The sequence below is a fragment of the Empedobacter sp. UBA7248 genome (genome assembly GCF_002472945.1).
GTDB classification, from domain to species: Bacteria; Bacteroidota; Bacteroidia; order Flavobacteriales; family Weeksellaceae; genus Empedobacter; species Empedobacter falsenii_C.
This window is the reverse complement of sequence record NZ_DKSU01000007.1, coordinates 1-57,671: the sequence shown is the minus strand read 5'-3', so window position 1 is coordinate 57,671 and position 57,671 is coordinate 1. Positions and strand designations below refer to the sequence as shown.

The window sequence follows — 57,671 nt, the reverse complement described above, 5'->3', positions numbered from 1 at the left end:
ATTTTCGAAGCTGGAATTTCGATGCCAAATGAAATGCAAAATCTCGAAGAAATTATTCAACCTACAATTGGAGTGTTGACAAAAATCGGAGAAGCGCATTTAGAGAATTTCAAAAATCAAGATGAATTGATTCAGGAAAAACTGAAACTATTTTCTCATGTTGATAAATTAGTTTTCAATATCGAGAATGAAAAAGTTCATCAAGCTATTCTTGAAAATGCTCATTTAGCACAAATAGATAAATACACTTATGGTTACTCCAATTCTGCCACTGTACAAATCAAGAAAATACAAAGTAATCAGACTAATACACAAATTTCTATTTTACATAATCAAGAAGAATTCATCTATTCGATTCCTTTTATCGATGATGCTTCGATTAAAAATAGTTTAATTTGCTTAACGACTTTAATCAGTTTAAATATTGATTATAAACAACTTAAAAACGAATTTAATCAACTTCTACCAATCGAAATGCGTTTGGAAATTAAAGAAGCGATTAATCATTCAATTTTAATTAATGATACCTTCAATTCTGATCTAAATTCGTTAAAAATTGGTTTAAATGTACTAAATCAACAACCGCGCGACAAAAAATCGTTGGTGTTGACGGATATTTTACAAAGTAACTTATCTGACCACGATTTATATCAACAAGCTGCCGATTTAGTCAACCCTTATCATTTTGATGAGATTGTTTTGATTGGAGAAAAAATTTCTAAGTTCAAACATTTATTTGAATCCTATGTTCGCTCATTCAATTCGACTGAAGAATTCTTAGAACAGTTCAAACATCAACATGTCGACAACGAAGCCATTTTATTAAAAGGTGCTCGTCCGTTCAAATTAGAAAAAATCTCGAATGAATTAGAAACACGTTCCAACGATTCTGTTCTCGAAATTAATTTACAACACCTTATCGAGAATATAAATGTGTACCGCTCATTGCTAAAACCTACCACAAAATTGATGTGTATGGTAAAAGCGAACAGTTATGGAACAGGAAGTTTTGAGGTCGCAAATACCTTACAAAATAACGGTGTCGATTTCTTAGGAGTAGCAATTGCAGACGAAGGAAAAGAATTGCGCGAAGCTGGAATTACTGTTCCAATCATCGTCATGAATCCGGAACAAAGTAGTTATTCTACAGTTATCGATTATCAATTAGAGCCGGAGATCTATAGTTTGCGCGTCTTGAAACTATTCATTCAGAAACTACAAGAAAAACAGATTTCTTCGCCTTATCCAATTCACCTAAAAATGGAAACGGGTATGAATCGTCTTGGTTTTCACGAAGACGATTTCGAAGAGCTAATTGCCATTCTAAAAGATAATTCGCATGTCTATGTTCGCTCAATTTTCACGCATTTAGCAACTGCCGATATGCCAGAAGAGGAAGATTATGCGAGATACCAATTGAATCGTTTTGATAACAGTTATTCGGCAATTACAACTGCCTTAAATATAAAACCGATCAAACATGCGTTAAATTCTCCTGGAATTGTAGCGTATGGAGAGCATCAATATGATATGGTTCGTTTAGGAATCGGAATGTATGGCTACTCTGAATATACCGATTTTATGGAGAAATATTTGAAACCTGTTGTGCGTTTCAAAACGGTAATCTCTCAGATTTCAGAAATAGAAAAAGGCGAAACTGTAAGTTACGGTCGCCGTTTTACCGCGGCGCGTCATACCAAAATTGCAACTTTACCTGTTGGTTATGCAGACGGAATTCGTCGTTCGCTTGGTTACGGAAAAGGAAAAGTAGGTATCAATGGACATTTGGCTACAATTACCGGTACCATTTGTATGGATATGATGATGGTTGATGTAACCGATATTCCGTGCAAAGAAGGTGATGAAGTAACTATTTTTGGAAACTCACCAACTTTAGCCGACGTTACCGAATGGTTAGGAACAATTCCTTATGAAGTCTTAACTTCGGTTTCCCAACGTATAAAACGCGTTTATTACAAAGAATAATATACTAAAAGAGTTACTGAAAAGTAGCTCTTTTTTTGTATTTTTAAAAAAAATAAATGGATAAAATAATTAGATTAATTGAAGAGTATAGTAACTCTGACGATTCTCTGAACAATGAATTCGAATTAGAAATAATATCTGAACAGATTCTTTTTTATTTAAATGATTTTATCTTAAATGAGGATGATTATCCAACAGAAATTTATGATTCATATCCACTTTCTGTTTCACAAATAGAAAAACTAAAGCCTTTTCTAAAAGTAAATAAAGCTTTTTCTCCCAACTTTTCGAAGTTTTCATATTATTTAAGTTGTTATGAAAATAATGTAGAATAGTTAAACAATTCTACAACTTAGATTCAAAATTGTTATCTTTATTCCTCAATTTAAATCAATTTATGCGCAGTCTTTTTGCTTTCATTTTCATTATTTCAACCATGACCTTTGCTCAAGAAACAAAGAACGATTCAACACGTCTAAAAGTAGGTGTTGTATTGAGTGGTGGTGGTGCAAAAGGTTATGCACATGTTGGCGCTTTGAAGAAGATTGAAGAAGCAGGAATCAAAATTGATTACATCGGAGGTACAAGTATGGGCGCGATTATCGGCGGATTATATGCAGCTGGATATACACCTGACGAGCTTGAGAAAATCATGCATCAATTGGACATTTCTTCGCTGATTACTCAAAATAAAGATCGTGCAGAAATTCCTTTCTTCGAGAAAGCATACAAAGAAAAATATATCTTAGAATTACCTTTTGACAAGTTCAAATTAACTATTCCTAATGCCATTTCAAAAGGGCAAGGTCCGCTTGATTTGTTAACCTATTTATTGCGTCCAGTTCATGATATTGATGATTTCAATAAACTTCCAACACCTTTTGTTTGTATTGGAACCGATCTCGAAACTGGAGAAGAAAAAGTCTTTCGTTCGGGATTTTTACCTCGCATTATTTTGGCTTCGGGCGCTTATCCAACCATGTTAGATCCTGTCACAATTGATGGTAAAATATATGTTGATGGAGGCGTTGTCAACAATTTCCCCGTGAAAGAAGTGAAAGATATGGGGGCTGATATTATTATCGGTGTCGAATTGGGTGATGGTTTACAAAAACGTGATGATCTAAATTCTGCTATTGATATTTTGAGTCAAATTATGACGATGAGTATCGTTAAAAAAACAAATGAGCAGAAAAAATTAGTCGATTTATTGATTAAACCAGAGTTAAAAGAATATGCAGTTACAAGTTTTGACGAAGTAGATTCTATTTACAATCGTGGACTTATTGCTTCGGAAAAAGTATATGATCAACTCAAAGAAATTGCAAAAAAACAGCATGCTTCCAATAAAACTCGAAACGAAATTAAACTTGATGATTATGTTTTGGTGAAAGAAATTGAAGTAGAAGGATTGAAAAACTTCAACACAAATTACATCGAAGGTAAGCTAGGGATTCGTACTCCTGAAATTATAAAATATGATGATTTAAAAGCTGGAATTTCGAAATTGTATGCTTCTGGAAACTTCAATAATATCACGTATAAAATCTCAGAAATTAACGATGAAGAGAATTTATTGACGTTAAAAGTTCAAGAAAATAAGACCAAACAATCAATCCGTTTTGGATTACATTACGATGATTTATTCAAAACAGGATTACTTTTAAACTTCACTTCAAAGAATTTATTTGTCAAAAACTCGGTGCTATCTGCTGATGTTGTGGTTGGAGATTATGCGCGATATAACATCAATTTTTTCATTGATAATGGATATCTTCCAAGTATCGGTTTCAACTCTTTTTCGCATTATTTTGACAAAGAAATTGATTTAAGAAACTTCTTTGGTCAAGATAATATCTACAAAAAAGTAAATTATAACTTTAGAGAATACATCAATCAAATCTATATTCAATCCACGATTAAAGAAAAATTTGCGATTGGCGTTGGATTAGAGCATCAATACACAAAAGTTTTCACAAATAATTTTATTGCTTCAAATGAAGAATTTCCAGCAAAATCTGAAGGTTATTATTGGAAAGCGTATGGATATATCAAAGCAGATAATCGAAATAATGCAAATTTTGCGCGTAGTGGTTTAAAATTTGATGGAAGCTTTAAGTATTTGTTTGATTCTAATGTAACTGGATTCGAAAATAACTATTTGTTAGAATCGAGTTTAGAGGCAAATTTTCCGTTAAATAATTTCCTAAGTTACAGATTTACTGCTAACTTTGGAACCTTTTTCAACGATAATGTAACAATGCCTCAGAAGTTTTATCTCGGAGGTTATGTTGAACAAGATTTTTTCAATTATACCAAGTTTTATGGGCTTCCTTTTGGCTCTGCGATTGGCGACAATCAATTGCTTTTTGGCTCTCATATCCAAGCTCGAATTTTGAAAAATCATTACACAAGTCTATTTATGAATATAGCAAATATCACAGATAGATTTGAGCAACTAAGTTTAACAGATTACAAATATCTTGGGTATGGCGTTACCTATGGCTACGATAGTCCATTAGGACCTTTAAATTTCATTTGGAGTTATTCGCCTTACACAAAAAAAGGATTATTTAATTTAAGTTTAGGTTACTGGTTTTAGAACAATGATAGAATTATTTTACGAAACAGATTTTGAGCTAAAAGATGCTCAAACTTGGATAGATTGGATCGTAGAGAGTATGAAGAATGAAGGGAAAATATTAGAAGATTTAAACTATATTTTCTGTGATGATGAATACTTACTTCAAATTAATCGACAATATTTAGACCACGATTATTACACAGATGTTATCGGTTTCGATAATTCTATTGAAGACGAATTGATGGGTGATATTTTTATTAGCGTCGAACGAATCAAAGATAATGCAGAGCAAAATGGTGTTTCTTTTGAAAACGAATTGGCTCGTGTTGTTATCCACGGAATATTACATTTTGCTGGTTATATGGACAAGGAACCAGATGACAAAGAATTGATGACTGCTAAAGAAAATCAATATTTAGAAACATTTAGTAGCTATCTAAATCAATAATGTTCCACGTGGAACATTTATTATTTTAACAAGAAAAATAAGTTTACAATCAAATGATATTTCAATCAGAATATGATGTAATTGTAGTTGGTGGTGGTCACGCAGGTGCAGAAGCAACAGCGGCAGCAGCCAATTTAGGAGCAAAAACGCTTCTTGTTACAATGAACTTACAAACAATCGGACAAATGTCTTGTAATCCTGCTATGGGTGGAATAGCAAAAGGACAAATTGTTCGCGAGATTGACGCTTTAGGTGGATACTCTGGTATTATTACCGACAAAACTGCGATTCAATTCAAGATGCTGAATCAATCAAAAGGTCCAGCGATGTGGTCGCCACGTGCGCAATCAGACCGTATGCGTTTTGCAGAAGAATGGCGTTTATCTTTAGAGAGAACAGAGAATGTTGACTTCTTTCAAGATATGGTTAAAAATTTAATCATTGAAAATGGTAAAGTTTGTGGAGTAATTACAGCAATGGGAATGAAAATTCGTTCTAAATCTGTTGTGCTTACAAATGGTACTTTCTTGAATGGTTTGATTCATATCGGGGAAAAACAATTTGGAGGTGGACGTATGGGAGAATCAGCTGCTTTCGGAATTACGGAACAATTAGTTGATTTAGGTTTCGAAGCTGGTCGTATGAAAACAGGAACTCCTCCACGTGTAGATGGTCGTTCTATCGATTATACGAAAATGGTTGAGCAACCAGGAGATGAAAATCCTTCAAAATTTTCATATACAAATACGCCAAAATTAACAAAACAACGTTCTTGTTGGATTACCTATACGAATCAAGAAGTTCACGATTTATTGCGCGAAGGTTTTGATCGTTCTCCAATGTTTAACGGAACAATTAAATCGACTGGACCAAGATATTGTCCATCTATCGAAGATAAAATTAATCGTTTTGCAGACAAAGATCGTCATCAGATTTTTGCAGAACCAGAAGGTTGGCACACAATGGAATTCTACATAAATGGATTCTCAACATCTTTGCCTGATGATATTCAAGCAAGAGCTTTACGTTCTGTTCCTGGGTTTGAAAATGCTAAAATTTTACGTCCTGGTTATGCCATCGAATACGATTATTTTCCACCAACACAATTAAAACATACATTAGAAACTAAGCTAATCGAAAACTTATATTGTGCTGGGCAAATTAACGGAACAACAGGATACGAAGAAGCAGCTTCTCAAGGTTTGATGGCAGGTATAAATGCAGTATTGAAAATTCAAGGAAAGGATCCATTTATCTTAAATCGTAATGAAGCGTATATAGGAGTTTTAATCGACGATTTAATTACAAAAGGTACAGAAGAACCATATCGTATGTTTACGTCTCGTGCAGAATATCGTATCTTATTGAGACAAGATAATGCTGATGAACGTTTGACAAGAAAAAGTTTTGAACTTGGTTTAGCCTCAGAAGATCGCTTAAGAAGAATGGAAGAAAAATTTGACAAAGCTGAAAAGCTTGTTAATTATTTCGAAGAAAATTCAATCAAGCCACAAGAGATAAATGATGTAATTGAAGAGCGCGAAGGAACACCTTTGAAACAACCAAACAAAATGATTTCGGTTATTTCTCGTCCTGAATTAAAGCTTTCTGATTTCACAAAATTGAATCGTGTGAAAGAATTTATTGAAACGAATGAATACGATCAAGAAGAATTAGAGCAAACAGAAATTCAGATCAAATACAAAGGTTATATTAAGAAAGAACAACAGAATGCAGATAAATTGCATCGTTTGGAAAATCTAAAAATTCCAGCTGATATAGATTATCATGTTTTTGGTTCGATGTCGATAGAAGCTCGTCAAAAATTAACAAAAATAAAACCTGCAACGGTAGCGCAAGCATCAAGAATTAGTGGTGTGTCGCCAGCAGATATAAGTGTATTATTAATTTACATGGGAAGATAATATGGAAAATGTTCCACGTGAAACATCTCAAGAAAATCCTTCAAAAGAAGGATTTTCTGGTATTAAGAAATTAGATTTAAAAGATTATTTTTTAACAGGAGAAAAGTTCGAGATTTACGAAGATTCAGAAACCGAAGTTTTGTACACTCTCCCCCAGCCTATCGAAAATTTAGGAAAGTATTACGAAAGTAAAAATTACATTTCCCATACCGATGGAAAGAAATCTATTTTCGAACGTTTTTATCAAATGGCAAAATCAATCAATCTAAATAATAAATTAGAATTGATTAATAAAGTTGGTACTGGTAAAAAAATTCTAGATTATGGTTGTGGAGTTGGAGATTTTTTAGAGCATCTTCAAAAAAATGGTTACGATGTTTTGGGAATGGAACCAAATGATTCGGCAAGACGAATTGCGCAATCAAAAGTTGGAATAGAAAAAGTTACTTCTACAGAATTAGAACAGAATACAGAAAAGTATGATGTGATTACCTTGTGGCATGTTTTAGAACATATCCCTAATCTGAAAGAAATAATTACAGAACTAAAGAAACATTTAACAAAAAGTGGTATCTTAGTAGTAGCTGTACCAAACCACCAATCGTATGATGCTAAATATTATGGTGAACATTGGGCGGCTTATGATGTACCTCGTCATTTATGGCATTTCACAGAAACCAGCATGCGAAAGTTATTTAGCAACTTTGGTATGAAAATTGAATCTATCCACCCGATGAAATTAGATTCGTTTTATGTGAGTCTACTATCTGAAAAATATAAAGGTAATAAATTAGGTTTTATCAATGCGCTTAGAATTGGTTTGAAGTCTAATGCTCAAGCTAAAAAAACAGGTCAATATTCGTCTTTAATCTATATTATTAAAGCTGAAAATTAAAATAAGCGTTTTTAAAGAATGATTATCTAATCAGACGTATTAGGAGTCGTTTTTTTTCTAAAACTTTATTAAATCTAATTTATAAAAGCCGTTTTTTAAGATTAATAATAGATAAAATAAATAGCTATGAAAAAAAGTATTTTATTATTTGGGATATGCGCTTCAGCATTTTTAACTTCTTGTGCATCTACAACCGTTGCAAAACAAGAAATACAAACAGGTAAAGAAGTAAGAGGTGCATGGACTTTGACAAATGTAGACTACCAAGGTTTAACAACAAACGAGGTACAAGGTAATGTAAAAGTTACAGATGCAGTTGCGAAAGTTTTTGACACAGCAAACCCAGAATGTTATGAAGGTTCAACATGGAACTTAGTTCAAAACAACAAAAAAGGAACATATACATTTAATAACGCTGGCGGAGATTGCCCTTCAGGAACAGCTAATATTATTTGGGATTTACAACAAGATGGTTCTACAACTTACTTTATCTTCAAAGATGTTACAGGAATCAAAGCGAAACAAAATACAGCAGGATATAAAATGCGTGTAGATTATGTTGATGCAAATTCGATGAAATTGGTACAAGATATCAATGCAAATGGAAAAATTGCACAAGTGATTTATAACTTCGTACGTTAATCAACAATTTAAAAAACTTAGAAATTATGAAAAAAATAAATACTAAAATAGCTGCAATTGTATTGGGAGGATCATTTATGATGTCTTCTTGTACAGCTGTACAAAATGCAAATAATACACAAAAAGGTGCTGGTATTGGTGCTGTTGCTGGTGGTGTTATTGGAGGAATCTTAGGTAATAATATCGGTAAAGGTGGTAACACTGCTTTAGGTGCTGTAATCGGAGCTGCTGTAGGTGGAGCTGCTGGTGGTGTTATTGGTAACAATATGGATAAACAAGCGCAAAAAATTGAGCAAGTTTTACCAGGTGCAGAAGTTGTAAGAACTGAAGAAGGAATTAACTTAATTTTAGATGAAAACTCTAAAGTTACTTTTGATTACAATAAAGCTTCTTTAACTGCTGTTGCTAAATCTAACTTAGATAAATTAGTAGAAGTTTTCAACGAATATCCTGATACAGATTTATTAATCGTTGGACATACTGATAACGTAGGTTCTCAAAATTATAACTTACCATTATCTCAAAAACGTGCACAATCTGTAAAAGACTATTTAGTTTCTAAAGGTATTGCTTCTTCTCGTTTAACATCTAAAGGAAAAGGTTTAGAAGAGCCAATTGCTGATAATACAACTGCAGAAGGACGTGCTCAAAACCGTCGTGTAGAAATTGCGATTACTGCAAATGCAAAAATGAAAGCGGACGCTGCTAAAGAAGCAAACGGACAATAATTCATTTCAATATAAAACAAGAAAAGCGTTCAAGATTTGAACGCTTTTTTTTATGTTTAATAAGTTTATAATTATTTAAAATTAATCACAAACCATTTGTTATTGATCTTTTCTAAAGTCACTTGATACGTCTTAGAAGACTGGTCTTTTAAATTTGCATGAACTTCTACTAATGCAACTTTTTCGTCAGCATCCAACACTTTTGCATCATTAATTGTTGCTTGCTCTAAATTTTTAATTGTTTCATCAGAAGAAAATTTTTGAAAAGTATTCCACTCTCCACTTCTTGTCAATGCAAAAGCGCCAGAATAATTCTTCTTCGATAAATTCGTCATAAAACGATTCGAAAGAGATTTTACCATTCCTGCTTCTTTGCTCACATGAGCAGGCGTACTTTCAACCGCAGCCGAATCTACAACTTCTGTAGCTCCAACTAAATTCAACGGAACTTTTACTGCTTTACGATTCGTTAAATAACGTTCAGAATTCGGAATTCGAACCAAAATATCCAAACGATCACTTTTAATTTTAGAAGCATCTAAAGATGAATATTTAATATTAATTGCATTCTTTCTATACAAATCATCCATTGAATTTGGATCGATTGTCGAACGAAATGTGTACACAATACTACCTGAATTAAAAACTTCTATCGTTGCTGTTACAGCTTGATCTAACTGTATTTCCTCTCCTTGTGCATTATAAAAGAATGGCGAAATTGCAATTCCTGTATCATCTTGTTTTACACTAAAATCAAAACGTTGTACATTAGAAGTTGGTTCAGTAGGCGTTTCTACAGTTTCAATTGCACCTGGTTTTGGAATTCCATTCACCAAAGGAACTTGATTTCTATTCCAAGTAAATTTATTTTGTAACGCAACTTTTTCAGCAATATCAAAAACTTCATCTACCGTTTTTCCATCCAACAACGTACGCACAATTCCCCAACGCGCTTCATTATCCATTGATTGACTTGTGTTGTACTCGAAAATAATTTGCAAAGCTTCCTTAAATTTATCTTGTTGCATAACAGGCAAAGCCTTCGAAATTTTGTCTACCGTTTCACTAAAAGTTTGTGCAGATGTAGAATCAATTTCAATGTTATCATTTTTACAACTGATAATCATTAAAGCGAAAGATGCAATGATGAATAAACGTTTCATATAGTATAGATTAATACGTTTTGAGTTAAAGTTTTATAAGCAGTAAATATACTAAATACTTGTGTTGATAATGATATTTTTTTTAACAAAAAAAGCAGATTCATTTCTGAAATCTGCTCTATATATAAAACAACTAAAACTTGAAAAAATTTCTAAATATCCATAGGAACTTCGATTAACATCAAGCAAGAATCTTTCGTTACATTAAACGAAAACTCATTTGTATCTTTAATCTCGATGACATCTCTTCTTCCTAATTTGTTTCCATCAAATTCAACTTCTCCTTCTACAACCATAAAGAAAACACCATTTCCTTCTTTTTGTACTTTGTATGTTTCTTGTTTATCTTCTGTATAATTTCCTAAGAAAATCCACGCATCTTGATGAATCCAAACTCCTTGATCGTCCGCATTTGGAGAAAGAACTTGGTATAATTCGTTTTCTTTAGCAACTTCACGAACAGAAATTTGTTGATAACGAGGCTCAACATTCATTTTATTTGGAATAATCCAAATCTGAAAAAAATGTCCTTCTTGGTTTTCATAAGCATTCATTTCGCTATGAAAAACTCCTGTACCTGCACTCATTACTTGTACATCCCCAGACTCAATTACAGAACCAGTTCCCATTGAATCTTCGTGCGAAATTCCTCCTTTTGTAGGAATTGTAATAATCTCCATATTATCATGAGGATGTTTTCCAAATCCCATACCTCCAGTAATTATATCATCATTTACAACACGCAATGCACCAAAATGAATACGAGCTGGATCGTAATAATTCGCAAAACTATAAGAATGTTTAGAGTTTAACCATCCGTGATTTCCTCCTCCTCTTGATTCTGATTTAAATATTTGGTAATTCATAGTAATTTATTTTTATACAAATTTATGGCGCAAAAAAAACTTATCTATTGATATGTGATAAGTTATCAATTAACACACCAAGATGATGAATAGAACTTTTTTTAAATCATTAACGAAATGTTAAAAATAATTTATATTTTAGCATTCAGTTAACACATGAGACATATATATGCTATCAATTTCAGGCGAATCGACATTTAATGTTATACTTTGGATTCTATTCCAAATCGTTCTTGTTATTATAGTAGCAGTTATTTTGTATAAAGTTTACAAAAAACTTACAAAATGAAAAAAGGTTCCGAAATTTCGGAACCTTTTTAGCTTATATCAATTAATCATTTTATTGATTATTCTTCCAATCAATTATTTTATCACGAATAAATTCTGCTAATTTCACTTTACTTTGATGTGTCCAACCAGCAATATGTGGTGCTAAAACAACATTATCTGCTTGAATTAAATACTGAAATTCTTCTGGTAACTCAGATGCAACTAATTTCTCGAAACTCGATTTTTCGAATTCTAAAACATCTAAAGCAGCTCCTAAAATTTTTCCTGTTTTCATTGCTTCAACCAAATCTTTTGTCACAACAGATTTTCCACGAGCTGTATTCACAAAATAAAATGGTTTTTTGAAATTAGAAATAAATTCTGCATTAATCATTTGCATAGTTTCTGGCGTTTGCGGCGTATGTAAACTCACAACATCAGCTTGCTCAAAAAACTCTTCTAACGTAACTTGTTTTGCAAATTCATCTCCTTTGTTTAGCAAAATATCATAACAAATTACATTAACTTCAAAACCTTGCAGACGTCTCGCAAAAGCATTTCCCATATTTCCATAACCAATAATCCCAACCGTTTTTCCTTTCAACTCATCACCACGATTTTCTTCACGTTTCCAAATTCCATTACGAACTTCGTTATCAGCTCTACGCAAATGATGCATCAACATCAACAACATACCAATCGCATGTTCACCAACAGAATCTCGGTTTCCTTCGGGAGAATTAAATAAAACAATGTTATTTTCGGCTGCAAACTCTTCGTCAATATTCTCCAAGCCTGCCCCTACTCTACCAATAAACTTTAAATTTGTTGCTTTTGCCAAAAAATCTTTATCAATTGGAAATCTACTCCTTACAATCATTCCATCATATTCATTGATCTTTTGTTCGATGGTTTCTTTAGGCGAAGTATAATCTTCATCAACAATAAAACCCGCATCGCGAAGTCCATTATTCAGACATTCATGATTAGAATCAATTGCTAAAATTTTATAAGAAGTTTTCATTGTAAAAATTTTAATCAAAGTTACAACGAAACAAAGTACTATTCTATAAACTAAAGCTAAAATTGGTTACAAACAAATCGTTTACAACTACGTTAATAACATTTTAATTAATTGAAAATGTATAATTTATATTGTTAATTAAATAGATAATTAAGGTTTAAAAAATGATTTTTAAAGCATTTGGTAAGACTTTAACTTTTACTTGAAGTGAATCGGTTTTATGAATCTCTCCATCAAGCTGATACGTAATCGGATTATGATCTAAACTTTCAATCTTGAATTTCTTAACTTTTCGATACTTTGCTTTGTTCAAAAAATCAATCTTTTTGGCTAAAACCAATACCGAAAAATAAAACTGTTCGAAAACATCTAAATCTTCTATCATCAATAAATCCAATTCTCCATCAGACAAATCAGCTTTTGGTGTAAAAGATATCCCATAACCAGCAATGTTAGAATTAGAACAGAAAAGATAATAAAAACTCTTCTCGATAATTGCATCATCTATATAAAGACGAAACAATTTAGATTTATAATTCAACAACGTTTTCACAGAAGCATCAACATAACCAGTAATCGTACGCTTTTGATTTTCTTCATACGTTTTGATAACCTCTGCATCAATCCCAAAACCTAAATTGCTAAAAAAATACTTGTCCTCTACTCTACCAACATCAATTTTGTGAATAGCATTTGATCTGATAATTTCAATCGATTTGTTAGGATCTTTCGGAATATTAAGATTTGTTGCCAAACCATTTCCAGATCCGGCAGGAATTATTCCCAATGGAATATTTTTTTTCACCAAAGCACTCGCCACTTCATTGATTGTCCCATCACCACCGCACGCAACAATCACATCCGAATTTTCAGCAATCGCCTCCTTCACCAATTCTTTTGCATGAAATTGATAAGCAGTTTCTTTCAAAACGATTTCATCTGAAGAATCAAATTTTGATTGTAAAAAATCGAGCGAAATATCGTGTTTTGCGTTTCCAGAATTTGGATTAACAATGAAAGTGTACTTCATTTTTTGGGAATTGAAATTTATCAAAACACAAAAATAAGAAATCTAAAAGAATCGAGCTATTTAACGTCTTTTTTTGAGGAAAAACTATCAAAAACTTTCTAACTTTGTAGTATGAAAATTAAAGAAATTCAAAACGAAATAGTAGACGAATTCTCATTTTTTGAAGATTGGGAACAACGCTACGAATATTTGATCGAGTTAGGAAAAAGCTTAAATACTTTACCAGAAGAAGCAAAAACAGATGATAAAATCATCAAAGGTTGTCAATCTTCTGTTTGGTTAGATGCAGAATTGGACGGTGATACTATCGAATTTAAAGCTGATTCTAATGCTATTTTACCAAAAGGAATTGCGGCATTATTGGTGAGAATGTACAATCATCAAACGCCAAAAGATATTTTAGAATCGGATACAGATTTTATCAACGAAATTGGTTTATCAGAATTTTTATCTCCAACACGTGCAAACGGATTATTGGCGATGATAAAACAATTCAAATTTTATGCGATTGCATTTCAATCAAAACAAAATAATAGTTAGACGCATCATCTAATCAACCTTATAAAATAATGAACGACTTTTTAGGCCAAGCATTTATTTTTCTTTTTTCCGCTGTAATCTGCGTTCCTATTTCCAAAAAATTAGGAATGGGTTCAGTTTTAGGTTACTTAATTGCAGGAGTTTTAATTGGACCTTATGTGCTGAAATTTGTTGGCAATGACGGAACAGACATTATGCACGCCACAGAATTTGGTGTAGTAATGATGCTTTTTTTGGTCGGATTAGAACTTGATCCAAAGGAATTCTGGAAGATGAAAAATAAAATCATCAACCTTGGTGGAATGCAAGTTTTGGGGACGATAATTATTGCAACTTTAGTCGGAATGTTTGCCTTGAAAATGGATTTTTCTTTGGCTGTTTCTATAGCTTTTGCAATAACCATGTCTTCAACAGCCATTATTATGCAAACACTTAGCGAGAAAGGATTGACCAAAACAAGCATTGGAAAATCAACTTTTTCTGTTTTGTTATTTCAAGATATTATGGTAATTCCAATCTTGGCAATTATTCCACTTTTAGTCGGAGATTCTTTGATTCAATCCATTGGAGATGATTCTAAAAGTTTGTTAGTTGGTGGACCAGCGTTCATGAAAACCTTAGTTATTGTTGGTGCAATAACATTTATTTACGTAATTGCAAAGTACATTATTACACCTTATTTTAAGTATGTTGGACAATTACAAGTTCGAGAAATTTACACCGCTTCTGCCCTACTTTTAGTGATTGGAGTTTCTATTTTGATGCAAAAAGTTGGAATTTCTCCTGCTTTAGGAGCATTTATCGCAGGTGTTGTTTTGGCAAATAACGAATATAAACATCAATTAGAAAGTGATATAGAGCCGTTCAAATCATTATTATTAGGAATCTTTTTTATTGCGGTTGGATCAACGATTAACTTCAAATTAATTGCAGATAAACCTTTTATGATTCTTGGATTAACATTTGGAATAATGTTAATAAAATCTTTGGTTTTATGGTTTATTGGAATCAAACATAAATTTGATTTTGATCAAAAATGGCTGTTCATTTTACTTTTATCGCAAGTCGGAGAATTTGCTTTTGTTATCTTATCATTGACTCGAAATTTAGATATTCTAAACAAAGAATGGTACGATCTAATGTTAGCAACAACAGCTATTACAATGGTGATTACGCCTTTACTTTTAGTATTGAATGAGAAATTAATTCTAAAATATTTTGGTGTAAAAACAAAAGTAAAAACAATCATTGAAAACGATAAAATAAATCCAAATTCAGCTGATGGACAAATTATCATCGCAGGTTTTGGAGATTTTGGAAATACAATTAGCCGTGTATTGAAAAGTACTGGAATAAAATCGATTGTTTTGGATAACGATAGCGAGCGTGTAGAGAAAATGCGCAAACAAGGTTTTAATGTATTTTATGGTGATGCAACAAATGTTAACTTACTAAAATCGGCTGGTGCTGAACATGCAAAATATTTTGTAGCTGCTTTGGATCCTCCAGAAATTAATCAGAAATTAGTTTATATTGTTCGTAAAAACTTTCCGAATTTAGAAATTATTGTTCGTGCAAAAAATCGTAGTTATGCGTATAATTATTTGAAAGATGGTATAGACGAAGTTTATCGAGAAAACTTTTTCTCATCTGTTTACGTTGGAAGACAAATCTTAATAAAATACGGTTTTTCTCATGAAGAAGCATCTAAAATTGGTGAAATTTTCATAAAAAGTGACCGAAAGTCGTTACGTAAAATTGCAAAACATGCCGAAAATTCTGATCAATATTTTGAAGCATCTAAGCAAGAATTTGAAAAGCAAATGAAAATGGTTGCAAAAGAAATTAACAATAGGAATAATGGAGAAAACGAATCATAAAAAACTATTAGTTTTACGTTTTTCTGCTTTGGGCGATGTCACAATGATTGCTCCTGTTTTACAAGAGTTTATTGAACAAAATCCTAATGTCGAAGTTTATGTTGCTTCGCGCCCTTTTATGGGAAATATTTTCAAGCAATTTCCTCAAATCAAATTTATTTCGGTTGATTTGAACAAAAAATACAAAAGCTTTTTTAGCTTATTCAAATTATACAAAGAATTAAAACAATATAATTTTGATTATGTAGCTGATTTTCATAATGTAATCCGATCAAAAGTAATTACAACATTGTTTCAACTTAATGGAACAAGAACCGCTACTTTAGACAAAGGTCGTACAGAGAAAAGAGCTTTAATCAATCAAAAAAATCGCGTTTTTAAGCAATTAAAATTAACAACTGAACGCTATGCTGATGTTTTACGTCAACTTGGTTTTAACGTCAATTTAAAGCATAAAATCGAACCAAAATCGATTAAGGAACCAAAATCAATTGGAATTGCTCCCTTTGCTGCTTTTTCAAGTAAAATGTATCCCATCGAAAATATAAAAATCGTAGCGAAGAAATTAGCTGAAAATGGGTACAAAATTTATTTATTTGGCGGTGGAAAAGCTGAAATTGATGAATTAAAAACATGGGAAAATTTCAATCCAAACATCAAATCTTTAGCTGGAACAATCTCTTTTGAAGAAGAATTACAAGCAATTGCTAAATTAGAAGTAATGATTTCTATGGATAGCGCAAATATGCATTTAGCTTCGTTGATGGGAACGCGCACGATTTCTATTTGGGGTGGAACGCATCCGTTTGCCGGATTTTTGGGATATGGACAATCTATGAATGATGTGATACAAGACGAATCGATGAAAATTCGTCCGACTTCTATCTTCGGAAAAGATCCAAAAAAGTTTAAAAACTATGATTATTTTCAAAATTTGAGCGCCGAAGAAGTTTATCAACAAATCGTTGATAAGTTAGAAAAATAATACTTTTAAAAGCATCATATCGATGCTTTTCCTATTTTTATAAGAAATTAAAATCACATGAAGTATACATTTCTTATTCTTGCCTTATTCTCAAATTTTTTATTTGCACAAGAACCGAAAGTTATTTTGGTTACGTTGGATGGTGTTCGTTGGAAAGAAGTTTTCCGTGGAGTTGAAAAATCAATTTTAAATGATAAAAAATACAACTCACTTATTGTTCAAACTAATGAAAAATATTGGACAGAAGATTCTATAAAACGTCGCGAATTATTGATGCCATTTACATGGAAAACGATTAAAGAAAAAGGAGTTATTTTAGGAAATCGAGATGAACAAAGTTTTGTAAATCTTACCAACAAAAGATTATGGTCTTATCCTGGATACAACGAAATAATTACAGGAAAAGCTGATGATGAGCGAATTAAAAATAACAAAGATATTCCGAATCCTAATGTTTCAGTTTTTGAAATTGCAAATCAGCAAAAGAATTTAAACAATAAAGTAATGGCTTTTGGAAGCTGGAGAATGTATACAAATATTTTCAACCAAGAACGTTCTAAATTGTTGGTAAATGCAGGATATCAAAATAGTTTTAATCAAAATAAATCTGAACGAGAATTGCTTATCGAACGTTTTCAGTTAGAAACGCCAAAACAATGGTGGGGAACTAGATTTGACATTTTTACGCACGAATTTGCCTTAGAAGCCATGAAAAATCAGAAACCTAAATTACTTTTTATAGGTTATGGAGAAGCTGATGATTACGGACATGATGAAGATTACGATCAATATATTACTTCAATAAACCGCAACGATCGTATGATTGAAGAATTATGGAATTATGTACAAAGCGATCCATTCTATAAAGATCAAACAACGATTATTGTAACGACAGATCATGGACGTGGAAATGGAAACGAGTGGACGGATCACAATGATGAAGTAAAAGGCTCTGACGAAGGGTTTATTTTGCTGATTGGAAACGGAATTAATCCTAAAAATTTCAAACAAAAACAAACTTATCTCAATCAAATTGCCTCTACAATTGCTGATTTAATGAAAGTAAAAACATGGAATTATAAGGATTCTGGGAAGTCATTACTGTAAGAAAAATATAAATACAGAAAGATAAATTAGTATTAATACTTCTTTTAGCATNNATGCTAAAAGAAGTATTAATAATGAATCTTCACGTTTTCAAATAAACGATAAAAAACATTGAAAGAATTCTAAAATCGAAAAATTAGAAAAAGAAGATAAATTTCTTGTGAAAATTGTAAACGATTTTTTAAAATTCTATCTTTTTTATTTGATTTTGTAACTACCAACAAACAAATCTTTTAAAAGAGAGAAAAAAGTAGCTAATAAAATTATGTTGAGTAACCGAATTTTATGTTAATATTTTCTTAATTAAGAACCTTTGTGTAAATTTTATTCATTTTAAATCAACTACATAGGTTTATTCTCTAAATTAATACCTCACTATTTTTTTAATATGTTTTAATCTTAATTTAGATAAATATTAAAACATTAAAAATGAAAAAAAAATTACTCGCTACAAGCTTAGTCTTCGGACTATTTTACACAAATGCAAATGCACAAAGTAATTCTCTAAATGAAGTTTTAACGGCAGGTTTTCCTACAAGCAAAATCAAAACCGTAAATCTATCAAGATTAGAAACTCAACTACAAGGTACGTTACAAAACAAATCGAAATCTTTAGAAGTAAGCATCCCTGGTTTGAACAAAACGCAAAAAACTTTTACTATTGTTGAAAATCAGGTATTATCTCCAGAATTACAAGCAAAATATCCTAACATCAAAACTTATGTAGGATATTCTTCAGATAATTCTCAAGACAAAATTGTTTTATCTTATTCTCCTTCTAAAGGAGTAACAGCATTAGTTCTTTCTCCTAACAATAATTATTCTATTGAAAAAAAGAATGGAAATTACGAAATTCTGACATCTAAGGAAAGTAGTATTTTAGGAAATTTTGAGTGTGGTTCTGAAGAGAATTTAAAAACATTCTTAGCAGCAAAAACAGCTAACTCTAGCAACAACAATCCTCTAGGAGTAAGAAAATATAAAATAGGTGTAGTTACAGATTTTGATTTTAATAAATCTCAAGTAGCAGAAGGTGAAATCCCTACTAAAGAAACTTCTATGCTAGCTATCGCAAATGTTCTTAATGTTGTGAATTTTGTATATGGTATAGATTTAGCCATAGAATTAGAATTAGTTGATGGTACAGATGAACTTTCTATTCTAACAAAAGAAGATGATAAATATTATTTTTTCAATTTTCTGGGAATAGAAGTAACAAACTTAAATGATTTGACCCAAAAAATATTAGACGACAAAATAGGTTCTGCAAATTATGACGTAGGGATTGTTTTGACAGGAAAAACAAATGGCGGTAAAGCAGGATTAATAGGAAGTGTTTGTAATAATAGTGTAAAAGGTTCTACTTACGCAGGAAATGTAGGTCATTCAGCGTACAAGGCGGCTATGATAGTTGCACATGAGTTAGGTCATCAATTTGGAGCAAATCACGTTCACGCAAGAGCAGAGGAAACTGGAGCTAATGTAGAAACAGGAAGTGGCGTTACTGTAATGGGATACCCAGGTGTTACTGGAACTCATGATGTTGTACCTGATTTTGTTTCTCAGTTTAATCACCATAATCTTAAACAAATTAATGATTATTTAGCAACAACTTCTTGTGGTGTTTTTACACCTAATAATAATACACCTCCTGTAGTTACAGTAGAAAAAAGCGAATATAATATTCCTAAAGGAACAGCATTTAAATTAAAAGGAACAGTATCTGATGCAGAAAGTCCTGATTATATTATTTCAAATTCTTGGGAACAATCAGACCCTTTATTAGGAAAATATACAGGTAATTGGGTTGATACAAGCAGAAACAACACAGAAGGAGCAAACTTTAGAGTTTATCAACATCAAAGTTCACCAATAGCTTATTTCCCACCAATATTAAATGTTGCAGAGGGACAGCTATATTCTACTTGGAATACAGTATCTGATATTGCAAGAGATATGAATTTTACATTACAAGCAAGAGATCTGATAGATTTTGGCACATCGAAGCTTAAAGGACAAATCGCATCTGAGAAAGTAAAAGTTTCTGTAAAAGAAGAAGGACCTTTTAAAATTACAAATATAGACCTTAATCAATCTATAAAAGCAGGAACTCCTTTTGAAGTGAAATGGGACGTTGCAGGAACAGACAGTGGTAATATTAATGTCAAAAATGTAGCTATTAAATTACTTAATTTTGAAGCGAATGTTAACACAATAGAAGATGCATATACAATATTAGCAAGTAATGTACCTAATACAGGTTCTGCAATTGTAACAATTCCTGAAGGAACTGAGACATCTAAAGCAAATATTATTGTAGAAGCTGTAGATAATATATTCTATGCAGCAAGTCCTAACGTTGCTGTTAATAGATCAATAGAATTGATATGTAACACATATGATGTAATTTCTTCTCCATTAACAATACCTGATATGACAGGACAAAATGCAGGAATTCTAAATTTACCAGCTCTTACAATTGACAATTATAATGGAAATATTGAAAATTTCTCTATCCATACAGATATTACACACGCAAATCAAGGTGAACTTGTTTTTTTAATGGGAAAAGAAAATGTTGATAAAGGATATCAATTCTTGAATTATGCGAATTGTTCAGGAAAGCCAAATATGACTTATGAATATAATAGCTATGGAGGAAACACTTTCGAAAACTGTGGTGTAGCAGGTGCAAAAATCACACCTATTGGAACTGATTTAGCGAAGTATTATTATGAGCCAGCAAATGGAACATATTATTTTAGATTAGCAGATATATCACCTTCTAACCAAGGAACAGTTAACAAATTAAGTGTTGAATTTTGTACAATAAAATCTGAAAAATTAAGTATTTCTAACATTCAAGCGAATAATGAAGTAAAAGTTTATCCTAATCCAAGTAATGGAAATTTCTACATTCGTTTAAGTGCTGGTGCATCAAAAGTAAATGTAAATATTTTAAACATTATAGGACAATCTGTATATAGCAAAGATTACACAACAAACTTCTCTAATGAGATAAAAGTAGAAGTAGGACATTTACCTAAAGGAGTTTATATTGTAAAAACTGATGATGGAAAACAACAACAAACTAACAAAATCATCATTAAATAATAATTTTTAACCAAACAACTTAAATCCAACTGAAAATAAATTTCAGTTGGAATTTTTTATCATATTTAGCTATGAGAAAAATATTTTTTTTACCAATATTGATAGTTCTTAATTTATTATCTTGTTCTGTAAACACTAAACAACAAAATTTTCAACAAAAAGAAATTCAATATGAATTAATTTTAATGCTCAAAGAAAATTCAGTACAAACAGATCAAGAAATAGAAATTATAAATAACATACAAAATTTTACAAAAATTTATAAACAATTAAACTTAACCAGGTTTCCCGGAATTCCTATTCCTAAAATAGATTTTGAAGAAAATAGTATTCTCGTTATCAATAAGAAATTATCTGAAGATATAGAATTTACAGACATTGCGTTGGATAAAATTATTCAAAATAAAAAATGTATCAAGGTTTCAACCAAATTAGACAATACAACTATGAATATTAGTAATAAAAACAGAGTATTAAAATTATATAAAATCCCAAAAATAGAAACATCTATTTGTAACTAAATTTAAACCAATATAAAAAATTACCTTTACAATTGCTGACTTGATGAAAGTAAGAACATGGAATTATAAGGATTCTGGAAAATATCTTCTATAAAAAAATCCGATCAAGAATCTCGATCGGATTTATATTTCTAACTTGTTTGTTCTTGGTTAATAAGCTGATTTTCTATTTTTTGATCGATTTCTTTAAAGAATCCGAAACCTTTTAGGATAATGATTAATCCAAAGATTAAAAGACAAATTCCGACTCCTTTTCGTACCATAAATACTTTTTGATCGGTAAAACGTTTTTGAAGCTTTCCTGCCAAAAATATTTTACCCAAATCTATTACAAAATAGGTGGTCAAAACAACTCCCATGTAAAGCATAAAATCGCTTGGATTTGGATATTGAATCATAATTGAAGAGACAATTACAAACCAAAAAACAATGACACCAATATTCAACAAATTCATAATAAATCCATTGATAAACGTTCTCAAATAATTGTTGCTTACAAATCCCGCTTCGCCTTCTATATGTAGCTTTGGTTTAGAGAAATACATGAAAATTCCGTAAATCAATACAAAGAAACCTGCAATGATATAAATGCGGTAAAACTTTGGATGATTGGTCACATAATCTGTAAAATCTTTACTTCCGTAATAGGCTGCTGCAATACACAAAATATCAGCTGCAATAACTCCTAAATCTAGGACTACAGCGGTTTTCCAACTTCTACGCAAACTGGTTTCAATAAGTAAGAAAAATACAGGTCCAATAAGAATTGTACTTAACAAAAAACCTATTAGTATGGCCGAAAATATTATTTCCATAACATAATTAAGGTCTGCAAGATAAGTCTAAAATATGAAACTTAAGCATCAACCAATTCAAAATCTAATTGCTTCTTGATTAAATCAGCATTTAAAACTTTGATTCTAACCGGACTTCCTAACTGATATTTAACACGTGTGCGCTTACCTATTAAAGCATGATTTTTTTCGTCAAAAACAAAATGATCACCTTTCATAGCACGAGAACGAATCAAACCTTCGCAACGCGTTTCTGGAATTTCAACAAAGATTCCATAATCTTGTACACCTGTAATAAACGCATCAAAAGTTTCGCCAACAAATTGCTCCATGTATTTTACTTGCATGTATTTGATTGACTCACGTTCTGCTTCTGCGGCAATTTTTTCGCGAGATGAACAGTGTTTTGCTTTGTCTTCGTAAACAGCCGCTGCAGGAGATTTTTTACCATCTAAATAATCTTGCAATAAACGGTGCGCCATCATATCTGGATAACGACGAATTGGCGACGTAAAATGCGTGTAATAATCGAACGCTAATCCGTAATGTCCAATATTTTCTGTTGTATATTTTGCTTTCGCCATTGTTCGCATAGCCAAAGTTTCAACCATATTTTCTTCTGGTTTTCCTTTCACTTCTGCTAACAATTTGTTCATCGAATTAATAGTTGTTTTACGATCTCCAATCTCTAATTCGTAACCAAATTGACGAATAAAATTCTTTAAGTCTAATAATTTATCTGGATTCGGATCATCGTGAACACGATAAATGTAAGTGTTCGCATTTTCTTTTCCGTGTTTATCTAAACTAATGAATTCTGAAACTTTTTTGTTACATAATAACATGAATTCTTCAATCAATTTATTCGAATCTTTCGAAATTTTGAAGAAAATTCCTTGCGGATTATGCGCTTGATCTAAATCGAATTTTACTTCAACTTTATCAAAATTAACCGCTCCATATTTCATACGTTTTTGACGCATTGTTTTTGCTAATCGATCTAAAGTCAAGATTTCATCTTTAAAATCTCCGTCTTTCCCTTCGATAATTTCTTGTGCTTCCTCGTATGTAAAACGTCTGTCTGAATGCGTTACTGTACGACCAAACCATGTTTTTACAATCTTTGCATTATCATCCATTTCGAATACACCCGAAAACGTATATTTATCTTCATTTGGACGCAAAGAACATGCAACATTCGACAACACTTCTGGCAACATTGGCACTACTCTATCCACCAAATAAACAGAAGTTGCACGTTTGTACGCCTCTTGTTCAATCAACGAACCTGGACGAACATAATGCGTAACATCAGCAATATGAACTCCAATTTCCCAATTTCCGTTCTCTAATTTTCGAATTGATAAGGCATCATCAAAATCTTTTGCATCTTTCGGATCGATTGTAAATGTCGTTACATTTCGCATATCTCTACGGCGAGCTGCTTCGGCTTCGTCTATCGAAGTATCCAAGTGATTTGCTTCTTCTTCTACTTCTTCAGGAAATTGAGCTGGCAAATCGTATTCTAACAAAATCGCATGAATTTCTACATCCGTATCATCTGGACTACCCAAAACTTGCGTGATTTCGCCAAATGGTGAATTAGATCCTTCTGGCCAATTTGTTAATCGAACCACAACTTTTTCTCCTGGTTGAGCATTTTTAATTTTCTCTTTTGGAATAAAAAAATCATGATTACCATTTTGCATCGTTACAAAACCAAAATTTCCGTTTTTTCCTAACTCGAAAATACCAGTAAATTCAGTTTTATTACGCTCGACAATTTCTACAATTTCTCCTTCTGCTCTCGATTGACTGGCATGTTTTTTTGGATAAACATATACGCGAACCGTATCGCCCATTAAGGCATTTCGCGTTTTTCCTTTTTGTACAAAGACATCTTGTTCAAGACCATCAATCATAATATAAGCGCTCCCCGAAGAAGTCAAATCCGCAATCCCAACCATATAATCATTGGTTGCATTGATTTTATATTTTCCTCTTTCTACTTCAGAAATCTTTTTGTCAGCTAATAAAACATTCAAATTCTTAATCAATAATTCTGTATCAATTCGATTTGTTAGGTTTAAAGCTGCTGCAATTTGTTTATAATTTAAAGGTTTATTCGGATTTTGAAATAAAACTTCGATGATAGACTTCGTAAACTTTGTTATGTTTTTGTCTTTTTTCGCCTTTGTATTTTTAAAATTTCTTCTTGGCATAATTTGTTTTCTGTCAAATCTCTTCTTGTTTTTTCGAGATTTATTTTAAAATAGTTAATAAATAAACATCTTAATTATTTGATTATCAAATTAATTTTAATAACTATTGATAAGATGTTAATAAACAACATAACCACTGCAAAGGTAATATATCCTTTTTCTAAAATAACAATTTACAGCCAATTCTATGTTACGGAAAGGATAAGATTACTTGTAACGTTTTGATTTATTGCGAAAATTGAGCCAAAAAAACTATTTTTGCATTGATAATTAATTGAATGAAAACTAAACCATTATATCAAACCTACTTGATTAACCTTGATCGAGCTACGGATCGGCTTGAATTGATGCAAAAAGAATTCGAAAAATGTGAGATTACTTACGAAAGAATTTCTGCTGTAGATGCCAAAACTTTGGATTCGTCAACCTATAAAGTAAAAAATAAATATGACCGCGATTTAGTTCCTGGAGAAATTGGTTGTTATTTGAGTCATGTGAAAACGCTAGAAACTTTTTTGGCTTCTGAAAATGATTTTGCTTTGATTATAGAAGATGATGCAATTTTGGTTGATGATTTTAAATCTGCTGTAGAAAAAGCAATGAATCAATATGATGATTTAAAAGTAAGAGATCATTGGGATGTTTTGAAGTTGTTTAATGGAAAACGAAAACATATCAAAATATCTGATGTTGACCAAAAATATATAATTGCAGCTTGCGGAACGAGTATTCCAATCACAACAATTGCAGCCATTTGGACAAGAAAGGCCGCAGAAAAATTTTTGAATAAAATTAAAACTCCACTTCCTACAATTCAACGTCCTATTGATTGTGATTTGCAGCATGCTTGGGAATTTGATTTAAGAATATATAATCTTCTTCCATCGCTTGTTAAACCAGCTCCAGTAGAAACGCAAATTCAGATTGATCGCAGTTTAAGAAAGTCTAAATTTCCAAGACAAATTCAATACGAATTGAATAGATTATTTCCTAAATATTTCTATTTAATCAATCATCATGGTTTCAAAAAATTCTATGATAGTTTTATTGCAAAGAAAAACGAACGTATTTCTTAGTTAACAATTTAAATGAAGTATAAATATTTTATTTAAAGTGAATTAACAACCATTATAAACAGTTATAAACATTGTTAATTTCAATATAAAACACAAAAAAAGCAGTTTCAAGACTTTGAAACTGCTTTTTCATTTATAATAATTCGATGCTTTCTTCTTTTAATTTTTCTTTTACTTTTCCGTCCCAAATACTTGCTTGTACTTCGCCAATATGTCGAGATTTTAACATAAACATACACATACGAGATTGTCCAATTCCACCTCCAATTGATTCTGTTAACTGATCATCTAACAACATTGAGTGAAATAATAAGTTCTTGCGATCCGAAGAATCTCTAATTTCTAATTGTTTCGTCAAAGCTTCTTTATCCACACGAATTCCCATCGAGGATAACTCGAAAGCAGATTCTAAAACTGGGTTCCAAACTAAAATATCACCGTTCAAACCTCTAAAACCAGCACTGTTTTCTGTACTCCAATCGTCATAATCAGCGGCACGTGCATCGTGTAATTCTCCATTACTCAATTCTCCTCCAATTCCGTAAATAAAAATAGCTCCAAATTCTTTACAAATTGCATTTTCACGTTGTTTCGGCGTAAATGTTGGATACTTTTGTAATAAATCTTCAGACGAAATAAATGTAATTTGTTCTGGTAAAACAGCTTTCAATTGTGGATATTTCGCCTCTACATTTTGCTCCGTTTGTTTAATAACTTCATAAATCGATTTTACTGTCGAAAAAAGATAATCCAATTGACGATCTTGTGGAACAATTACTTTTTCCCAATCCCACTGATCAACATAAATAGAATGAATTGGCGAATAATCTTCGTCTGGACGCAAAGCGCGCATATCTGTTATAATTCCTTCGCCTGGTTCAATTTCTAATTCTTTCAAACGAATACGTTTCCATTTTGCCAAAGAATGCACAACCACTGCATTTTTATCATTCAAAGATTTTATAGGGAACTTTACAGGTCTTTCAATACTATTCAAATCATCATTAATACCTGTTCCATCCAAAACTACTAATGGTCCAGAAACTGGAATAATGTTTAATTCTTTTTGTAATCCTTTCGAAAATTCTTCTTTTACAAAAGAGATTGCTTGTTCTCTACGTAATAATGCTCTGCTCATCTTTTAATCTTTAAATGATTTGTTTTTTTTAACTGATGTAAAAGTAGAACAGCTACAATCAATAAATTTACTATTGACTTAAATTGGTTTAAAAATATTTAATTTTAAATATAAAATATTATTTATACTTAACTATTTAAACTTTATAATAGTTTTAAATTTAATTTTTAAAATAAAAATCGGGCAACTCTTACGAATTGACCGATTTTGTATCTTATATAGATGTATAAAATTATCCGTTGTATGAACAAGCAATTTTATCTACACGTCCTTCGTGACGACCACCTTCAAATTCTGTTGCTAAAAATGTATTCACGATTTCCTCTGCATATTCATACGCAATAAAGCGTGCAGGTAAAGTTAACACATTTGCATTATTGTGTTGACGAGCTAACTTGGCAATATCCGTCATCCAACATAATGCAGCACGAATTCCTTGGTGTTTATTTGCAGTCATTGTAACGCCTTGCGCACTACCACAAATTAAAATTCCGAAATCTGCTTTTCCATCTTCTACAGCTTGTGCCGTTGGGTGTGCAAAATCAGGGTAATCAACACTCTCTGTTGAGAACGTACCAAAATCCTCAACCTCAAATCCTTGACTTGTTAAAAAGGGTACTAATTTCTCCTTATAATCGAACCCAGCATGGTCCGCTCCGATTGCAATTTTCATTTAATTAACAGGTGTTTTTGTTGTTTTTGTTTAAATAATTGTAAATCAAATGTTAAGTAAAAGTAACAACTTGTTAAAAGATGATTGAATAAAACTAATAACTTTTCGAGAGAAAAATTTGGAAATCTGATTCAAAAAATCAATTAGAAATAAATCAATACAAGTCAAGTAAAAGTTTTCATTTTGGCATAAAAGATTTACACACCGTTATGAATAGTTTTCACAAAACTTCTTTTTAACAAAAGTTGTTTATCAACCAAAATGATAAATTGTTGATAGAATATCTAACTCTTTCATTACAAAACAAAATTACAAATAATAGCTTGTTAATTGCTATTAAATAAAATTTATCTCACTTTAGTTATCCACATATTAACAGTGCTAATAATAGTAACATATTTTTCTTTTTTTAAAATTTAAAAATTAATTAAACTATATATATTATTATGAATTGTTAATAGTTGAAAATTGTGTTGAATGATTTTAAGTCTCAAAATGAAAGTTTGATTACTTTTGTGTAGATCAAAATTTCAAATCAAAATATGAAAACAATCAACGATTACAATTTCGAAAACAAGAAAGCATTGATTCGTGTTGACTTCAATGTTCCGCAAGACGAAAACTTAAATGTGACAGATGATACACGTATTAGAGCTGCAAAACCAACGATCGACAAAATATTGAAAGATGGTGGCGCTGTTGTATTAATGAGTCATTTGGGACGTCCTAAAGGCGAATTCAATGATAAATATTCATTAAAACATATTGCATCAAAAGTTTCAGAAATTCTTGGCGTTGATGTGATCGTTGCGAATGATGTTATTGGCGATGATGCGAAACAAAAAGTAAGTAATCTAAAACCAGGCCAAGTTTTATTATTGGAGAATGTTCGTTTCCACAATGAGGAAGAAGCTGGAGATAAAGATTTTGCAAAAGCATTGGCTCAATTTGGAGATATTTATGTGAATGACGCTTTCGGAACTGCACACCGCGCACATGCTTCGACTGCAATTATTGCTGAATTTTTTCCAGAAAATAAATGTTTTGGTTTGTTAATGGAACAAGAATTAACAGCTATTAACAAAGTGTTGGCTGATGGTGAAAAACCTGTAACAGCAGTACTTGGAGGAGCTAAAGTGTCTTCTAAAATTACGATTATCAACAATATTTTACCAGTTATTGATAACTTAATTATTGGTGGTGGAATGACGTATACATTTGTAAAAGCAAATGGAGGAAAAATCGGAAATTCGCTAGTAGAAGATGATAAATTAGATTTAGCGAAAGAAATTTTGGCTGAATGTGAAAAACATAATGTAAAAGTTTATTTACCAGTTGACAATGTGATTGCTGATAATTTCAGTAATGATGCAAATACACAAACAGTTCCTTCTGATCAAATTCCTGATGGATGGATGGGAATGGATGTTGGTGTAGAATCGTCAAAAGTTTTTGCAGATGTAATTAATAATTCGAAAACAATTCTTTGGAATGGTCCTTTAGGTGTTTTTGAAATGTCAAATTTTGCAAAAGGAACTATTGCTTTAGGTGATGCAATTGCTGAAGCTACGGCAAACGGCGCTTTCTCGCTTGTTGGTGGTGGAGATTCTGTTGCTTTCGTAAAACAATTTGGTTACGATGACAAAGTAAGCTACGTTTCTACAGGAGGTGGCGCAATGTTAGAATCGTTGGAAGGTAAAGAATTACCAGGAGTTGCTGCAATTTTAAAATAAGAAAGGGAAAAAAATACTTAAAATAGTAGAAAAATTAAGCCGAGCATTTGCTCGGCTTTTTTTGTGACTTTTAAAGTCATCCTGAACTCGTTTCAGGATCACACTTTATGAGAAACTGAGTTTATTTCTATTTGCCAATTGTTAATTATAATCATTTGTTATTTAATAAATTAACTACTTTTCAACTGAGTTATAAAAAAAAATGTTTATAGCATGATTAATTACTCAAATTGTTAATAGTAAACTATTCAATATAAATGAATTAAAAAGTTATGAATAGACTTTATTAAAACTTGTGAATAATGATGATTTTAGAACTAAATTGATTTAAGAAAGTTAAAATTGTTAATTATAAAATATTGCTAAACAATAAATTAAAAAGTAATTAAGATAGTTTATCAAAAATTGTTGAAACTGAAATCTCCCTACAATTAGCCATTTTATTTGTAGAAAAGGATTGTTATATTCGTAATGATTTAATAATCAATCTATGAATGAATTTAACCAACGACTAAACGAAGTAGAAAATCATTTGCAGCACAATGATCTTGATTTGGGGTATCGCCGATTAATTGATTGCGTGTTGGATTTTGGAGAGAAATCTTTTTACAAAGAGATTATCTCATATTCAGATCTTTATTACAACGAAAATTCTACGAACGATAATAAAGCAAAGAAAGCTTTAGAATTGGTAGAAAAATTGAAACAAGCTTCTCCTCCGCCCTTTCAGAAAGAAGAAACGTTGATATCAACCAACAATGTTGAAAAAGCTTATCATCGTCGAAATTTTAAACTTCATCCGATCACTTTTGATTTAAAATCGCGTGAAGTTGTTGGTTTGGTTGGAGAAAATGGAAATGGAAAAACAACTTTACTTCGATTAATTTGTGGTGAATTGAAACCAACTTCTGGCGAAATAAATTATCATTTTTCGAATGCAAAACCTTTTAGTTTCGAGTTAAAAACCAAATTGGTTTATGTGCCACAACGAATCGAAGTTTTATATGGTTCGTTGATGGAAAATCTACAATTCACATTAACTTGTTATGATATTTATAGTGAAGAAAATAGGTTGTTAGCAAATGTAATGTTGGCGCGCTTGGGGCTTTGGCCATACAAGGATTTGCAATGGAGACAATTGTCGTCTGGTTATAAAATGCGCTTCGAATTGGCACGAACGTTATTGCGTCGTCCAAAAGTATTGTTGCTAGACGAACCTTTGGCGAATTTGGATATTTTGGCACAACAAATTATTCTTGAAGATTTGAAATTTTTATCACAATCTATTCGTAATCCTTTTGGTGTTATTTTGAGTTCTCAACAATTGTACGAAGTTGAAAAGGTATCGACAGAAGTTCTTTTTTTAGAGCAAGGAAAGCTTAAAATACATGGAGATACAAATGAATTGGAAGGTGATTTTACGATTGTTGAAATTGATGTTGAAAACACAAAAGAAGAGTTATTAACAGCTTTATCTAACATCGAAATTAAGCAAATAAAATTCAATGGAGGTTCGTATATCGCGTATTTTGATAATAAAATCTCGATGAATAATATTTTGTCAGAAATAGGAAAATCGTCATTGAAAGTAAAATACATTCGAGATATTTCGAAATCAAGTCGTCGCTTTTTTGTCAATTAAAACTAACCAACTATGTTCAAAAAAATAAATCAAACTTTAATTACAAAATATCCGCTGATTTGGAATCTAAAATTTATTTGGATTTTGTTGACAGTTTTAGTTTTCAACTTGATTGCATTTATCAACGGATTTTTATTTTTTACTAAAAAATCTCAACTGCAAGAAAGTGGACTTTATGAAGTGTTTTTCAACTCAGGAATTATTATTTATTATCTATTAATTGGTGTCATTATTGGCGTTATTTGGCTGTATTTCTATATTAAAAATAATCGTTTCAAATCAAATTATCCAACCTCGAGAAATTATTTATTCAAAGAATTTTTGACCATTTTCTTCATTATATTTTTGATGTTTTATGTACCAAATTCGTTCAAAACTGGTCTTAAATTTCGTGTTTCAAATTATATGAGCGAAGAACAATATTTGAAAGATATCGACATTATTAACAGAACACAAGGTTTTACACTTCGATCAGAATTTGGTTACGATAATTATTCGAGAAATTTACCTGTTCCAGCTTTTGATTCGTTGGTTTCGGAGAAAGAAACAAGAGAATTGTATGAAAAAAATAAGAGAGAATATTTAAGAGAAAATCCACATGATTCGTATAATGTTTTTTTAGAACCGTATTTCAGAAATCCTGAATTTGAAACCTTATTAAGAGATTATTTTCCCGAGCGATTTAGTTATTCTAAAATTAATTTTAATCAAACATATCAACCTCTAAAAAAGAATAATTCGTCTACAAATCAGCTTTATGAAGAAGCGGCGTATCCCGATGCAGCAGCTGTAGATATGGCTTATGCAACAAGTATAGATTCTGTTTCGTATGCAAGTCCTGTAAACGCTTCAGAAAAACCACAAACGTATTTCAACTTAGCAAGTTTGTATAATTATAGTTTTTTGGCTTTTAACAATCCGAAAGATTCTACTTTAAATCATCAGTTTTACGATGAACAATGGATTGCTTTGTTGCAAAAAAATGATCGAAAAACAATTGAAATTTTATTGAATAGTTATACTGATTTACTAAAAAAACAAGAAATTGGTTATCAATTCAAACATAAAAATTGGATTGATTATTTGCCGCAATATCCGTATTATTTTATAGATTCAAATTTAAACTACAAAGAAATAAATTATAAAAAACAAGATTACATCAACCAATCAAGTTTAAATAGAGTGTATGAAAATATTGAGCTTGCTAAATACAGTTCCAGTTGGTTAGAACTTATTCAATATTATTTACTAATTGCTTTAATCATTACTGTTTTGATTATAACGTTCAGATTTAGTTCGTTCAAAGTTTGGTTAATTTCATTAATTGGCGCAGGAATTTTGGCAATCTTAGGAAGCGTTTTCGGAATTTCTATCAATGCAAGTATCGGTTATACACAATTTGCACCTTATATTATTTTATTTGTTTTTTACATTGCATTTATAGCGATTACACTAATTGGTTTGTGTTCCAAAAAATATAAAGTTTTAACTGGTGTTAATCTTAATTGGTTTGTTGCTACTAATGTTTTTATTGGAATTGTGATGCTTAGTTTTTACACAGATTTACGTGCAGAAATGTTGTATGATCCAACCAATCAAATAAGTGTTTATGATTTGAGACAAACAAATAAAGAATTGTTGATGTTGCAAGAATTTGCAGAAATTTTTCTATACATCAATCCAATTTTATATTTAATAAGTTTTTATTTCATCATCAATCTTTACAAAAAATGGCAAGCAATGCCAGAAGAATAAAAAAGAAAAGCGAGCTAAATCGGCTCGCTTTTCACTTGATAATTGAATGAAAATGAATTTTAAAAACTACTTTAAAAAAACTTACTTATGAAATGAAATAACACATTGTGTTATTCAATAATAATTTTTAAACTCACACAAATTTTAAAATATTCTTTCAAAATTTAAATTAATAGAGGTTAACCTACAAAATTTGTAGGTTAACCCTATCTTTATGATTTTATGCACATTTAGACGAAGGTCTATTTCCTTTTGCATCACGTTTTTTGTGCATACTAAATTTATCAGATTTCATACGTTTTTCACGATCTTGTTTGTATTGATTGAACTGATTTTTGTCTAAAATTTTCTCTAATTTAGTATCAAAATCGTTTGTACCTTTTTCTGGTCGAGATCCTCTTTCTCCTTTTTGAGTAGAATTTTTGTCTCTGTTCACAAATTCTTTTTTCATGTCAGAATCTCTACTTTCTAACAACGATTTTACTTTTTTCTTTTGAGCCGAACTCAAATTGTATTGATCAAATTCTTTCAATTGCTGATCTACAGTCGGGCGTTCTCTTTGCTCTTTTCTGTTTCCAGATTTTTCACCTTGTTGTGGTCTTTCCTGTGCCGATAATGTCATTACCATCATCATGCTTGCTAATAAAAATACTTTTTTCATTTTGTTTAAATTTTATTGTGTTTATTATTTATGTGTTTTTCTACTATCTGTTGATTTAGATTTTTGAGAAACATTTGGTTTGTTCGATGTATTTTTTTGATCTTTTATATATTGAGCATATTGTTTTTTACTCAAGATTTTCTCTAATTTTTTATTGAAATTTGATGTTGATAAATTATCTTCTAACAGAGATTTTACTTTCTTTTTCTGAGAAGTTGTTAAATTATATTGATCAAATTTTTTCAGTTGTCTATCAACAGAATTTGTTTGCGTATGTTCTACTTTATTCTTTTGTTGTTGATTATTTCCTTGTGGTCTTTGTTGAGCAGAAACTGCCATCACCATCATCATACTTGCTAATAAAAATGCTTTTCTCATAATCTATGTTTTTGTTTACAACTAAATGTTAGAATTATATTCTTTTCATTTTTCTTGAAACAAAGTTGCAACACAAAAAAAAGACGTCAAAAATATTGAGGTAAACGAGTGTTAAGTAGCGGTGAAATCAAGGATTTATTAAAAGTTTTAACAAAATTGTCAAATTTATTGAATAAAAAAATCCATTCGAAAAAGAATGGATTTTGATATATTTTTTTGAAAGATTATTTCAATTCTTTTCCTAATAATTTTCCAGTTGATTCGTACGCAGAAGCAATTCGACCGTATTCCATAACAAAATCATTTTTACCAGAAGTTCCTTTTACTTTATCCGATTTTATAGAAAGTAAAATGTTAGAAGGATTTGCGGTTTCAACAAAATTTAAAGTTGTGCTTAGTTTTGCTGGCTCTACAACTATACCTGCATGATATCCAGGATAAATCCATTCAGAATTGATAATCAAAGTATATTTTGCAGCTGGATTTTTTACAAAATTTAATTTTTTAGATTTAGTAGTTCCTTTTATAAATTTATCCAAAAAGGTAACATTTCTATTTTCATTCCAATCTGCAAACCATTGTTTCCAATAATTTTCTCCTCTTTTCGGATTATCTAAGACATCTTTTTCACGTTTCTCTAAATATTCAGTTTCAGTTTTATTTTCATCATAAAATTTGACATCATCAAATAACAGTTGAACATTAATTTCTTTTTGATCTTTTAAAAAATCAGTGTTCCCAGATAAAACCTGAATCTTTTGAGCAAAAGTTAAAATGCTTGTCATAAAGCAAATCATCAGTAAATAATTCTTCATATAGTATTGTTTTTCAGTAAAAATATAAATATTCTTTAAATAGTTATTGTATAATGATTTAAAGAAATATTATTTAGAAACGTTTATTGTTTATAAATAGTTTGTAAGTCTTGCAAAAATTTTCCTGAAAATAATAATCAAATCGTTTGGTACACTACTTTTGTCTTAACAAAGTTTAACAATATTGTATGAAAGTTTTAGTTTCTAAATCAATTGTATTTGTTAATTTTAGAGGAAATTTGAATCAATAATATAAACATTAATTTCAAAGAAATTTTGGATATACAACAACTAAACCAACAAATAGAAGCAAAAAGCGAAAGCATTGCAAGGTTGACATCGGAAATCAATAAAGCGATTATTGGACAAGAAAAAATGATTGAAAGTCTATTAATCGGATTACTTGGAAATGGACACGTTTTATTAGAAGGTGTTCCTGGATTAGCAAAAACGTTAGCGATTAAAACATTATCTGATGCTGTTGATGGTTCTTTTTCTCGTATACAATTTACACCAGATTTGTTACCTGCAGATGTTGTGGGGACACTTATTTATAATGTAAAAGAAAACGATTTTAGAATCAAAAAAGGTCCAATCTTTGCGAATTTTGTTTTGGCTGATGAGATTAACCGTTCGCCTGCAAAAGTGCAATCTGCCTTGTTAGAAGCGATGCAAGAGCGTCAAGTAACAATTGGTGATGAAACGTATCCGTTACAAAAACCTTTCTTGGTTTTAGCTACTCAAAATCCGGTGGAACAAGAAGGAACTTATCCTTTGCCAGAAGCGCAAGTTGACCGTTTTATGTTGAAAACTGTAATTACTTATCCAGAATTTGAAGCAGAACGTTTGATCTTGAGAAATTCGATTAATCAATCTTTTCCAAAAATTGAGAAAGTAATCTCTATTCAAGAATTGTTGGATGCGCGCGAAATGGTGAAACAAGTTTACATGGACGAAAAAATTGAAAAATATATTTTGGATATTATTTTCGCAACTCGTTTTCCAGAAAAAGTTGGATTAGAAAAATTGGTTCCAATGATTTCATTTGGTTCTTCACCTCGTGGATCAATCAATTTGGCACAAGCTTCTAAAGTATATGCATTTTTACGCAAACGCGCTTATGTTATTCCAGACGATGTACGTGCAATGGCAAAAGATGTGTTGCGTCACCGTATCGGAATTAGCTACGAAGCAGAAGCAGAAAATGTTACGCCAGAAGAAATTATTGACAATATTCTTAATGTTGTTCCAGTTCCTTAAACCATTATTCAAAATCATTTAAACTTTGGATGCAAAAGAAATCATCAAACGTGTAAAACGTATTGAGCTAAAAAGCAAGCGTAAAGCGAGCAACCTTTTTATGGGTGAATATCACAGTTCATTCAAAGGAAGAGGTATGATTTTTAGTGAAATTCGTCCTTATCAATACGGTGATGACGTTCGTAATATCGATTGGAATAAAACGGCTCGATACAGCGAACCTTATGTAAAAGTTTTTGAAGAAGAACGAGAATTAACCATGTTTTTATTGGTTGATGTTTCGAATTCTGAAAACTTTGGAACACGAAAACAAATTAAAATGGAAACGATTGCTGAATTGAGTGCTACTTTGGCTTTTTCGGCAATTACCTATAATGATAAAGTTGGTTTGATTTTATATTCGGATCAAGTGGAGAAATTTATTCCACCCAAAAAAGGAAAACAACATGTGTTGCGTTTGGTGAGAGAAATTGTTTCTTACGAACCAAAAAGCAAGAAAACTGATTTGGCAGCGACGTTAGAAACATTTATGAATTTGGTTCGCCGAAAATCAAATGTTTTTATTCTTTCAGATTTTATTGATTCTTCTGATTATGAAAAAGCGTTGCGAATCGTAGCAAAAAAACATGATGTGACTGGAATTAGAGTTTATGACGAAAAAGAGCAATCTTTTCCAGATGTAGGTTTGGTTCATGTGCAAGATAACGAAACAGGAGAAATCCGCTTGATAGACACTTCATCTAAGAAATTGCGTCAACAATATGCGCAATATTATCGCGATTTAGATCAACGTTATCAATCTATATTCAAAAAAAATCATTCAGGCGCGATCAGTATTCGTACCGACGAAGATTATGTTCGCCCATTGTTAAACTACTTTAAAAGTCATAAAGCTTAATGAAGAATTTATTGCTTTTAGTAAATTTTTTTATCCTTCAATTTTCGTTTGCGCAAGAAATTATGCCAAAATTGGATCGCACGACAATCAAAATTGGCGAGCCAATCCAATATGAAGTAAAAATTGATTACAAAGCAGGTGATAAAATTGTTTTTCCTACGATTTCAGATTCAATTAATCATCACATCGAGGTTTTAGGTCAAAAAATTGACACTGTAAAAACGGATGGAAAATCTGAAATTGTTCAACATTTAGAATTGACTGGATATGATGCAGGTAAATTTAATATTCCGTCATTTATCATTCAGAAAAATGGAAAAGATTTAACAACAAAACAACTCGAAATTGATATTCAAGATATTGCAGTTGATACAACGAAAAATGCAATTTTCCCGATAAAACCTGTAATGGAAGAAGAATATTCTATTGGAGATTATTGGAATAAATATTGGTTGTACGGCATTATTGCCTTGATTTTATTTATCATCGGAATTGTTTTGGTTGTATTATATGTTCGAGCAAAATCGAAATTATCTGGCAAAGATTCGTACAAAACGCCTTATGACGAAGCGAAAGCAAGTCTGAAAGCGTTGGATGCCAAGAAATATTTGAAACGTGGTGAACAAAAAGAATATTACACGCAATTATCATTTGTTGTAAGACGATATTTAGGACGTATTTATAACTTTTCGGCATTAGAAATTTTGTCGGATGATTTGGTAAAATATGTTGCGACAAAACCAGATGTTTTGCCAGAAGATGTACAGAAATTTAAACAATTTTTGTTCGATGCTGATTTGGTAAAATTCGCAAAACAAGAGTTTGATGAACCTACAAATACTTCGCACCGAAATTGGGTAGATGAATTTGTAGATCGTGTAAAACCATTAGAAATTCCGGAGAACGAAGATTTGAAAAAAGATCAAGTGACGGGAGAAAAATATAAACAGTTTAATAACAATTAGGAATGCTAAATTTTGAGTTTCAAAATCCTTGGATCTTACTCTTATTGCTTGCTTTGCCTTTCTTTATTTTCAGAGAAATTCGCAAAACGAGCCAGAAAAAAGCATCCTTAAAATTACCTTCGCTTAAAGCATTTGGAGGTGCAAAAAGTTCGTTAGCGACGTACAAACCACTTTTATTTTTGATGCGAATTATCGCAATGGCTTTGTGCATTGTTGCTTTAGCTCGTCCACGTTATGTAGATGTTACGACAAAAGTAAAATCGGACGAAGGAGTTGATATTTTATTGACTGTAGATACGTCATTGAGTATGTTAGCGCGCGATTTGAAACCAGATCGTTTAACAGCGTTAAAAGAAGTTGCAAAAGACTTTTCACTTGGAAGAAAAACAGACAGAGTTGGTTTAGTCGAATATTCTGGTGAAGCTTTGACACGTGTTCCATTAACAACAGATCGTGATGTTTTGACACAAGAAATTGAAATGTTACATTCAGGTAGTTTAGCTGATGGAACAGCAATTGGAGTTGGTTTGGCAACAGCTGTTAATCATCTTAAAAATAGTAAAGCAAAATCTAAAGTAGTTATTTTGATTACAGATGGTGTTGAAAGTGTAAATCCTTCTGGAGATTTGATGTATGTTTCGCCTATTCAAGCCGCTGATATTGCAGCAGAGAAAGGGATAAAAGTGTATACAATTGGTATTGGAACAAATGGAATGGCGCCTATGCCTTATGGTTACGATATGTTAGGTGATTATGTTTTTGATATGCGTCCAGTACAAATTGACGAAAAATTGTTGGGACAAATTGCAGATAAAACAGGTGGTTTATATTTCCGTGCAACAAACAATGAAAGTCTAAAAAACATTTATGACGAAATTGATAAACTTGAAAAAACAGAAATTAACGAAGTCAAATATTATAATTATACCGAATTGTTTGCACGATTTTTATTGCCTGCATTCATCATTTTGGTATTAGAAGCCATTTTACGAAGAACCGTTTTTAAAGAATTAATCTAATGCAGTGGGGAGAATTACATAATATTTGGTTGATGATTTTATTGTTTGTCGTTATTTTTCTATCGATAACAGTATTTCAATGGCGCGAACGTGTAAAGAAAACATTTGCAGATAAAAAACTGTTTCCATTTGTTTTTCCAATCACATCTTCAAAGCGTTATGGTTTCAAAATCATTGCATTTTGTGTGGCTTTATTTTTAATGGTAATTGCATTGATGGATCCACTTTATGGTGAACGAGATGTGCAAGTAAAGCGCGAAGGAATTGATATGGTTTTCTTGTTAGATTTATCGAGTTCGATGAATGCACAAGATGTCGCTCCTTCTCGATTAGAAAAAGCAACAAAATTAATCACAGAAACATTACATCAATTAGGTGGAGATCGAGCTTCTTTGGTTGCGTTTGCAGCGAATGCTTACACGATTTCTCCATTGACAAATGATTATGCTGCAATCGAAAGTTATTTGCAAAATGTTAATACAGAGTTAATTTCGAGTCAAGGAACAAATTACTTAAATGCGATTCAGGAAGCTGCAAAAACATTCAAAGGATCGGCGAATACAAGTAAATTAATTGTGTTAATATCGGATGGAGAAGACAACGAAAATACAGTTAATCAAGCTTCTAAAATAGCAAAAGATAACGGAATTCATATTGTATCAGTTGGTGTTGGAACAGACAAAGGAGCTCCAATTCCGATGTACTACAATGGCTACGCAGAAGACTATAAAAAGGACGAAACAGGTTCTACAGTTATTACAAAATTAGAAGATAAAAATCTTCGCGAATTGGCACAAGATACAAACGGAACTTACATTCATTTGGATAATACGCAAGATGCATTATCCGCATTATCAATGTATAAAGCCCGATTAGATAAAAACGAAATTGCTAACTCTACAACAAGAGATATGAATCACATTTATCAATGGTTTTTAGCGGTTGCGGTTTGTTTACTTTTTGTGGAATTATTAACATCTGAATATAAGATTTTTAACAAAAAGAAATAGTAAGTTTGTATGGTAAAATGATGTACTTTTTAAAACAAATAGGATTTTTAGGAATAATGCTTTTATCCGTTTTTGGTTATAGCCAATCGAAAGCGAAAAGCTACATTATTGAAGGTAATGAGTATTATCAAAAAGGAAAATTTGATAATGCAGAAGTTGCTTACAAGAAAGCTGCCATGGAAGATCCAACTTCTGTCAAAGCAAATTACAATTTGGGAAATGCCTTATTTCAACAAAAACGCTACAAAGAAAGTATAGCGCATTACAAACGTTCTGCTGAAGTATCTAAAACGAATAATGATAAACATTTGGCTTATCACAATTTGGGAAATGCTTTTATGCAGGAAAAAGATTATCAAAATGCTGTTGATAATTACAAACAAGCCTTACGAAATGATCCAAAAGATGATGCTACACGTTACAATTATGCATTGGCAAAAAAGATGTTAGAAAAAGAACGTGAAAAGCAAAAGGATCAGAATAATAAGGATAATAAAGATCAGAACAAACAAGATCAAAATAATCAGCAAAAACAACAACAGCAGCAAAATAAACAGAATCAACAAAACCAAAATAACCAAAAGCAGAATCAGAATCAATCTCAACAACAACAACAATTTGATCAGCAAAAACAGCAAAATCAAGGAGGAAATCCGAAAGCTGGTGGTGAAAATGGAAATAATAAAGGACAAGGAAATAATCAATCTCCAGAAATCAAACAAGGAAATAATGGAGACGGTAAAGAACAAGATAATGCAAAGAATAATTTGGGAGACGGTTTGCTAAAAGCATTGCAAAATCAGGAAGCCAAAACCCAACGAAAAATTATTCAACAAAAAGCAGAAAAACAACGAACAACAACATCTAAGGATTGGTAATGACAACGACAAGCGTTTTAAATAGCTTTTTAGTGTTTGCCTTAACGTCTATCACAGCGTTAGCACAACAAATTTCTTTTAAATCTGATGCAGACAAAACGCAGGTCAGTTTAGGAGAAGCATTTAGCGTGGGCTTTTTTATCGAATCTAATACAGATAGTTATTCGATTGATCAACCAATGAAATATCCTCCACATAATGGATTACAAATTGTAGGTGAACAACGCTCGCAAAATGTTTCTTATGTGAATGGAAAAGGAGTGATAGAAGAAGGAATTATCCTTGCTTTTGTTGCTGAAAAAGAGGGTAAATATCGCATTGGAGCTGCTAAGATTGTGATTAATGGAAAAACCTATACATCAAAACCTGTCGATGTTGTAGTGAAAGGAACGGGATTGACGCACAATAATTTTAGAAGTAATACTTCTCAACCAGTCTTCCTGCAAAGTAAAGTTTCGAAAACGAATCCTTATGTGAATGAACAAGTTGGTTTATCAGTAAAATTATACGTAAAAGATTTATCTTATCTTAATCGTAAACAAAACTTTCGTCAAGGAAATTTAGATGGATTAAGCCCAAAAATAGTTAAAAGTTCTCCCGAAAATATCAAGCAAGAAATTGTAGGAGGAAAACAATATTTCTCTGAAGAAATTGCACGTTATTATGTTTTTCCTCAAAAACCAGGAAAGATAGAAATTGATCCGTTTTCGGTAGATGTGGTGTTACCAACAACATATGGTGCGGAGCCTGTAGAAGTGCGTAGTAATCCAGTTGTGATTAATGCAAAAGCGCTTCCAGAAGAAGGAAAACCAAAGAATTTTAGCGGTGCAGTTGGTCAATTTAAAATGAATGCTTCGCTTGATAAAAAAGAAGTTGCTACCAATGAAAGTGTAAATTTTGATGTCGAAATTATTGGAACAGGAAACTTTAATACCATTAATTTACCTGAAATTACAACACCAAAAAATTTAGAAAAATTTGCGCCGAAAAAACGTGATGCATATAAAACCTATGATACAGGAATGAAAGGAAAAGTTGCTGAGCAAACAGTTCTTGTCCCAAATTTTGGAGGAGAATATACGATTTCGCCTGTAGAATTTAGTTATTTCGATCCTGTTAAAGAGAAATATGTAACCTTGAAATCAGATTCGATTAATTTGTCTGTTTCAGGTTCTAAAACTTCTTCTGCAACTGCTATAGCATCTAATTCTCCAGATTCGACAATTTCTGATAAAATAGAAGAAATGACGAATGATGTAAAAGAAGGAAAAAGCGGTTGGTTGTGGTTAACTGGTGGTGTAATTGCATTGAGTGCTGGAAGTTTATTTTTGATGAGAAAGAAAAATAATTCGACACAAAAACAAACAATTGAACCAAAAATAAAACCTCTTAACGAGCAAAATAATTTTGAATCATATCAACCAAAAACAGAAACCCAAAAGTTTACTTTGGTTGAAAAACCAACGATAAATTCGAGTCAAATTTCTGCTGAATTAGATGAGTTGAAGCAAAAAATAAACGCTGAAGACCAAAAAGATTTTTATCAATTACAAGAAAATATTTTGTGTAATGCAGCGCTATTAAAAACAAATACAGATTTAGCTCATTTTTCTGACGAGATGATTGCAAATAAACTGATTGAAAATGGTGTGAGCGAATTAGCCGTAGAACAATGGAAATTGTTGTTGAATAATGCGCGGCAAGCGAAATATGCCTTTGGTGGTTTGCATCAAAATTTAGAAGAAGTTTTCGAAGCAACGCAAAATATTTCCGAAGAATTATTACGAAAATAAATTTCAAGTTTTTTAGATAGTAAAAGGGACAATCTCAGTTTTTGAGTTGTCCCTTTTATTTTGAATATTTTTAAGCTTTTCGCCCAACATATTGTATTCCAGAAAGCAATTTTTTTGCATCAACTTTTACTTCGCTTCCTTTGATTTCTACTCCGTTTGTTGAGATTTTTCCGTTCGATCCAACTTTCGTTTTCCCTACAGAAACACCATCTTTTCCAACCGAAATATTTTCATAATCTTTTTGACTAATTCCAATACAATCAACAGGATTATTCGCCGAAATTGTCAATTGATTTTCTTCGTTATCATATATAACACAACCAGTATTGATTTGATAATTCCCGACCAATTGTTTCGGAATTGTATAGATTACTTTTTCGTCACTTGCTAAATAAGAAATCGCATAAATACGCTTGTTTGGAATCAAATGATCGATCCAAATTTTCTTCGAAGATTGTTTGTCTTTTGTTATTTGCACATCATTTTCACTATCGCGCAATTCGTCTGGTGCAGTCAACGCAACTTGGCTGTAACGCCCTGTCACTTGCGCTTTCGTATTACTTGCAAAAGCTGTTACAAGTAAAGTAGCTAAAAAGAGTTTTTTCATATTCGATTGATTTAGTTTCGATTATGTTAATCCAAAAATGAAACCATTTTACAATTCGTCCTCGAAAATTGACAATTCGGTAACATATAATTTCAAACGAAAAGTGTTTGTAAGAACTTTGACTCAACAAATTAAAAAAAAACAAATGATGAAAACAATTTTCTTAACAATCGCAATTTTATTCGGTGTATCAACTTTTGCACAAAAGAATTTTGAATCAGATATGAATAAAACTTTAACGGAATGGAACAAAGGAAATCATTCTTCTGAAGCTAATTTTAAGCAATTAATAAATGATTATCCAAATGAATGGTTACCTAAATATTATTTGACTTTTTCTGAAGTTTTGAAAACTTTCGAATCAAAAGATGTGGATAAAAACGAAGAAATTCTTTCGAATGTAAAAACTCAAATCGATGATCTAGTTAAAAATAATCCATTAAATATAGAAATCCTTAATTTGAAAGCGTTGTATTTAACAGCAGAAATTGTGCAGAATCCAATGCAAAATGGTGCAATTTATTATCCAGAAGTAGTACAAATCTATCAAAAATCGTTGATGTTAAATCCTAGTAATCCGCGTTCTGTTTTAGGTTTGGCTGAGTTTAATATCAATGCTGCAAAATATAGCGGAATGGATATTACACAAGATTGTAAAAATGTAAAAAAATCTTTAGCTTTATTTGATGCTGAAAAGCCAAAAAATAATGAACCGAAATGGGGAAAAGATCGTGCCGAAGCCTTGTTGAATAACGAATGTAAAAACGTACTATAATGATAGCTTTAATTGCACAATTTATTCACGAAATTATTTTTTGGTTAATTAATTTGATTGCTTGATATGGAACCATACAATAAAAGATTAGTAACAATTTTTTCAATTTTAATTTCACTGATATTATTTATATATATTTTAAGTGAAAGTGAATCAGTATATCCTATAGCATCATCTTTTGAGTTAGGTAAATTAGTTGGTCATTCTATGAAATTTATAGCTTTAGGATTTATTATTTACAAATTCATTGAAGGAATTATTGTTTCTGATAAAAAGTTAATTGTTCGTAATATTTTGATTCTTTTTGTAGTCAATATTCTGATTTATAGCGTGATATTTTTCACATCTCCAAATGTGTCATTCAATCAATTTTTTCATCCAGAAGCCATCAAATATTTTATTGGATATTTTTCGTTCAGTATTGCCGCATCTTTTGTAAATACAAGTGTTTTTAATGAATATCGAACAGATATACCAGATTCGCCTAAACCAGAAAAAATTTTAAGAAAGTATTTTTTACGTTCTATTATTTATACGCTGGTATTGTATTATGTATTCGTGGAGTTTGCGAATCTACTTTTGCAGAAATATATTTTTTACGATCAAACAATCAATTATCTTTTAGTTGCAGTGATCACGGTTTTCTTTTTGTTTTTATTTTTTATTATTGATCGAAAGAAAAATAAATTAGAACGTAAAATTGTTATCGAATCAACAAAAGCGGAAACAGCGACAGCACAATTCGAAACCTTAAAAAATCAATTAGATCCACATTTTTTATTTAATAGTCTGAATGTTTTAACTGGTTTGATCGAAGAAAATCCAGATAATGCGATAGATTTTACAACATCGCTTTCTAAGATTTATCGTTATGTTTTAGAACAAAAAGACAAAGAAGTTGTATCGATTCAAGAAGAAATAAATTTTGCAAAAACCTATGTTAATCTTCTAAAATTACGATTTGAAAATAGCATCGATTTCGAAATTGAACAAACAACTTTCTCTGAAACCGAATTTATTGTGCCGCTTTCTTTGCAGATTTTATTAGAAAATACAATCAAACACAATATTGTATCTGATCAAAAGCCTCTTAAAATTAAGATTTATAAAAAAGATAATTATTTGATCATTGAAAACTCTTTTCAACCAAAAGAAACTATTAAAGATTCGACTGGAATTGGACTGAAAAATATTATTAATCGTTATCAATTAATTTCTAATCGAGAAGTCAACATCGAAAAAAATGAACAAATCTTTCGAGTAGAACTTCCCATATTAACACAAAAAAATACAGCTATGAATACACAAAATTTTGACGAACAACAAGCTTATTTACGTGCAGTAGAGCGCGCAAAAGAATTGAAAAAGTTTTATGCACATTTAGCAACTTATGTTGTAATGAGTTTATTCTTTTTTATTCTCAATTTAGTTACAAGTAATGGACATTGGTGGTTTTATTGGCCAGTTTTAGGTTGGGGATTGGGCGTTGCGCTAAATGCTGTAAAAGTTTTTGCGTATGGTTCTGGTTGGGAAGAGAATAAAGCCAAAGAAATCTTGGAAAAAGAGCAAAATAAAAAGTGGCAATAAATGAATTTTGCAAATCAAATAAAGCAAACAAATTGGATTAGAATAATCATTTTTTATGGATTGATATTGATCGGAACTTTTCTGATTCGTAAATGTCCTAATTTTCTACAATTGATTTTTGGAGGTTTAGTCGATTTTCAACTGCCTTGGAATATGAATCATGGTTTGATTATTTTTCTGATTAGTTTACTTTTCTATAAATTCTCTAAGGTTAAAAAAGAAGTTTCTTTTTTGGGAAAAGAAAGTTTAAAAACATTGATTTTTCCATTTATTTTACTCGTTGGTTATTCAATTTATGGGATTAATAACGATTACGGAATTAATAAACATTTGTGGGCAGCGATTTTTATTTCTGTGACGTTGCTTTATGATATTATGGAAGAATATATGTGGAGAGGTTATTTGAATGATGCTTTAGGCAATATATTTTGGATAATAAAAAGCATTATAACGGGAATATTTTGGGCAGTTTGGCATGTATTAATTTTTAAAGATTTCGATCAATTCGGAGGTTTTGGAATTTTCATGTTATTGTGCATTGTTTTTTCTTTTGTATTAACTTTTTCAACAATTCGAACAAAATCGATTATCGTTCCAGCTACAATTCACGCTTTAATGGCTAAGACAAATCTTGCAACATTGATCATTTTTGTCATTATACTTGCTTTATTATTTGTTTGGAACAAAATTTTTGAAAGAAAACCGATTCGTGAATTAACTTAAAAAAAACTATGAAAATACTAATTATAGAAGATGAAAAGCCTGCAGCGCGTTTATTAAAGCGACGTGTAGAAAAATTGGGTTATCAAATACACGAAATGTTGCACTCTGTAGAAGAAAGTGTAGCGTGGTTGAAAACGAATCCAAATCCTGATTTAATTTTTCTGGATATTCAGTTATCAGATGGTTTATCGTTTGAGATTTTTAATCAAGTTGATGTTTCGTCAGCCATTATTTTTACGACAGCTTATGACGAATATGTGTTGAAAGCGTTTAAATTAAATTCGGTTGATTATTTGTTGAAACCTGTTGATGAAGAGGAACTGAAGTTCGCAATCGAGAAATTTGAAAAACAATTTCAGCAAACATCTTCAAGTTTCAATCTAAATGAATTAAAAAATCTTTTTTCGAATAATAAAACAGAAAAATTTAAAGAACGTTTTTCGATCAAAATCGGAACATCAATCAAAATTATAGAAACAGAGAATATCGAATGTTTTTTTAGTGAAAACAAAGCAACATATATTCATACAAAAGAAAATCGAAATTATTTGGTAGATTTTTCATTAGATAAAGTAGAAGAACAAATCGATCCGAAAAAGTTTTTCAGAATTAATCGCAGTCAAATTATCCAAATAGATTCGATTAAAGAAATTACAATGTATTCTAATTCAAGATTAAAAATAATTTTAAATACTTACAACGAGCAAGATATGATTGTGAGTCGCGAAAAAGTGACAGATTTTAAGAATTGGTTGGATTAAGAATTGATTTCTTGCTTTTTTATGAAAAATTGTTCATAAAAACCTCTATTTTTGCATCAACCAATTAATTATCACTAAATACGAATGGAAAATATAACATCATTTTTTCAGAAATTCTCTTTCAACCAAATCGGAACAACTTTCGCTGTGCTTTTTGCTGTTATTGATATTTTAGGAAGTATTCCAATTATTGTAGGAATTCGAAGCAAAGTTGGACATATTCAGTCCGAAAAAGCCTCGATTGCAGCAGGTATTTTGATGATTTCTTTTTTGTTTTTTGGAACTAAAATTTTGAAATTAGTTGGTGTTGATGTTCAGTCGTTCGCCGTTGCTGGAGCTTTTGTGATTTTTATCATAGCTATCGAAATGATTTTGGGAATTGAAATTCAAAAAGGAGTCGAATCCAACTCTGCATCCATCGTTCCTATTGCGTTTCCGTTAGTTGCGGGTGCGGGATCGTTGACAACTGTACTTTCGCTTCGTTCGCAGTTTGCAGATATTAACATTGTGATAGCGATTATATTAAATATGTTAATCGTATATTTGGTGCTGAAATTCGCAGGAAAACTCGAAAAATGGATGGGACCTGGAGTTTTATCGGTGCTGAAAAAAGTATTTGGAGTAATTTTATTGTCAATCGCAATCAAATTATTCACGTCAAATATCGGTGCATTGTTTATGAATGAAATTAAAATTTAAAAATTCATTATCTAATGAAAACATATATTTATATCGCGACAATCGTTTTGTTGATAGGTTTAGGTTACAACCTATATGAGATGGATTATAAAGCTGGTTTTATGGCTGAAGAAAACTTTCGTAGCGTTTTAGGAATTGGAGCATCGGTTTGTGGATTAATTTTAGTATCTGTATACTTTAGTTTTTTCAGATTGCAGGCAAATCTTAAGAAATAAACAGTTTTACAACTTATAATAAATGAAAAAGATTAATCCGAGGATTAATCTTTTTTTGTTTGTATCGCTTCGTTTAATTTTTCTAATAAAGTTTTGACAGATTGTTCAATCACTTCAAAAGGTTGATGTTTTGTCGAAGTATAAATCATCACCAAATCAACCGAATAGTTTTCATTAGGTTCAAGCAATAATTTATTTAATCTGTAAGCTTCTTTAGCACGACGTTTCAATAAATTTCGATCAACCGCGTGTTTGAATTTTTTCTTCCCAACACTCACTCCTACTCTTATATTGTAATCAGCTTTCGGCTTGATTTTGTAGACAAATCTAATCGGATGAGAAACACATGTTTTTCCATCAGAAAACAATTCATCGAATGCTTTTCTGCTTTTAAGTTTCTCATTCTTACCAAAAGTCAATTTCATATTGCTAAATTCTACGTAAATTTGTAACTGCAAAAGTAAGTATTCTAAAAAGTTTTAGAATTATGTAACTTTGAAAATAATTTATTTTTATTTAAAACAAAAAAAGAACAATATGTATCCAGCAGAAATAGTAATGCCAATGAAGGAACAGTTAACATCTAACGGTTTCGAAGATTTAACAACTCCAGAACAAGTAGAAGCAGCAATCAAACAAGAAGGAACAACTTTGGTAATGGTAAATAGTGTTTGTGGTTGTGCTGCAGGTGCTGCAAGACCAGGAGTTGTAATGTCATTAGATAATGATAAAGTTCCTGCACATTTAACAACAGTTTTCGCAGGATTTGATAAAGATGCTGTAGCAAAAGCACGTGAGTTTTTTGCTCCATTTCCTCCAAGTTCTCCAGCTGTTGCTCTATTCAAAGATGGTGAATTAGTACATATGTTAGAGCGTCACCACATCGAAGGACACTCTGCAGCAGCTATCGCAGAAAACTTAAAAGCAGCTTACAACGAGTTTGCTTAAGACTAAATTTGAAGATTATTTCAAAAATATTTTAAAAAGTGGAGCAATTTGTTCCACTTTTTTTGTGTTCAAAATTCTTATAAAAAAGAGTTTTATAAATTTTAATTCAAGGAAAAGTTCAAAAACCTGAATTAACATCATAACATAAAATATATCATATCAAATAGATTGCTAAACCTATGAAAGAGAGAAAAATGTATCGAAATAATCAGTAAATTAGCAATTCGAAATTTTATAATACATTATTTAATAAACAAATGAGAATAGCAGTCGTAGGCGCTACCGGAATGGTCGGCAGAGTTATGCTCCAAGTTTTGGAAGAAAGAAATTTTCCAATCACTGAAATTATACCAGTAGCATCAGAAAGATCAATAGGAAAAACTATTGAGTACAAAGGAAAGGAATACAAAATTGTATCAATGCAGGATGCTGTAGAAATGCGACCAGATATCGCAATCTTTTCAGCAGGTGGAGAAACTTCCAAACAGTGGGCGCCTAAGTTTGCAGAAGTTGGAACAACTGTAATTGACAATTCATCGGCTTGGAGAATGGATCCAGATCGTCCGTTGATTGTACCTGAAATCAATGCAGATATTTTAACAACGAATGATAAAATTATCGCAAATCCTAACTGTTCTACAATTCAGTTGGTAATGGTTCTTAATCCTTTACACAAAAAATACGGAATTAAACGTGTGGTTGTTTCTACTTATCAATCAGTTACGGGAACAGGCAAAGATGCAGTGGAGCAATTGAATGGAGAAATAGAAGGACGTGATGTAGCGAAAGTTTATCCATACCAAATTTTCAAAAATGCATTGCCTCATTGTGATGTTTTTGATGAAGAAACAGGTTACACAAAAGAAGAATTGAAATTAACACGTGAGCCTCGTAAAATTATGCGTGTGGACGAAATGAATATTACTGCTACTGCGGTTCGTGTTCCTGTGCAAGGAGGACATTCGGAGTCTGTGAATATTGAATTTGAGAATGATTTTGATTTAGCTGAAGTTCGCAAATTATTAGCAGAACAGGAAGGTGTAACTGTACAAGATAATCCTGATACAAATACTTATCCAATGGCTTTCTATTCAGAAGGAAAAGACGATGTTTTTGTAGGACGTATCCGTCGTGATTTATCTCAACCAAATGCATTAAACTGTTGGATTGTTGCGGATAATTTACGTAAAGGAGCTGCTACAAATGCGGTTCAGATTGCAGAATATCTAGTAAAACACAATTTAGTTGGATAATATTTTCAATTAATAATATAGATTAAAGTCGCTCTTGTAGCGACTTTTTTTATGTTTAATGAATAAGTTTTCAGAACTTTAACAAATATTTTACGCTATCAAAGCAACCATAAGCGTAATTTTCGCATCTAAACAGTAAGAAAGAAAAAGTATTTTGGACGAAAAACAACTCATAAAAGCTTGTATCAGCAATGATTCGAAAGCACAGCGACTGCTTTACGAAAAATATGATGCGCGATTTTTTGCGGTTTGTAAACGTTATTTTACCGATATACAACAAGCGGAAGATGCGTTGGTAAAAGGATTTTTGAAGATTTTTCAGAATCTTGAAAATTATTCGTTCGAAGGAAGTTTTGAAGGATGGATGCGAAGAATTATGATTAATGAATGTTTGATGGAGTTGCGGAAAAATAAAATCTTTCATCTTAATGTTGACGATTACTCCTCTTCTATTTCATCTAACCAAGAAGCTTCGCAACAAATCGAAGAAGATGATGTGATGAAACTCCTCGATTATCTGCCCGAAGGCTGTCGTCTCGTGTTTACCCTCTACGTTATTGAGGGGTATAAGCACAAAGAAATTGCCGAAAGTTTGGGCATTACAGAAGGAACATCGAAATCGCAACTCAATTTAGCAAAGACGAAATTGAAGGAAATGTTAAGTAAGAATGAAAATATAAAATCAAATTTATCGTGAACACAAACGATCCAATAGAAGATTTATTTCGATCAAGAAGTAACGAAACTGTCGGCGAAAAACCGAGAGATTTGGTGTGGAAACGTATTGAATCTGGTTTGCAGAACGAGGAAAAGAAAAAGAAACCTATTCGCGAATTTGTTTCGAGTGTATGGTTTTCTGCTGCTGTTTTCGCATTGATTGCGATTCCTTACTTTGTACTTTTTATCGAAAATATTAATACTGAAAATAGAGAAAATTCACTTGAAATTGTCAAAACAAATGTCCCAGTTATCGAGCAATCGCCTGCTGAACAAGAAGAAATAGTGGTTTTGGAATCGAAAGATAAAGATTTGGAAAAACCTCTAGAAATAGTAAAGAATGATAAAGTTACAAAAGAGTCTGTTTATAAAGTAATTGAAGGACATTCTGCTGATGCAATTGCTGACGAAGGATATTTTCCTCAATTATCTAAAGCGTCCGCTCCAAATGCTCCAGTTACTTTATCAGCACCGCAAGCAATGGAAGCTCGTTCTAAGGTTTTAGATTCGATAGAAAAAGAAGGTCAATATGCTAAAGCAAATAGTCAAAATTTGGGATATTTGAAAGATTCTGCTATTTCAGATAAGTTAGCAGGAAAAGCTTCAGGAGTTGTAATTAGAGGTGCTTCTAAACTAAAAGACACTTCTGATGTGATGAAAATGAAAGTTGTTGCAGAAGAACGTACTGCGAATACATCATTAGAAACAGCTTCGGTGATGGAAGTTTCACCAAAAAAATCTGTAGTTGACAAATCTGCGATTGTTTATAAACCTTTGAAATTTACAGTAAAATCGGATATTTTACGTACCAATTTTAAATTACAAAAGAAATCAAAAAATAAAATTTCGTTTGAAAGTACAACGAATAATCTTGTCATTACATTCGAAAAAATAAATGATAATATTGTTTTAACGACTAACGAACCAAAGGTTGATGCAACGCTTTTGGGCGTCTTGGAAAAGAATAAAAAAGAAATATTTAAATATTATAATAAATAGAGATTAAAAAAGGTTCACTTTTAGCGAACCTTTTTTACTTATTTCCATATAGTTTTATTGCATTTTCTTTGTCTTGATTCATCGCGGTGATTAAATCATCTAACGAATCAAATTTCTTTTCATCTCGCAAATGTCCTAAAAATTCAAGGCGAATTGTTTCTCCATAAATTTCTCGATCAAAATCCAAAATATTCACTTCTACCCGATGTTCGCGAGAATTGGTAACCGTTTCTCTAAATCCGATGCTTAATAAGCCTAAATATTTTTGATTATCCACAAAAACATCAACTGCATAAACGCCATCTTTTGGAATCAATTTATTGGGATCAACTTGTAAATTAGCGGTAGGAAAACCAAGTGTACGCCCAATTTTATCACCATGAACAACCTCTCCAGAAAGTGGATATTGATAGTTTAACGCTTTGTTTGCATACGCGATATTTCCTTCGATAAGTGCATTTCTAATTTTTGTAGAACTCACCGCCACATCATTTTCTTCGATAGCTTGCAATTGAATCAAATTAAAAGCATATTCTTTCGAAAGAACTTGTAATTGCTCAAAATTTCCTTCTCTATTTTTCCCGAAATGATGATCGTAACCAATCACTAACGTATCAATATTGATTTGATCAACCAATAAATTCTTGACAAATTCGACAGAAGTTACTTGGGAAAAATCTTTTGTAAACGCTTGAATAATCAAATGTTCTAACCCAAATTGACGTAAAACATTTTCTTTTTCCTCTAAAGTATTCAAGAATTTAAGATCACAATTTGGTTGTAAAACCATTCGAGGATGTGGATTAAAAGTAATCAGAACACTTTCCCCATCAATTTCATTTGCAATTGTATTGAGTTGTTTTAGAATAGATTGATGTCCAATGTGTACACCATCAAACATGCCCAAAGTAAGGACAGGACGTTTGATAGGTTTGATTTCTTCTAAGGATTGATAAACGTTCACTAAAAATGATTTTGCACAAAATTAAGGCTTTCAAATCGAACTTCAAATCTATTTTTAATTTCCTTTGATTGTAATATTCTGATTACTAATCAAAATATTATGACAAAAATCTTAAAAAGTATATAAATTATACAATGTTTTTAACTTACCTTTGCACCCAAATAAAATAAACTAAATCATTTCATATAATGGCAAATCAAAAGAAAGGTAAGATTGCACAGGTTATTGGACCTGTAATTGACGTTATTTTTGATAACGCAGAAGGCCTTCCAAATATTTATGATGCATTAGAGGTTCCTCGTCAAGGAAAAGAAACATTAATTCTTGAAGTCGAGCAACACATCGGTGAAGATACTGTACGTTGTATCGCAATGGATAGTTCTGATGGTTTACAAAGAGGTCAAGAAGTTATCGCTTTAGGAAAACCAATTATGGTTCCTATTGGAGAAAACATCAAAGGACGTGTATTTAATGTAGTTGGAGATGCTATTGATGGTTTAGGGAATTTAGACAAAGAAAACGGTTTACCTATTCACCGTCCAGCTCCAAAATTCGAAGAATTATCAACATCTGCAGAAGTTTTATTTACAGGGATTAAAGTAATTGACTTAGTAGAGCCATACGTAAAAGGTGGTAAAATTGGTTTATTTGGTGGTGCTGGAGTAGGTAAAACAGTATTAATTCAGGAGTTGATGAACAACATCGCTAAAGGACACGGAGGTTTATCTGTATTCGCTGGTGTTGGTGAGCGTACTCGTGAAGGTAATGACTTAATGCGTGAGATGATTGAAGCTGGATTAATTAATTACGGTGAAGATTTCATGCACTCTATGGAAGGTGGATCTTGGGATTTATCTAAAGTAAACAGCGAAAACATGAAAGAGTCTAAAGCTGCTTTCGTTTTCGGACAAATGAATGAACCTCCAGGTGCACGTGCTCGTGTTGCTTTAACAGGTTTAACATTAGCTGAATATTTCCGTGACGGAGATGGACAAGGTCAAGGACGTGACGTATTATTCTTCGTAGATAATATCTTCCGTTTTACACAAGCAGGTTCTGAGGTTTCTGCCTTATTAGGACGTATGCCATCAGCCGTAGGTTATCAGCCAACATTAGCAACTGAGATGGGTGCTATGCAAGAGCGTATTACATCTACTAAAAACGGATCTATTACATCTGTACAAGCAGTATATGTACCTGCCGATGATTTAACTGACCCTGCGCCAGCTACAACTTTCGCGCACTTAGATGCTACAACGGTATTAGATCGTAAAATTGCTTCATTAGGTATTTACCCAGCGGTAGATCCATTGAACTCTACATCTCGTATCTTATCACCAGCAATTATTGGTAAAGAACATTACGAAACAGCACAACGTGTAAAAGAAATCTTACAACGTTACAATGCTTTACAAGATATCATCGCGATTTTAGGTATGGAAGAGTTATCAGAAGAGGATAAATTAGTTGTACACCGTGCACGTCGTATCCAACGTTTCTTATCTCAACCATTCCACGTTGCAGAACAGTTTACAGGTATCCCAGGTGTTTTAGTAGACATCAAAGATACAATCAAAGGATTCAACATGATCTTAGATGGTGAAGTTGACCAATATCCTGAGGCTGCATTCAACTTACGTGGTACAATCGAAGAAGCGATTGAAGCTGGAGAAAAAATGTTAGCAGAAGCTAAATAATATAGTTTAACCATACAAAGAGTGCTTACGTTTCTTTTTTTTTTGAAAGTTGCTAAGTACTCTTTTTTTTAAAAACAATAGGATTATGCACTTACAAATTATTACGCCAGAATTCGTAGTTTTCGATGCAGAAGTAGATGCTGTTACTTTACCAGGGAAAGATGGTGAATTTCAGTTATTAAATAACCACGCTCCTATCGTTGCAACTTTAGGTGAAGGAACAATCAAAATTAAAGTTCACACAAAAACTTTCGAAGATTTCGATAATCAATCTGGTAAAGTTTACAGTTCTCCATCTAATGAATCTACATTATTGTTAGATATCAAAGGAGGAACAATAGAAATGAACAATAATAAAGTAATCGTTTTAGCAAACTAATTACTTTTTTATCATAAAACTTAAAAGGAGATCAATTTTGATCTCCTTTTTTTATATTTTCTACTTAATATTCTCTTTTTTACTTCAAATTTTATTCTGTTTAAATCCTTTTTATAGATTTCGAAAGAAATATTTTTAACTTTTTGGTGTAAATATTCTTTATAAATTGATTTTATAGATTTATTTTCTAAAAACTGATTATAAATTTTATTATTTAGAAAATTATTCTAATTTCACATCTAATATAAAACTACAAAGTGTAGTTAGAAATGAATAATTTTTTTAAAGATGAAGTACAATTCTAAAAAACATTCTTTTGGACACGGCGTCCTGCTTCACAGCATCTATAATTGTATCAATAGTAAAATTCGAATGTGCAGCTGCTAATTTCAGCTAACTAACCTACCCTACTATTTATTAATCGTAGTCACATTCAACACAATTTTATTATGTCAACAGAAAAACAATTACATTTCGATACTTTACAAGTACACGCAGGTCAGGAAGTAGACCCAACAACAGGCTCTCGCGCTGTTCCAATTTATCAAACATCTTCTTATGTATTTAATGATGCCGAACACGGAGCAAATTTATTTGCTTTGAAAGAATTTGGTAACATTTACACAAGAATTCAGAATCCAACAACCGACGTTTTCGAAAAACGTATAGCTGCGCTCGAAGGTGGTGTTGCGGCATTAGCTGTTTCATCTGGACAAGCTGCACAATTTATTGCTTTAAATAATATTTTAGAATCGGGAGATAATTTTGTTTCAGCTTCTAATCTTTATGGCGGAACATATAATCAATTCAAAGTTGGTTTTAAACGTTTAGGTGTTGATGTTCGCTTTGCTGAAGATGCAGATCCAGCTAAAATAGAATCATTAATTGATGAAAATACAAAAGCGATTTATTCAGAAACGATAGGAAATCCGAGTTTTAATGTTCCAGATTTTGAAGCAATCGCTGCAATTGCGAAGAAACATAATATTCCATTTATTGTGGATAACACATTTGGTGCGGGCGGTTATATTTTCAAACCTTTAGAACATGGAGCAAATGTTGTCGTAGAATCTGCAACAAAATGGATCGGAGGACATGGAACATCAATTGGAGGTGTAATCGTTGATGGAGGAAGTTATGATTGGGGAAATGGTAAATTTCCACAATTTTCTGAACCATCAGAAGGTTATCATGGTTTAGTTTTTTCCGATGTCTTCGGGGTGAATGGACCTTTTGGGAATATTCAGTTTATTATTCGTGCTCGCGTAGAAGGTTTGCGCGATTTTGGTCCCGCAATTTCACCTTTCAATTCTTTCCTATTGTTACAAGGTTTAGAAACGTTGTCGTTAAGAGTTCAGAAACATTTGGACAATACGTTAGAAATTGCGCATTGGTTAGAACTTCATCCGCAAGTAGAAAAAGTGAATTATCCTGGATTAATTACCTCTCCAAGTCATCATCTGGCAAAAAAATATTTAAAAAATGGTTTCGGAGCTGTTTTATCATTCCAAATTAAAGGTGATGCAGACAAAGCGAATCAATTTATTGATAGTTTAGAATTGATTAGTCACTTGGCAAATGTTGGTGATGCAAAATCATTAATTATTCATCCTTCTGCAACAACTCATCAACAATTGAGCGATGATGAACAAAAATCTGCTGGAGTTTTTCCAGGATTATTGCGTCTTTCTGTCGGAATCGAATATATTGATGATATCAAAAATGATCTTCAGCAAGCTTTTGATAAAATTAAGTAAACAAAGTATTTTAGCTATAAATTAATTCAGTGAATTTTCATCAATATAATTATACAAAGCCATTTCAATTAGAAAATGGTCAAATTCTCGAAAATTTAACCATTGCTTATCATACAGCGGGAACATTGAATCCCGAAAAAAACAATATCATCTGGGTTTGTCATGCTTTAACGGCAAACTCGGATGTTTTCGATTGGTGGGCTGGTCTTTTTGGAGAAAATGAATTGTTCAATCCAAAAGATCATTTTATTATTTGCGCCAATGTGATTGGTTCTAATTACGGAACAACAAATCCGTTATCTACAAATCCTGAAACAAATTCGCCTTATTATAGAGATTTTCCTACAATTACGATAAAAGATATGGCAAACGCGCATCAATTGTTGGCAGATCATTTAGGAATTTCAACTATTCATTTATTAATTGGTGGTTCACTCGGTGGTCAACAAGCGTTAGAATTTACGTTGCTGAATCAAGTTAAAGTGGACAATTTAGTTTTGTTGGCGACGAATGCAATACATTCTCCTTGGGGAATTGCGTTCAACGAATCGCAGCGTTTAGCTATCGAAGCAGATGCAACTTTTAACGATAAAACTGAGAATGGAGGAAGAAATGGATTGATTGCAGCACGTACAATTGCGATGTTGTCTTATCGTACCTATATTATATATGAACAGAAGCAAAAAGACGAGGATTCTGTTTACAATGATTTCAAAGCTTCTTCTTATCAAAAATATCAAGGTGAAAAATTAGCAAACAGATTCAATGCTCATTCTTATTGGACACTTTCGAAAGCGATGGATTCGCAAAACCTGGCTCGAAATAGAGAATCTTTAGAGAAATCTTTAGCTCAGATTTCTTCGAACACTTTAGTGATTGGAATTTCTTCGGATATTTTATTTCCGCCAAATGAGCAAAAATTTATAGCGAATCATATTCCAAATGCAAAATTTATCGAAATAGATTCTATTTTTGGACACGATGGTTTCTTAGTCGAATTACAAGAATTAAATTCAATTCTGGAACATCTCGTCTAATATTATGAAATGAATAATTATCTAAAGCTCGATTTATTCGAGCTTTTTAATTTTTAAATAGATTCTACTTCGTAGAATTCCTCCCGAATCGCTCCTTCTAAAGTATCCGTTTTACTTTTCTTTTGTTCAAGAAAA

53 protein-coding genes (1 of these 53 running past the window's edge) are annotated in these 57,671 nt (G+C 31.6%); 39 read left to right on the top strand and 14 right to left on the bottom strand.

Going from position 1 to position 57,671, the window contains the following annotated elements; translation table 11 throughout:
* The 8 genes from B4A23_RS05900 to B4A23_RS05865 all read left to right on the top strand — a co-directional run.
* A protein-coding gene (locus tag B4A23_RS05900; RefSeq protein WP_291118007.1) for a bifunctional UDP-N-acetylmuramoyl-tripeptide:D-alanyl-D-alanine ligase/alanine racemase crosses the window boundary here: on the top strand, window positions 1–1,986 show its 3' portion. The gene continues 480 nt to the left of window position 1, outside the view; the window shows 1,986 of its 2,466 coding nt (coding positions 481–2,466); its start codon lies beyond the left edge, outside the window; its stop codon occupies window positions 1,984–1,986.
* 56 nt (window positions 1,987–2,042) lie between these two features.
* Window positions 2,043–2,321 carry a DUF7683 domain-containing protein gene (locus tag B4A23_RS05895; RefSeq protein ID WP_291118004.1) on the top strand — a complete coding sequence of 93 codons (279 nt, stop codon included), beginning with the start codon at window positions 2,043–2,045 and terminating at the stop codon, window positions 2,319–2,321.
* A 62-nt stretch (window positions 2,322–2,383) separates the two neighbouring features.
* Window positions 2,384–4,588, top strand: coding sequence for a patatin-like phospholipase family protein (locus B4A23_RS05890; protein ID WP_291118001.1), 2,205 nt, complete (start codon window positions 2,384–2,386; stop codon window positions 4,586–4,588).
* Between the two features lie 4 nt (window positions 4,589–4,592).
* Window positions 4,593–5,018, top strand: a complete 426-nt coding sequence (gene ybeY, locus B4A23_RS05885; RefSeq protein WP_291117998.1) for an rRNA maturation RNase YbeY — start codon at window positions 4,593–4,595, stop codon at window positions 5,016–5,018.
* A 53-nt stretch (window positions 5,019–5,071) separates the two neighbouring features.
* On the top strand, window positions 5,072–6,943 hold the full coding sequence (gene mnmG / locus B4A23_RS05880; RefSeq protein WP_286512465.1) for a tRNA uridine-5-carboxymethylaminomethyl(34) synthesis enzyme MnmG: 1,872 nt from the start codon (window positions 5,072–5,074) through the stop codon (window positions 6,941–6,943).
* Window position 6,944: 1 nt separating this feature from the next.
* Complete coding sequence (locus tag B4A23_RS05875) at window positions 6,945–7,838, top strand: class I SAM-dependent methyltransferase (protein WP_291117994.1); 894 nt, start codon at window positions 6,945–6,947, stop codon at window positions 7,836–7,838.
* Window positions 7,839–7,964: 126 nt separating this feature from the next.
* Window positions 7,965–8,480, top strand: a complete 516-nt coding sequence (locus B4A23_RS05870; RefSeq protein ID WP_114998594.1) for a lipocalin family protein — start codon at window positions 7,965–7,967, stop codon at window positions 8,478–8,480.
* A gap of 26 nt (window positions 8,481–8,506) precedes the next feature.
* A complete protein-coding gene (locus B4A23_RS05865; protein WP_286486618.1) occupies window positions 8,507–9,208 on the top strand; it encodes an OmpA family protein in 702 nt (233 codons plus the stop codon).
* 71 nt (window positions 9,209–9,279) lie between these two features.
* Here B4A23_RS05865 and B4A23_RS05860 read toward each other — a convergent pair whose 3' ends face one another.
* From B4A23_RS05860 to B4A23_RS05845, 4 genes are all read right to left on the bottom strand, one after another.
* Window positions 9,280–10,371: a hypothetical protein gene (locus B4A23_RS05860; RefSeq protein ID WP_291117991.1), complete on the bottom strand. Its 1,092-nt coding sequence runs from the start codon at window positions 10,369–10,371 to the stop codon at window positions 9,280–9,282.
* Window positions 10,372–10,523: 152 nt separating this feature from the next.
* Window positions 10,524–11,237, bottom strand: coding sequence for a pirin family protein (locus B4A23_RS05855; RefSeq protein ID WP_291117988.1), 714 nt, complete (start codon window positions 11,235–11,237; stop codon window positions 10,524–10,526).
* A gap of 340 nt (window positions 11,238–11,577) precedes the next feature.
* Window positions 11,578–12,531 carry a 2-hydroxyacid dehydrogenase gene (locus B4A23_RS05850; RefSeq protein ID WP_291117986.1) on the bottom strand — a complete coding sequence of 318 codons (954 nt, stop codon included), beginning with the start codon at window positions 12,529–12,531 and terminating at the stop codon, window positions 11,578–11,580.
* 157 nt (window positions 12,532–12,688) lie between these two features.
* Entirely contained in the window at window positions 12,689–13,561 is an 873-nt protein-coding gene (locus B4A23_RS05845; protein WP_291117983.1) for a diacylglycerol/lipid kinase family protein, read from the bottom strand.
* Between the two features lie 111 nt (window positions 13,562–13,672).
* On the opposite strand from B4A23_RS05845, the gene B4A23_RS05840 reads away from it, so the two are divergent.
* The 6 genes from B4A23_RS05840 to B4A23_RS05815 all read left to right on the top strand — a co-directional run bounded on the left by B4A23_RS05840 (window position 13,673) and on the right by B4A23_RS05815 (window position 21,708).
* Complete coding sequence (locus tag B4A23_RS05840) at window positions 13,673–14,101, top strand: SufE family protein (protein ID WP_038336207.1); 429 nt, start codon at window positions 13,673–13,675, stop codon at window positions 14,099–14,101.
* A 29-nt stretch (window positions 14,102–14,130) separates the two neighbouring features.
* Window positions 14,131–15,981: a monovalent cation:proton antiporter-2 (CPA2) family protein gene (locus B4A23_RS05835; protein ID WP_180905541.1), complete on the top strand. Its 1,851-nt coding sequence runs from the start codon at window positions 14,131–14,133 to the stop codon at window positions 15,979–15,981.
* Window positions 15,962–16,966 (top strand): glycosyltransferase family 9 protein, encoded by a 1,005-nt coding sequence (locus B4A23_RS05830; protein WP_291117981.1) that lies wholly within the window; start codon window positions 15,962–15,964, stop codon window positions 16,964–16,966. The genes B4A23_RS05835 and B4A23_RS05830 overlap by 20 nt, the downstream gene beginning before the upstream one ends.
* 57 nt (window positions 16,967–17,023) lie before the next feature.
* Entirely contained in the window at window positions 17,024–18,073 is a 1,050-nt protein-coding gene (locus B4A23_RS05825; RefSeq protein ID WP_291117977.1) for an alkaline phosphatase family protein, read from the top strand.
* Between the two features lie 429 nt (window positions 18,074–18,502).
* Complete coding sequence (locus B4A23_RS05820) at window positions 18,503–21,187, top strand: reprolysin-like metallopeptidase (RefSeq protein ID WP_291117974.1); 2,685 nt, start codon at window positions 18,503–18,505, stop codon at window positions 21,185–21,187.
* Between the two features lie 71 nt (window positions 21,188–21,258).
* Window positions 21,259–21,708, top strand: coding sequence for a hypothetical protein (locus tag B4A23_RS05815; RefSeq protein WP_291117971.1), 450 nt, complete (start codon window positions 21,259–21,261; stop codon window positions 21,706–21,708).
* A gap of 131 nt (window positions 21,709–21,839) precedes the next feature.
* Here B4A23_RS05815 and B4A23_RS05810 read toward each other — a convergent pair whose 3' ends face one another.
* On the bottom strand, window positions 21,840–22,523 hold the full coding sequence (locus tag B4A23_RS05810) for a LysE family translocator (protein ID WP_180905536.1): 684 nt from the start codon (window positions 22,521–22,523) through the stop codon (window positions 21,840–21,842).
* Window positions 22,524–22,564: 41 nt separating this feature from the next.
* Complete coding sequence (gene rnr / locus B4A23_RS05805) at window positions 22,565–24,724, bottom strand: ribonuclease R (protein ID WP_291117969.1); 2,160 nt, start codon at window positions 24,722–24,724, stop codon at window positions 22,565–22,567.
* A 278-nt stretch (window positions 24,725–25,002) separates the two neighbouring features.
* Here rnr and B4A23_RS05800 point away from each other — a divergent pair, with 278 nt between their 5' ends.
* Window positions 25,003–25,800, top strand: a complete 798-nt coding sequence (locus B4A23_RS05800) for a glycosyltransferase family 25 protein (RefSeq protein ID WP_291117967.1) — start codon at window positions 25,003–25,005, stop codon at window positions 25,798–25,800.
* 133 nt (window positions 25,801–25,933) lie between these two features.
* Here the strand turns inward: B4A23_RS05800 and asnA are convergent, their stop codons facing one another.
* Both asnA and rpiB read right to left on the bottom strand, forming a co-directional pair.
* Entirely contained in the window at window positions 25,934–26,938 is a 1,005-nt protein-coding gene (asnA, locus tag B4A23_RS05795; RefSeq protein ID WP_291117964.1) for an aspartate--ammonia ligase, read from the bottom strand.
* 232 nt (window positions 26,939–27,170) lie between these two features.
* Window positions 27,171–27,611 carry a ribose 5-phosphate isomerase B gene (rpiB, locus tag B4A23_RS05790; RefSeq protein ID WP_291117961.1) on the bottom strand — a complete coding sequence of 147 codons (441 nt, stop codon included), beginning with the start codon at window positions 27,609–27,611 and terminating at the stop codon, window positions 27,171–27,173.
* Between the two features lie 542 nt (window positions 27,612–28,153).
* On the opposite strand from rpiB, the gene B4A23_RS05785 reads away from it, so the two are divergent.
* The 3 genes from B4A23_RS05785 to B4A23_RS05775 all read left to right on the top strand — a co-directional run bounded on the left by B4A23_RS05785 (window position 28,154) and on the right by B4A23_RS05775 (window position 32,741).
* Complete coding sequence (locus tag B4A23_RS05785) at window positions 28,154–29,344, top strand: phosphoglycerate kinase (protein WP_291117958.1); 1,191 nt, start codon at window positions 28,154–28,156, stop codon at window positions 29,342–29,344.
* A 490-nt stretch (window positions 29,345–29,834) separates the two neighbouring features.
* Entirely contained in the window at window positions 29,835–30,986 is a 1,152-nt protein-coding gene (locus B4A23_RS05780; protein ID WP_291117955.1) for an ABC transporter ATP-binding protein, read from the top strand.
* Between the two features lie 12 nt (window positions 30,987–30,998).
* Window positions 30,999–32,741, top strand: coding sequence for a hypothetical protein (locus B4A23_RS05775; protein ID WP_291117952.1), 1,743 nt, complete (start codon window positions 30,999–31,001; stop codon window positions 32,739–32,741).
* 220 nt (window positions 32,742–32,961) lie between these two features.
* Here B4A23_RS05775 and B4A23_RS05770 read toward each other — a convergent pair whose 3' ends face one another.
* The 3 genes from B4A23_RS05770 to B4A23_RS05760 form a co-directional block, all read right to left on the bottom strand.
* Complete coding sequence (locus B4A23_RS05770; RefSeq protein WP_291117949.1) at window positions 32,962–33,402, bottom strand: hypothetical protein; 441 nt, start codon at window positions 33,400–33,402, stop codon at window positions 32,962–32,964.
* Window positions 33,403–33,426: 24 nt separating this feature from the next.
* Entirely contained in the window at window positions 33,427–33,780 is a 354-nt protein-coding gene (locus B4A23_RS05765) for a hypothetical protein (RefSeq protein ID WP_291117946.1), read from the bottom strand.
* A 224-nt stretch (window positions 33,781–34,004) separates the two neighbouring features.
* The gene (locus tag B4A23_RS05760; RefSeq protein WP_291117943.1) at window positions 34,005–34,595 is read right to left on the bottom strand and encodes a hypothetical protein; all 591 of its coding nucleotides are present in this window, start codon (window positions 34,593–34,595) and stop codon (window positions 34,005–34,007) included.
* A gap of 282 nt (window positions 34,596–34,877) precedes the next feature.
* Here B4A23_RS05760 and B4A23_RS05755 point away from each other — a divergent pair, with 282 nt between their 5' ends.
* Genes B4A23_RS05755 through B4A23_RS05725 form a run of 7 tightly spaced genes read left to right on the top strand, consistent with a single transcriptional unit; the run spans window position 34,878 to window position 42,418 of the window.
* Entirely contained in the window at window positions 34,878–35,855 is a 978-nt protein-coding gene (locus tag B4A23_RS05755; RefSeq protein WP_414647063.1) for an AAA family ATPase, read from the top strand.
* 25 nt (window positions 35,856–35,880) lie between these two features.
* Window positions 35,881–36,753, top strand: a complete 873-nt coding sequence (locus tag B4A23_RS05750) for a DUF58 domain-containing protein (protein WP_286478586.1) — start codon at window positions 35,881–35,883, stop codon at window positions 36,751–36,753.
* Window positions 36,753–37,718 (top strand): BatD family protein, encoded by a 966-nt coding sequence (locus B4A23_RS05745; protein ID WP_291117940.1) that lies wholly within the window; start codon window positions 36,753–36,755, stop codon window positions 37,716–37,718. The genes B4A23_RS05750 and B4A23_RS05745 overlap by 1 nt, the downstream gene beginning before the upstream one ends.
* 2 nt (window positions 37,719–37,720) lie before the next feature.
* Window positions 37,721–38,737, top strand: coding sequence for a vWA domain-containing protein (locus tag B4A23_RS05740; RefSeq protein WP_291117937.1), 1,017 nt, complete (start codon window positions 37,721–37,723; stop codon window positions 38,735–38,737).
* A complete protein-coding gene (locus B4A23_RS05735) occupies window positions 38,737–39,747 on the top strand; it encodes a vWA domain-containing protein (RefSeq protein WP_291117935.1) in 1,011 nt (336 codons plus the stop codon). Before B4A23_RS05740 ends, B4A23_RS05735 begins: the two co-directional genes overlap by 1 nt.
* A 17-nt stretch (window positions 39,748–39,764) precedes the next feature.
* On the top strand, window positions 39,765–40,625 hold the full coding sequence (locus B4A23_RS05730) for a tetratricopeptide repeat protein (RefSeq protein ID WP_291117932.1): 861 nt from the start codon (window positions 39,765–39,767) through the stop codon (window positions 40,623–40,625).
* The gene (locus B4A23_RS05725; protein ID WP_291117929.1) at window positions 40,625–42,418 is read left to right on the top strand and encodes a BatD family protein; all 1,794 of its coding nucleotides are present in this window, start codon (window positions 40,625–40,627) and stop codon (window positions 42,416–42,418) included. The genes B4A23_RS05730 and B4A23_RS05725 overlap by 1 nt, the downstream gene beginning before the upstream one ends.
* Window positions 42,419–42,488: 70 nt before the next feature.
* Here the strand turns inward: B4A23_RS05725 and B4A23_RS05720 are convergent, their stop codons facing one another.
* A complete protein-coding gene (locus tag B4A23_RS05720) occupies window positions 42,489–43,025 on the bottom strand; it encodes a hypothetical protein (RefSeq protein WP_180905519.1) in 537 nt (178 codons plus the stop codon).
* A 37-nt stretch (window positions 43,026–43,062) separates the two neighbouring features.
* On the opposite strand from B4A23_RS05720, the gene B4A23_RS05715 reads away from it, so the two are divergent.
* From B4A23_RS05715 to B4A23_RS05690, 6 genes are all read left to right on the top strand, one after another.
* Entirely contained in the window at window positions 43,063–43,800 is a 738-nt protein-coding gene (locus B4A23_RS05715) for a tetratricopeptide repeat protein (protein WP_291117925.1), read from the top strand.
* A gap of 207 nt (window positions 43,801–44,007) precedes the next feature.
* A complete protein-coding gene (locus tag B4A23_RS05710) occupies window positions 44,008–45,387 on the top strand; it encodes a histidine kinase (protein WP_291117922.1) in 1,380 nt (459 codons plus the stop codon).
* Window positions 45,388–46,110 (top strand): CPBP family intramembrane glutamic endopeptidase, encoded by a 723-nt coding sequence (locus B4A23_RS05705; RefSeq protein WP_291117919.1) that lies wholly within the window; start codon window positions 45,388–45,390, stop codon window positions 46,108–46,110. It begins immediately after the preceding gene.
* Between the two features lie 8 nt (window positions 46,111–46,118).
* Complete coding sequence (locus tag B4A23_RS05700; protein WP_286512436.1) at window positions 46,119–46,871, top strand: LytR/AlgR family response regulator transcription factor; 753 nt, start codon at window positions 46,119–46,121, stop codon at window positions 46,869–46,871.
* A gap of 84 nt (window positions 46,872–46,955) precedes the next feature.
* Window positions 46,956–47,570, top strand: coding sequence for a MarC family protein (locus B4A23_RS05695; protein ID WP_038336159.1), 615 nt, complete (start codon window positions 46,956–46,958; stop codon window positions 47,568–47,570).
* 14 nt (window positions 47,571–47,584) lie between these two features.
* A complete protein-coding gene (locus B4A23_RS05690) occupies window positions 47,585–47,785 on the top strand; it encodes a hypothetical protein (protein WP_125350576.1) in 201 nt (66 codons plus the stop codon).
* A 44-nt stretch (window positions 47,786–47,829) separates the two neighbouring features.
* On the opposite strand, the gene rnpA is transcribed toward B4A23_RS05690, so the two are convergent.
* Window positions 47,830–48,210, bottom strand: coding sequence for a ribonuclease P protein component (gene rnpA / locus B4A23_RS05685; RefSeq protein WP_286486590.1), 381 nt, complete (start codon window positions 48,208–48,210; stop codon window positions 47,830–47,832).
* A gap of 112 nt (window positions 48,211–48,322) precedes the next feature.
* Between rnpA and B4A23_RS05680 the strand changes: the two genes are divergently transcribed.
* The 4 genes from B4A23_RS05680 (at window position 48,323) to B4A23_RS05665 (ending at window position 51,702) form a co-directional block, all read left to right on the top strand.
* On the top strand, window positions 48,323–48,733 hold the full coding sequence (locus B4A23_RS05680) for a BrxA/BrxB family bacilliredoxin (RefSeq protein ID WP_291117910.1): 411 nt from the start codon (window positions 48,323–48,325) through the stop codon (window positions 48,731–48,733).
* A gap of 257 nt (window positions 48,734–48,990) precedes the next feature.
* Window positions 48,991–49,986 carry an aspartate-semialdehyde dehydrogenase gene (locus B4A23_RS05675; protein WP_286512431.1) on the top strand — a complete coding sequence of 332 codons (996 nt, stop codon included), beginning with the start codon at window positions 48,991–48,993 and terminating at the stop codon, window positions 49,984–49,986.
* Window positions 49,987–50,140: 154 nt separating this feature from the next.
* On the top strand, window positions 50,141–50,683 hold the full coding sequence (locus B4A23_RS05670; protein WP_286478603.1) for an RNA polymerase sigma factor: 543 nt from the start codon (window positions 50,141–50,143) through the stop codon (window positions 50,681–50,683).
* Window positions 50,680–51,702 carry a hypothetical protein gene (locus B4A23_RS05665; RefSeq protein WP_291117905.1) on the top strand — a complete coding sequence of 341 codons (1,023 nt, stop codon included), beginning with the start codon at window positions 50,680–50,682 and terminating at the stop codon, window positions 51,700–51,702. Before B4A23_RS05670 ends, B4A23_RS05665 begins: the two co-directional genes overlap by 4 nt.
* A 34-nt stretch (window positions 51,703–51,736) precedes the next feature.
* Here B4A23_RS05665 and B4A23_RS05660 read toward each other — a convergent pair whose 3' ends face one another.
* Window positions 51,737–52,666, bottom strand: coding sequence for a bifunctional riboflavin kinase/FAD synthetase (locus B4A23_RS05660; protein WP_291117902.1), 930 nt, complete (start codon window positions 52,664–52,666; stop codon window positions 51,737–51,739).
* A 188-nt stretch (window positions 52,667–52,854) separates the two neighbouring features.
* Between B4A23_RS05660 and atpD the strand changes: the two genes are divergently transcribed.
* The 4 genes from atpD to B4A23_RS05640 all read left to right on the top strand — a co-directional run bounded on the left by atpD (window position 52,855) and on the right by B4A23_RS05640 (window position 57,536).
* Window positions 52,855–54,363 carry a F0F1 ATP synthase subunit beta gene (atpD, locus tag B4A23_RS05655; protein WP_114998651.1) on the top strand — a complete coding sequence of 503 codons (1,509 nt, stop codon included), beginning with the start codon at window positions 52,855–52,857 and terminating at the stop codon, window positions 54,361–54,363.
* 85 nt (window positions 54,364–54,448) lie between these two features.
* The gene (locus B4A23_RS05650; RefSeq protein WP_038336143.1) at window positions 54,449–54,742 is read left to right on the top strand and encodes a F0F1 ATP synthase subunit epsilon; all 294 of its coding nucleotides are present in this window, start codon (window positions 54,449–54,451) and stop codon (window positions 54,740–54,742) included.
* Window positions 54,743–55,191: 449 nt separating this feature from the next.
* A complete protein-coding gene (locus tag B4A23_RS05645; protein ID WP_291117899.1) occupies window positions 55,192–56,499 on the top strand; it encodes an O-acetylhomoserine aminocarboxypropyltransferase/cysteine synthase family protein in 1,308 nt (435 codons plus the stop codon).
* A 29-nt stretch (window positions 56,500–56,528) separates the two neighbouring features.
* Window positions 56,529–57,536, top strand: a complete 1,008-nt coding sequence (locus B4A23_RS05640) for a homoserine O-acetyltransferase family protein (protein ID WP_291117896.1) — start codon at window positions 56,529–56,531, stop codon at window positions 57,534–57,536.
* Window positions 57,537–57,671 lie beyond the last annotated feature (135 nt).

What these genes read in the sequence shown, in the direction of transcription:
- B4A23_RS05810 (WP_180905536.1), bottom strand. Translation starts at nt 22,523, where the DNA reads ATGGAAATAATATTTTCGGCCATACTAATAGGTTTTTTGTTAAGTACA.
- B4A23_RS05820 (WP_291117974.1), top strand. Translation starts at nt 18,503, where the DNA reads ATGAAAAAAAAATTACTCGCTACAAGCTTAGTCTTCGGACTATTTTAC.
- B4A23_RS05705 (WP_291117919.1), top strand. Translation starts at nt 45,388, where the DNA reads ATGAATTTTGCAAATCAAATAAAGCAAACAAATTGGATTAGAATAATC.
- B4A23_RS05775 (WP_291117952.1), top strand. Translation starts at nt 30,999, where the DNA reads ATGTTCAAAAAAATAAATCAAACTTTAATTACAAAATATCCGCTGATT.
- B4A23_RS05730 (WP_291117932.1), top strand. Translation starts at nt 39,765, where the DNA reads ATGATGTACTTTTTAAAACAAATAGGATTTTTAGGAATAATGCTTTTA.
- B4A23_RS05735 (WP_291117935.1), top strand. Translation starts at nt 38,737, where the DNA reads ATGCAGTGGGGAGAATTACATAATATTTGGTTGATGATTTTATTGTTT.
- B4A23_RS05855 (WP_291117988.1), bottom strand. Translation starts at nt 11,237, where the DNA reads ATGAATTACCAAATATTTAAATCAGAATCAAGAGGAGGAGGAAATCAC.
- B4A23_RS05760 (WP_291117943.1), bottom strand. Translation starts at nt 34,595, where the DNA reads ATGAAGAATTATTTACTGATGATTTGCTTTATGACAAGCATTTTAACT.
- B4A23_RS05815 (WP_291117971.1), top strand. Translation starts at nt 21,259, where the DNA reads ATGAGAAAAATATTTTTTTTACCAATATTGATAGTTCTTAATTTATTA.
- B4A23_RS05895 (WP_291118004.1), top strand. Translation starts at nt 2,043, where the DNA reads ATGGATAAAATAATTAGATTAATTGAAGAGTATAGTAACTCTGACGAT.
- B4A23_RS05650 (WP_038336143.1), top strand. Translation starts at nt 54,449, where the DNA reads ATGCACTTACAAATTATTACGCCAGAATTCGTAGTTTTCGATGCAGAA.
- B4A23_RS05770 (WP_291117949.1), bottom strand. Translation starts at nt 33,402, where the DNA reads ATGAAAAAAGTATTTTTATTAGCAAGCATGATGATGGTAATGACATTA.
- B4A23_RS05740 (WP_291117937.1), top strand. Translation starts at nt 37,721, where the DNA reads ATGCTAAATTTTGAGTTTCAAAATCCTTGGATCTTACTCTTATTGCTT.
- B4A23_RS05835 (WP_180905541.1), top strand. Translation starts at nt 14,131, where the DNA reads ATGAACGACTTTTTAGGCCAAGCATTTATTTTTCTTTTTTCCGCTGTA.
- asnA (WP_291117964.1), bottom strand. Translation starts at nt 26,938, where the DNA reads ATGAGCAGAGCATTATTACGTAGAGAACAAGCAATCTCTTTTGTAAAA.
- B4A23_RS05840 (WP_038336207.1), top strand. Translation starts at nt 13,673, where the DNA reads ATGAAAATTAAAGAAATTCAAAACGAAATAGTAGACGAATTCTCATTT.
- B4A23_RS05825 (WP_291117977.1), top strand. Translation starts at nt 17,024, where the DNA reads ATGAAGTATACATTTCTTATTCTTGCCTTATTCTCAAATTTTTTATTT.
- B4A23_RS05850 (WP_291117986.1), bottom strand. Translation starts at nt 12,531, where the DNA reads ATGAAAACTTCTTATAAAATTTTAGCAATTGATTCTAATCATGAATGT.
- B4A23_RS05865 (WP_286486618.1), top strand. Translation starts at nt 8,507, where the DNA reads ATGAAAAAAATAAATACTAAAATAGCTGCAATTGTATTGGGAGGATCA.
- B4A23_RS05715 (WP_291117925.1), top strand. Translation starts at nt 43,063, where the DNA reads ATGAAACCATTTTACAATTCGTCCTCGAAAATTGACAATTCGGTAACA.
- ybeY (WP_291117998.1), top strand. Translation starts at nt 4,593, where the DNA reads ATGATAGAATTATTTTACGAAACAGATTTTGAGCTAAAAGATGCTCAA.
- B4A23_RS05785 (WP_291117958.1), top strand. Translation starts at nt 28,154, where the DNA reads ATGAAAACAATCAACGATTACAATTTCGAAAACAAGAAAGCATTGATT.
- B4A23_RS05710 (WP_291117922.1), top strand. Translation starts at nt 44,008, where the DNA reads ATGAAATTTATAGCTTTAGGATTTATTATTTACAAATTCATTGAAGGA.
- B4A23_RS05800 (WP_291117967.1), top strand. Translation starts at nt 25,003, where the DNA reads ATGAAAACTAAACCATTATATCAAACCTACTTGATTAACCTTGATCGA.
- B4A23_RS05860 (WP_291117991.1), bottom strand. Translation starts at nt 10,371, where the DNA reads ATGAAACGTTTATTCATCATTGCATCTTTCGCTTTAATGATTATCAGT.
- B4A23_RS05695 (WP_038336159.1), top strand. Translation starts at nt 46,956, where the DNA reads ATGGAAAATATAACATCATTTTTTCAGAAATTCTCTTTCAACCAAATC.
- B4A23_RS05745 (WP_291117940.1), top strand. Translation starts at nt 36,753, where the DNA reads ATGAAGAATTTATTGCTTTTAGTAAATTTTTTTATCCTTCAATTTTCG.
- B4A23_RS05645 (WP_291117899.1), top strand. Translation starts at nt 55,192, where the DNA reads ATGTCAACAGAAAAACAATTACATTTCGATACTTTACAAGTACACGCA.
- B4A23_RS05690 (WP_125350576.1), top strand. Translation starts at nt 47,585, where the DNA reads ATGAAAACATATATTTATATCGCGACAATCGTTTTGTTGATAGGTTTA.
- B4A23_RS05780 (WP_291117955.1), top strand. Translation starts at nt 29,835, where the DNA reads ATGAATGAATTTAACCAACGACTAAACGAAGTAGAAAATCATTTGCAG.
- mnmG (WP_286512465.1), top strand. Translation starts at nt 5,072, where the DNA reads ATGATATTTCAATCAGAATATGATGTAATTGTAGTTGGTGGTGGTCAC.
- B4A23_RS05870 (WP_114998594.1), top strand. Translation starts at nt 7,965, where the DNA reads ATGAAAAAAAGTATTTTATTATTTGGGATATGCGCTTCAGCATTTTTA.
- B4A23_RS05890 (WP_291118001.1), top strand. Translation starts at nt 2,384, where the DNA reads ATGCGCAGTCTTTTTGCTTTCATTTTCATTATTTCAACCATGACCTTT.
- B4A23_RS05680 (WP_291117910.1), top strand. Translation starts at nt 48,323, where the DNA reads ATGTATCCAGCAGAAATAGTAATGCCAATGAAGGAACAGTTAACATCT.
- B4A23_RS05830 (WP_291117981.1), top strand. Translation starts at nt 15,962, where the DNA reads ATGGAGAAAACGAATCATAAAAAACTATTAGTTTTACGTTTTTCTGCT.
- atpD (WP_114998651.1), top strand. Translation starts at nt 52,855, where the DNA reads ATGGCAAATCAAAAGAAAGGTAAGATTGCACAGGTTATTGGACCTGTA.
- B4A23_RS05725 (WP_291117929.1), top strand. Translation starts at nt 40,625, where the DNA reads ATGACAACGACAAGCGTTTTAAATAGCTTTTTAGTGTTTGCCTTAACG.
- rnpA (WP_286486590.1), bottom strand. Translation starts at nt 48,210, where the DNA reads ATGAAATTGACTTTTGGTAAGAATGAGAAACTTAAAAGCAGAAAAGCA.
- B4A23_RS05765 (WP_291117946.1), bottom strand. Translation starts at nt 33,780, where the DNA reads ATGAGAAAAGCATTTTTATTAGCAAGTATGATGATGGTGATGGCAGTT.
- B4A23_RS05700 (WP_286512436.1), top strand. Translation starts at nt 46,119, where the DNA reads ATGAAAATACTAATTATAGAAGATGAAAAGCCTGCAGCGCGTTTATTA.
- B4A23_RS05845 (WP_291117983.1), bottom strand. Translation starts at nt 13,561, where the DNA reads ATGAAGTACACTTTCATTGTTAATCCAAATTCTGGAAACGCAAAACAC.
- B4A23_RS05675 (WP_286512431.1), top strand. Translation starts at nt 48,991, where the DNA reads ATGAGAATAGCAGTCGTAGGCGCTACCGGAATGGTCGGCAGAGTTATG.
- B4A23_RS05720 (WP_180905519.1), bottom strand. Translation starts at nt 43,025, where the DNA reads ATGAAAAAACTCTTTTTAGCTACTTTACTTGTAACAGCTTTTGCAAGT.
- B4A23_RS05875 (WP_291117994.1), top strand. Translation starts at nt 6,945, where the DNA reads ATGGAAAATGTTCCACGTGAAACATCTCAAGAAAATCCTTCAAAAGAA.
- rpiB (WP_291117961.1), bottom strand. Translation starts at nt 27,611, where the DNA reads ATGAAAATTGCAATCGGAGCGGACCATGCTGGGTTCGATTATAAGGAG.
- rnr (WP_291117969.1), bottom strand. Translation starts at nt 24,724, where the DNA reads ATGCCAAGAAGAAATTTTAAAAATACAAAGGCGAAAAAAGACAAAAAC.